The organism is Aureivirga marina (assembly GCF_015767265.1).
GTDB lineage: Bacteria > Bacteroidota > Bacteroidia > Flavobacteriales > Flavobacteriaceae > Aureivirga > Aureivirga marina.
In genome coordinates this window covers 1-57,671 of the sequence record NZ_JADPIB010000003.1, presented here as the reverse complement: position 1 = coordinate 57,671, position 57,671 = coordinate 1, and the positions used below count along the sequence as shown (strand labels likewise).

Sequence of the window (57,671 nt, the reverse complement as noted above, 5' to 3'; positions counted from 1 at the left end):
ATAAGTTACTCCAGATTCACTAACATTTTCAACTTTTAAAGTCGTAAATGAAAATGGACAAAGTGTTTCTTCATCCACTAAATCAAATTCGACAAACTTATGAACGAATAATTCAAACGAACTATAAGCTGGACAATTATTTGTGTTATCTTCAACTCTAACCCAAATTGTTTGATTTTCCGATACAATATTTGTATAATTTCCAGCAGCAATCGGATTCGAATTATTTTGTGCATCATTTTCTGATTCATGATAAGAAATCGAATGATTTGTCAAACTTACTAAATCTGTTGTCGTTACAGAATGAATATCGAATAAGTTCATAAATCCATCATTATCATCATCACACAATTCTAAATTAGAAATCGCTGGAATTGTAGTAATTTCTTGAACAATAACACTAAATGTAACATCTGTTGAAGAACATCCAGTGTTAGTATCCAAGATGTTGGTATAGATTATTTGGTTGGTTAAAGTTGTATTTATAAAAGGATTATTTAAATCAATCGGATTCGTATTTGAATCTGCATCATTTTGATTTGTAAATAAATCCATTGTATATTCTCCGTTTGGATAATTTGCATTTAAATAAGAATCAATATGTGTTTTTAAATCAAAACTTCCTATTCCATCATAATCATCATCACATTCTAACAAATCTGGAAGTGCTGTAATTTGAATTTCTGGATGATGTTCGACAGTAATAATTTTTGAAACTTCACAGTTCGGTCTTGAAATCGTAATTGTATAATTCCCTGGTGTTGAAGTTGTATAATCTTGAGTTGTTGCTAAAGAATTTCCTGATTCATCAAACCATTCAAAAGCTACGTTATTATCACTTAAATTATATGGAGAAAGTGTAATTGTTTCATTCGAACAGAATTGCTGTGGCGTATCTACGTCATAAGTTAAAGCAGATTCTACAAATAATTCAAACGTTTCAGAAACATCATAACATCCAGAATTTAAATTCTCTATACGAATAAAAATAGTTTGCGGATTTGATGTATTTGTATAATTTCCAGTTGGAATTGGATTAAAATCTCCTTCGGCATCCGCTAAAGTTTCATGATAAGAAACTTCATAATCATTTGGATCTAAATTCGCATAAATAAATGAAGAATTTTGATGTACATTAAAATCTTGAACAATTCCATTTGCATTATCTCCATCTAAATCATTATCACAAGTTGTCATATTTGGCAATGAAATTGGAACAGGCAAAGGATTTACAATAATTTCAAAACTCACATTCGTTACAAAACATCCTGTAAGATTATTGGTAATATTTGTAAAAATTGTTTGTTGATTTATTGTTGTATTTATATACGGATTCCCTGTTATAGCATTTACATTATTTTCAGCATCTGCTATCGTTTCATGTAATGTAATCGTATATTCTCCATTATTATAATTTGTTAAAATCGAATTCACATGATTCGTTAAATCAAAATTTGCAAATCCATCTGTATCATCATCACAAACTTCTAAATTCGGAATTGTTGTAATTGCAACTTCATCTAACATATTTACAGTTGTCGATTGTGCATAAATACATCCATCTTCATTTGTAACTGTCAATGTATAATTTCCTGCATCTGTCACATCCAATGTTTGCGTTGTTGCTAAAATATTTCCATTAATATCTGACCATTCAAATGTTGTATTTCCAGTAAAAATTCCATCTGGATTTAAAGTTAAAATTGTTCCAGGACATAATTCTTGTGGACTAAATAATGTAAACAATGGACTATCATTCACATTTATATCAAAAGTTGTAGTGTCAAAACAATTTGTATCCGTATTTTCTACACGAATATAAATTGTCTGCGGATTTGATGTATTTGTATAATTTCCATTTAGAATTGCATTTGTGTTATTTTCCGCATCTGTTAATGTTTCATGATAAGTAATTGTATGTAAATTACTATCTAAAGTTTGAAAAATAATAGCTGTTTGTGCATGAATATCAAAATCCATAAATCCATCATTATCATCATCACAAAGTGAAATTGGATCTAAATTTGGAATTACAGGTAACGGATTTACAATTAAATCAAATGTTACATCTGTCACATAGCAATTTGTATTATTGTTTGTAATATTTGTATAAATCGTTTGTTGATTTATAACTGTATTTATATATGGATTTGTTGTAATTGGATTTGTATTATTTTGCGCATCAATTTGCGATTCAAAAAGCGTAATTGTATATTCTCCATTATTATAATTTGCTAAAACTGAATTCACATGATTTGTTAAATCAAAATTCACAAATCCATCTGAATCATCATCACAAACTTCTATATTTGGAAGCGTGGAAATCGCAACCTCATCTAACATAATTATTGTAATTGTTTGTGTATAAATACATCCATCATTATTTGTAACTGTTAATGTATAATCTCCAGCATCAGTCACATTCAGCATTTGAGAATTTCCTAAAACATTACTATTTCCATCTGTCCATTCGAAAGTTGTTCCGCCACCAAAAACAGTATTCGGTCCTAAAAGTAAAGTTTCTCCTGGACAAATATTTTGTGGACTTGGAATTGTAAATAATGGACTATCATTCACATTTAAATCGAATGTTACTGTATCAAAACAATTTGTATTTGTATTTTCTACACGAATATAAATTGTCTGCGGATTTGATGTATTTGTATAGTTTCCATTCGGAAGAGCATTTACATTATTTTGTGCATCTGCTAAAGTTTCATGATAAGTTATTGTATGTAAATTACTATCTAAAGTTTGGAAAATTATCGCAGTTTGTGAATGAATATCAAAATCCATAAATCCATCATTATCATCATCACAAAGTGTAATTGGATCTAAATTTGGAATGTCTGGTAAAGGATCAATAATTAAATCAAAAGTAATATCTGTTACAATACAACCTGTATTATTGTTTGTAATATTAGTATAAATTGTTACAGAATTTTGTCCATTTACTGTATAAAGATTATTTGTATCAATTTCATTCGTATCGTTAATTGCATCTGTTTGTGTTTCATAAACTTTCACTGTAAATTCATTCACAGCAAATCCTAATAACACATCATCAATATGTGATTTTAAATCAAAATCTGTCGCATCATCACTATTATCATAACAAGCATTCATATCTGGAATTACTTGTAGAGCAATATCATTTGACTCAATCACAGTTATCGTTTGTGAAGTTTGACAATCAAATGCATTTCTTACAGTTACAGTATAATCTCCTTCTTGACTTACTGTTACTGTTGCAGAATTTCCTATTGAATTATTATTTTCATCAAACCATTCATAAATTGGATTTGGTGAAGAAACATTATCAGCCGAAAGTGTCACAGTTGCATTCGGACAAATTTGTTGAGGTGTAATCACATCAAATTCTGGAAGTGGATTTACAATCAAATCAAAATTTCCAATACTTGTACAATTTGTCGGATTATTTTCTAAACGAATATAAATTGTTTGTGGATTGGTTGTATTTGTAAAGTTTCCAACTGGAATAGGATTTACATCATTTTGCGCATCAGCTTGGGTTAAATGAAAAGTTACATTATGATCTGTTAATCCATTTAAAATGAAACCTGATAAAGAATGAATATCAAATGTCGAAACAATTCCATCGTCATCATCATCACACAATTCTAAATCAGGAACAGAAACAATTATCGGGAGTGGATTTACTATAAGATCAAAAGTAACAGAACTAATAGTACAATTGGTATCGTTATTAGTAATGCTAGTATAAATCGTTTGCGAATTTGCTGTTTGGTTCGTAAACGGATTGCTAATAATTTCGTTCGTTTCATTTTGCGCATCATTTAGGTTAGTATATAATTTGATAGTATATTCATTTGGATTAAAATTCCCCAATACATTATCAATATGATTTGTCAAATCAAAACTTGCAAAGCCATCTGTATCATCATCACAAATTTCTAAATCTGGAATCGTAATTGTTATTGGCATTGTTTCTAAAACTGTAACTGTTTGCGAAACAGAACAATTTAGATTGGAAACTGTCAAAGTATAATCTCCTGCTGTATTTACTGTTAAATTCTGATTTGTTCCTAAAGAATTAGAATTCGAATCAAACCATTCATAAGATAAATTTGTTCCTACAATATTTGTTGGCTCTAAAACAATACTTTCACCGAAACATAAAGTTTGCGGTGTATCTAAATCAAAATTTGGTAAAGGATTTACTATTAAATCAAACGAACCAGTAATTGAACATCCTGTTGGATCATTTTCTAATCGAATAAAAATAGTTTGTGGATTCGCTGTATTTGTAAAATTCGTTACATCAACAATTGGATTTGTGTCATTTTCTGCATCAGCTTGGGTTTCATGATAAGTTACATCATGATCTGTTAATCCATTAAGAATTAAAGCATCTTGATTTTGTAAATTAAACCCAGAAACAAATCCATCATAATCATCATCACAAAGTTCTAAATCTGGAATTGCAGCAATCACAGGAAGTGGATTTACAATAATATCAAAAGTCACATCTTCTTCGATACATCCAGTTGTATTGTTTGTAATATTTGTATAAATCGTTTGTGAATTTATAGTTGCATTTGTATAAGCATTATTATTTGTTATTTCATTCGTGTCATTTTGTAAATCTACCTGTGTTGGATATGCTTTAATTGAATATTCTCCTAGAGCATAATTTCCTTCAATTGCATCTAAATGAGCTTCAATATCAAAAACAGCAAAACCATCTGTATCATCATCACAAACTTCTATATTTGGAATTGTTGTAATTGCAATTGGTGGAAATTCTGTCACAGTTACAGTTTCTGAACTTACACACCCATTTGAATCTGTCATTGTAAACGTATAATCTCCTACTGTATTTACAGTTAAATTTTGATTCGTTCCTAAAGAATTGGAATTTGAATCTGTCCATTCAAAAGTTGCACTTGGATCTGAAAGATTATCAGGAGAAAGTGTTAAACTTCCATTTGGACAAATATTTTGAGAAGAATCTAAATCAAATGTTGGTAAAGGGTGTACAATAACATCAAATTCATACACAGAAGTACAACCAACAATTGTATTTACAACTCGAATGTAAAGTGTTTGTTGATTCGGAATTGTATTCGTAAAATTAGATAAAGAACCAAAAATTGGATCTGTATTATTTAAAGCACCATTTTCTGAATAATGATAAGTTACAACATATCCTCCATGAATTACTAAAGGTGTTTGACTTCCAATATTAAACCCAGAAACAATTCCGTCAGTATCATCATCACAAAGTTGAAGTGTTGGCAAATCAAATACTTCAGGCGATTCTTTTATAATCAAATCAAAAGTTAAATCTGTTCTTGAACACCCTGTGGTATTATGAGTAATATTTGTATAAATTGTTTGTGTATCAGAAACTGTATTTTGATAAGAATCACTTGTTATTTCATTCGTATCATTTTGCGCATCATTTAAACTTTCATAAGCTTTAATAGTATAATCAGAACCTCCGAATCCATTTAAATGAGCAGTTAAATCAAAAATCCAAAAACCATCATTATCATCATCACAAACTTCCATATCTGGAATTGAATTCACCGAAATTGCTGGATGCAAATTAACAGTTACAGTTTCTGAAGTAGAACATCCATTTGTATCTGTAACTGTGATTGTATAATCTCCAATTGTGGAAACAGTTAAATCTTGCGTTGTTCCTAAAGAATTCAAACCAGAATCAAACCATTCAAACGTAGCTCCTGCATCCGAAACATTAGTTGGAGAAAGTGTAATATCTTCTCCCGAACACATATTTTGAGGTGAATCAATTGTAAAAGTTGGTAACGCATTAACAGAAAGCTCAAAAGTACTTGTATTATAACATTCTGTTGGATTATTTTCTAATCGAATATAAATTGTTTGTGGATTGGATGTATTTGTAAAGTTTGCTGGACTTGCAATTGGGCTTGTATCATTATCTGCATCACTTTGTGTTGTGTGATATGTTACATTATGATTTGTTAATCCATTCAAAATTGTTGCATCATGTTCTTGTAAATTAAATCCAGAAACTAAACCATCTGTATCGTCATCACATAAAGCTAAATCTGTAACAGCAGGAATAATTGGATATGGATTTACAATTAAATCAAAAGTCACATCATGATTTTCACAGCCTGTTGTATTGTTTATAATCTTCGTGTAAACTGTCATGGAATTGACAGTTGCATTTTGATAATTCGAATCTGTAATTTCAGAAACATCATTTAAAGCATGAGATGCATCTTTATAAGCTTTAATTGTATATAAACCTGGAGCATAATTTCCTTCAATAGCTGCTAAATGTGAAGTTAAATCGAAAATTGCCAATCCATCATTATCATCATCACAAACTTCAATAGCTGGAATTGTAGTAATTTCAATAGCTGGATGACTTTTAATTTCTATTGATTTTGTTTCAATACAATTTGAATTTGTTTTTACCTCTAATTCATAAATTCCAATTTCTGTTACAATTAAATCTTTTGAAACGCTAATTAAATTAGAATCTTTTAACCAACGATATGTTACATTTGCACTTTGTACATCTGGCTCAACTAACAGAGAACCATCTGGACAAAGAAAAGCTTCTGTATCTAAAGTAAAAACGGGTTTAGGATTTACTCTTAAAATTACAAAATCATAATCCACACAACCTGTATCTGTATTTTCTAATCGAATAACAACCGAGTCAACATTTGGAGATGTGTTCGTATAAGGTGCATCTGGAATAGGATTTAAATTACTTTCTGCCATCACAATGTTTGTATGATAAGATACACTATAAATATTTGTATCTAAACCAGACAAAACATCTGTACTTAAGGAATGAATATCGAAATCCATAAACCCATCATTATCATCATCACAAAGTGTTAAACTACTTGGAACTCCTGAATTGATATCTGGAACAGGATTTACAATTAAATCAAAAGAACCAATTTCAAGCAAACATCCAGTAGTTTTATCTTCTATTCTAACAAAAATTGTTTCTTGATTTAGTGTCTCATTTTCATAAACACTATCTGTAATTTCATTGGTTTCATTTTCTGCGTCAGATTGTGATTTATAAAAGCTTATATTAAAACTTAAAAAATCACCATTTGTAATAACATTTGCATGCGTATTTACTAAATCAAAATCTGTTTGTCCATTATTTTTATTAGCATCATCATCACAAAGTTCATAATCTGCAAAATTGAAAGAATTTGTGTTTGCATGAACTTGTAAATTGAAACTTTTACTAGTATCAGCACAACCTGAAGCAATATTTTCTACTCTAATATAAATAGTTTCTGAAGCTGAGGTATTTGTATAAGGATTACCCAAAGCTCCAGTATCATTTTGAGCATCTACGGCTGTTCCGTGAAATGTCACATTATATTCACTTGCATTTAAAGAACCTAAAACTTCTGTTTCTTGACTACTGAAATCAATGGAACTTAAAACACCATCACTTGGTGTTCCATCATCATCACAATATTCTATATCATTTACATCTTGAACTGTTGGAACCGCAGAAACATTTAAAGTTAATTCCCCAATTGCATGACAATTATTTCCACTTGCCAAAATAAATATTTCTGTTCCATCTGAAGCATTATAATTTGCTGGATTTATATTATTAATTCCATCTTTCAAATTACTCATCGATTCATAGTAACGAACTGTAACTGTATTCGGATCTGGAACAAATAAACTAACTGCATCTGATAAATTAAACATTTCATTTCCATCACCATTTGAATCACAAGAACTCAGCTCAATTGGAACTTTTTGTGTAGAAACTACATTGATATTAAAAGTACTTGAACCTTCACAAGAATTATTTAAATTACTAATTACTTTTACAAAAATTGGTTCTGAAGTTGTAATGTTTACATATGCATTTGGAGAAGCAATTTGTTCTGTATAACCGTTGTCTTTATAATATTCAAAAGTATAATTACTCGCTGTTAATCCATTTAAAATATATGTTTCATTTTCTGTTAAATCGAAAACAACAAAATCATCATCAATAGTTCCTGAAGATTCATTATCACATAAATTCATCGATGGAACTCCTCCACTATTGATTGTCATTTCAACGATTCCAATCGAGAAAGAAGTTGTTTCATAATTTGTAGGATCTGCATCTTCTTCTACACGAACATAAATTGTTTCTGTCGTATAAGCACTTGCGTTTTCATAAGGAATGGCGAGAGCAGAAATTCCAGCATCGGCATCTGCTTGTGTATTGTGGTAAGAAACTTTATAATCTAGCGGACTTAATCCGTCTAAAATTTCAGAATCTTTTTGTGTATCTAAAAAGAATTTTACTAAACCGTCTCCATCATCACAAAGATATAAGTCATCTGGAGTTTTAATAGGAAAAGTTCCTAAACTTACAGGTTTTTCTTCTATAGTAAAATCTGAGCTTATAAAGTTTTTTTGTTCAAAATAAAACCTTTTATGAATAGGTAATTTTGCTTTATAAGCATCAGAATTATTATAATTTTTTCGTTTATCAATGGGGTTATATTTATGTGCGAAAACATGAGTACACAGAAATATAAATACGACGAATATGTAATATTTCTTCATAATATTCTTTGGGGTTTTATAACTTAAAGTTACGAATCCAAAGAATAAAATAAAACGTAATTAACTGATTTTTAACTACTTAAAACATATATTTATTATAAATCTCTCCTCAATAAAAGTTTATAAGAGAAGAAAATAAAGATAAAAATCCAGAATAGTACAATTAAATATTCATACCATTGTGTTGCAAAATTTAAATCGAAATTTTCTCCAACTGAACTTGCTAATTGTTTTACTCCAGAAAGTCTTGTCGCTGGTTCTTTAATCAAATTATACATTGAAGTTAAAGGAAAAAATTGCGTAATTGCTTCATAATCTTTGATTCCTAACCCAAATCGGATTACAGGAATTAATAATCCTTCTACAATCGATAATAAAATGATTGCTCCAATTGCAAAAGCAGATCTTTTGATTAATATTCCGAAGAATAATCCCATTGAAAAGAAAACAACTAAAGCTAAGAAATAAGCAAAAATGAAATAAATATCTGTAAAGATAATGGAAAGTTCTGTGTAAGATGAATAAATTAATCCTAAAACCATCGTTACAATAAACACGAAAATAGAAGAAATTATCGAGAAAAGTAAAACCGTATAGAATTTTGAAAGGATAAATTCTTTTTTACTCAATCCATCTATCAGGTTTTGTTTTAAAGTTTTGTTTGAATACTCATTTGAAACCATAGAAACTATTACTAATAATAGAAAAAATTTCAAATAAGAAGCTACATAAGTATTGAAGTGCCAAATATATGGAAAATTAAAAATTCCAGTATCTGCAACATTAAATTTAATTCCACCAAAGTTAAATTTGATAGAAGCAATTAAAGCGATCGAAGTTAAAAGCGCAAAATAAATAATCGAAAGTATTTTTGCGGCTTTATTATATTTAAGTTTTATTAATTCAATTTGTAATAATCGTAACATGATGAAGAAGTTTATTTGTTGTTAGTTAATTCTAAAAATTGCTGTTCTAAGCTTGGTAATCTCTTTTCGAAATAAGAAACAACAATACCTTGAGAAATTAAAAATTTATTGATTTCTGTTGCGCTAACTTCTGTGTTTAATTTTGCAACAACTTTATCAAAATCAACATTCGCTGAAGAAATTTGTGGAGATTTTTCTAAAGCAACAGCCAATTCTTCTAGAGAAATTTCTTCTGTTTTTGCTTCGATAATTCCATTTGTTGCAGACATTTCATCTACAGGTCCAGCATATAACATCACTCCTTTTCTAATAATTACAGCATGCGAACAAACTTTTTCTACTTCATCTAATAAATGAGAGGCTAATAAAATTGTAGTTCCTGTTTTTGCAATTTTCTTAATAATACTTCTAATTTCATGAATTCCTTGTGGATCTAAACCATTTGTTGGTTCATCTAGAATTAGAATTTCTGGATCATTTAACAATGCAGAAGCAATTGCTAATCTTTGTTTCATTCCTAAAGAATAGGAAGAAAACTTATAATTTTTCCATTCTAATAAATTAACAGCTTCTAATTTTTCATCAATTATATTTTTAGAAATTCCTTTGATTTTACAAACTAATTCTAAATTTTGCTGTGCAGTCATGTACGGATAAAAATTTGGTCTTTCGATGATTGCTCCAACTTTTTTCAGTGCATCATGTGTAGAAGTTTTTCCGTCAAACCAAGTAAAATTTCCTGAAGTTTTATTTACAACATTTAGAATAATTCCTAAAGTTGTAGATTTTCCACTTCCATTAGGACCTAATATTCCGTAGACATTTCCTTTTTCTATGGTAAAAGAAACATTATTTAATGCTCTTATTCTTCCGAAATCTTTCGTAAGATTTTCTATTTTCAATATTGTTTCCAAATTTCAATTTTTATTAATTACAAGAATAGGACGAATTACGAGATAATTTGTTACAAAGCCAATTCTTTTCTACATTAATTCGAAATTTATTTTTTAGAAAACTACAATAAATTATAATTGAAGATGTTTAAAAATATCGTATTGAATTTCAATATTTTATTTTATTCATTTTTTTCTTGATAAAAAACAAAGCAAAAAAATCAAGACTTGTATTTTTTAAATCAAAAATCTATAAAATTTGAATAATTTTTATCAAAGAAAACATTATTTCAAAGTAAATGGCAGAGAATAAATATCATTAGCAATTGCAAAAACAACTAAACCAACAGTGTTTTTTGCTCCCACTTTTTCCAAAATTCTTTGTCGATGATTTTCAACTGTTCTTTTACTTATGAATAATTTTTCAGCAATTTCATGATTTGTTTGTTCTTTACAAATCAATTTCAAAACTTCTATTTCTCTTTTCGATAAATCTTCTTTTGTAATGAAAGATGATTTTTTCTTTTTTTCCAAAGAATAATCTTCCAGCATTTTTTTATCTGTTTTCGTAAAATAAACATCAAATTCATCTACAGATTTAATTGCTTTTAATAACAATTCTTTGTTTGCATTTTTTGGAATAAAAGCAGAAACTCCAAGCTTAATCATATGTCCAAGCACATTTTTTTGATAGTAAGAAGAAAGAATTATCAATTTTATTTCTGGATATTTTTCTTTTAAAATTTCTACCAATTTAAATCCATTCATCGGTTTCATCTGAATATCAATCAAAGCAATATCAGGAAAGTTTTCATTTTCTAAAGCCTCTATTTTTTTTAAAAATACTTCTCCATCATCCGATTTTAAAACAATTTTCACTTTCTCTTCTTCTAAAAAAAGTAAAGAAAGCCCTTCCAGAAATAATTGTTCATCATCTATAATTGAAATTTTAATCATCTTTTTTTACTATTAAAACAATTAATCTGCAACCTTTATTCTTTGTCGATTTCCATTTAAATTTCGAATCAATTGATAGCAATCTGGATTCGATATTTTTCAAACCCATTCCTTTTTTTGTCGTTTTCAAATCAAAACCTTTTCCATTATCTTTTAATAAAAAAGAAAAAAACTTTTCACTATCTCTAAGAATAATTTCTAAGTGATTTGCATTGGCGTGTTTGATAGAATTAGTTAAAAATTCTTGAATAACTCTATAAATCTGCACTTCAAAAGTAATTTCTTTTTTCTGATAAGAATGTTGTAAAATCAATTGAATTTGAATAGAAGAGTTTATATTTGAAAGCATTTTTTCAATTGTAAAAATTAAACCCATTTCTTCCAAATTCACAGGAAACATCGTATGTGAAATATTTCTTGTAGCATTGATTAAATCTGGAATTTGAGCTGAAATTACTTCTCTGGATTTTTCATTTTTCCAAGTTTCTTCATTTTGAATCCAAAGTGAGAGAATATTTAATTTATTCCCCACATCATCATGAAGAATTTCTGCCATTCTTTTCCTTTCATTTTCTTGTGCTTCAATATATTTTTTTGAAATTTCCTTTTGATATTCTATCTCTTTTTTGAATTGAATTTTCTTTTCTTTTATTAATTTTAAAACGAAAGATCTATAAGAAACAAACGAAAAAATCATAATGATTGAAAAAACTACAATCGTCAAAATAAGAAATTTAAGATCTAACATATTTTGGAAATTTATAAAATGTATAAATCAAACTACAGTATAACAATGATGACATTAGGTTGTTCATTCCCCAAATAATAGAAGCTTTTTCTAAACTTATTTCCTGTAATTGACTCATTAAAACAAACAAAAACAAGGAAATTGAATAATAAAAAAACAATGCAAAATAATTTACCAAAATCAAACTCATCTTTTCAAAATTCCAAATTGATTTTATTAAAAGATATGCGACAGCACAACTAATTATTAAATGAAAAAGAATTTTACTATCACTATCTGTTAGATTTTTATGTTGAAAGAATAAATACATATTCTCTAACAAAAAGAAAGTAGTTAAAATGAAAATAAGAATATATGTTTGTTTTTTACTAAAAATCTTTTTAAAAATTAAGAGAGAAAGAATGAGAAATTCGCCATAAATATAAATTGGATAAAGTAAAATATTTTGAATTCTTACTACAATCAAAACATTTGAAACTATTTCTATCAAACTAAAAAAAGCTAAATAATATAAAAACCACTTCAATTCAGAGCTTAATTTTTTGAAACGAAAAATCCCGATTATTAGAGAAATTCCTAATAATGAAAGGGAAATTATTTTTACTATTTCATAAAATAAAATTGCCAAAATAATTATTCAAAAAACTTAAAATCTATTTTATCTTTACAAAATGGCGGACAAGGACTGGAAAAATCATTCGAATTTGTTTCAGAATCTACTTCTTCATCTTTTCTAAAAAATTCTCCAATAGAACTATTTAAATTAGATTTTACAAAAATCAAAATAGGATAATGCATTCCAAATAAAAGAGAATATTTTAAACCGATTAAAACTCTTATTTCTTTATTAATTTTTTCTTTTAGTTTCAAATCAGAAAACGGCACGATAAAACTTCTAAAAATACGTTCTCCTCTGTATTTTTCAATTTCATAATGAAACCAATCCATACTTCTTATTTTCCAATTTGCAATATCTTTTGAAGTTGCTCTTTCTTCTAAATTTGGTTTGCTACAAACAGAAAATTGTGTCTCTTCTTCATATTTTAAAACATTTAAATCTTTGGAGAAAGTAGTTTTTTTCAAATTCGTAACTACATCTTTTTCTAACAAAACAAAATCTTTTTTGAGTAATGACCATTTTACAGTCATATATTTTTCTAATTCTCTTCTTTCTTCTCCATTTTCATTTAATGGTACAAAAATCAATATAATATCAGTATTATGTTTACCAAAATATACATGAAAATGGTGAAAATGATTATTTCTTGAAATCCATTTACAAACATCTTCATTTAAAATAAAATTTCCATTTGGATTAAATTCTTTTTGAATTCTTTCGTAGATAAAAGTTAAATCTCTCCATTCTCCAATAGCTTTTAAACATTCTCTCTTAGATAGTTCCATGTGATCAATTGATTATTTAATTCTACAACAACTACATTCAATAAACTGATAATCAGTTTATTAAATATAATCATTATACAAATTAGAAACAATTAATTCACTGAAATACAATTATTTATCTTTCACTGAACTAACATCTAAATATTGTCCAATAAAACTTGATTGTTCATATAATTCTTTTGCGAGATTTTCAGAAATCCACTGGAATCTATTCACTAAATAAGTTTTGAATTCATCCACTTGCTTTTTATAATCTTCTTTATTTTGATTAAAAGCATTTGGCCATTTTTGACTATTTCTATCAAACATTTTTGTATCGAATAAATAAGCAACTTCCGCATCAATAAAAGTATTAATCCATTCAGGAAGTGGTGCATTTGCATCAGACATACAATGTTTTATCCATAAATTCCAAACATATTCGCAAAACAAGGAATCTTTTATAATAATATGCCACCAAACTGGTGATTGCCCATTAATTGAATACAACCAACCTTCTGGTTTTACATAACCTTGTGGATAATTTCCACAAGAAGTTGTATTTCCGTATGATTTATTTTTATCCCATAAAGGTCCAGCAAAACATTTTTCGTTATTTTTTACCATAAAAGTACTTTTATGATATCCATCTGGATCTTTGGAAATTTCGTTTAGAATAAAATAAGTTGCAAATGAAAGATAATCTGTTGTTTTTCTAACATCTTCAAATATAGAAGTAGGAATAAATTTTCCTCCGAAATTATCTAAATTATTATAAATCACAGTATAATTCCCAGCCCAACCATCAAAATCTTTTGTATAAAACCAATTTTTAAATTCTGAAATAACTTCTGGTTTTATATCTTTAAATTTTGGTTCATAAACCTCAACATTTGCTGTTAATGGCGGATTTGGTGTTAATTGTAAATATTTTTCATGACTTTCATTTAATTGAATAATCGCATATTCACTTGTAATTTTTTCTCTAGAATATGGTAAATTTATTCTTGATTTTTGAAAGCGAATTTTATCAAAATTTAAATACAATCCATGGTAATTTTCAGATAAAGATTCTGTTGAAATTTTATCTTCAATTGCTGCATTTGGTGGAAAAATAAATAATTCAAAAAATTTATATTCTGGAGCATATTCTCCCATTTTCTTTTGTTGTGTAAAAGCAAAAATAGTTCGTAACATCGTAAAATCAACTTCTCCACAATCATTAAAAACCCAATGTTTTCCTCCATTTTTCATTCCTAAAAAGTTTCCTTTTTTCGGATCTTTTTTTAATTTCACAGCAAATTGCTTCTTCGGCATATTTGCAGTTGCATCTCCTCTAACATGCATTTCTCCCTCAACTTTTATAAGTTTTGAAGAAATTTCATCAATAGAAACAGGATTTTCCAAATCAGCATCTACATAATAAATTGCTACTTCAGTTTTATATTTTGAAATTGGATCTTTATCTGGAACAATAAAAACAATAGGATTGACAAATTTTGTTGGAATTGAAATTTTCATAATTAATTTGGTTTTAATTATCACATATAATCATCTAATTTACAAACAATTAAAACTTAAATATCTCAAACTCTTGCTAATAATTATTTAAAAAACTCTTTAATTTTCTATTAAGACGTTTATATTGAACTAGAGATAATAAGCTTTTGCTAAATAATAAAACTAGAAAACCAAACCTCCTATAACATTATTTCTCTCGTTATAAGTGGTTTTAAAAGATGAATGTTTTTTACTCTTCCCATCACTTTTAATTTTACAATTCGCATTACAAATACTCTATATAATAAGTCCCGCTTTGCAAAAGTGAACTAGAGGAAATGTTGAGCTAGTGGATATTTCACATCTAATTTAACTACTCACAACAATCACAAACTTCAATAAATAAATCTGATTCTTTTTCTAAAATAAAATGTAATGTTTCATTCTTATTTGATAAAATAATATAACCTCCTGCATAAACACTAATTTCATATTTATTTTGACTATTCAATACAATTCCTGAATACCAACAAGGATAATCATAACATAATGTGTACCATTCATATGCATCAACTTTTCGCATTTTTCTTAAAATTTCTTTTAGAGATTTTTTATTAAAAGTCCACGATTCACACAATCTAATTACCTTGTTTTTTTCAACATTGTAATTATATCCTTTTTCTAATTCTCCTGACAACTTTAAACCTTGATATCCTATATATATATCTTTCTGATTAATATTAATTATATCTCCCCTCATATTGTTATATGAAAACCAAGACAGTAATAAAATAAAAACAAATAATATTCTATTCATAATTGAAATTTTTATTAATTAACACTTTTCTTATTTCTTTCCTACATGATTAGCTCTATTTTCAAAATTATTAACTTGAGTCACTGTACCATCTTTATCAATAATTATATGAAAACCAGTCATTCCTTTATTATTTTTTGTTGTATTAACAGCACTACTTGCTGTACTACTAACAGTTCTATGTAAAACTATAGCACTTATTGATTTCATTTTAGGTCGTTCTGTTATTTTCGAAATACTTGACACAACAGCATCTCCTTTCAAAACACCATTATTAATTTTATATGGAGGATCTTGAGACATCACCCCATCAGGATCAATAAAATAAATAGGATTATTTAATGCATAAACATATGGGGACCACTCATAAAGTTTCTCCGCCAACGGATCCAAATTAAACCATCTTCCTATAGATGCATCATAATTTTTTGCTCCATAATCATACCAACTCAGTCTGAGTTCATTTTGTTCCTCCTTCACATTATATGCATATTTATGATCACGTGCAATTATGGTATTATTATATCCATTATGCTTCATCCCAAATGGATAATAATTATTTTCTTCATTATCTTCTGAAGCTTCTTGGTAAAACCGAACAAATAAACATATTTAAAGATCCTACTATACTGAAGAGACTCAATCAAATAAATAGCCAACCTACTTGAAAATGATAAACAATGTATTTTATACGCATTTCGTGGATTATTACAGAATATGAGAACACAACAGCCTTTTATTAAAAAAAGCTTTAAAACCAAACCACCTATAACATTATTTCTCTCGTTATAAGTGGTTCTATAGGTTGAATGTTTTTTTCTCCTCACAAAAGTAGATTAAAATAAATAATAGGTCAACTATGGAAAACCTAATACCTTTTACCTAATTGGTTTCAATTATAGCACACGAGGAATCAGTAGGTTTTAAATTTTCTAATACTTTTTTTAAATCACCTTTTAATTCAGATTTTTGATAAAGGATACTACATTTTTTTAATTTCCAAATATTTAATCCATCATCAACATAGAATGTATCTTTTTTTATAACAAATACATAACTGTAGACTCCCATTCTAATATCCTTATCAGTATCAATTTTTATAGAGTTAATACTATCCCTTACTAATAATAATTCTTTTTTTAACCCATTGGATATTTTAACATCGCAATAATAATTCGCTCTAATTCCATGATCTTTCTCTAAAAAACAATAATTTTTTTAGAGTTTAATTTATATTTCTTTTATAATAGAATTTTCAATTACATCAATATGTTCAACAATTAGAATATTTGTATCAATGCTATTCATTGTATAAATTTCTAAAGTATTTTTACAACTATAAATAAAAAATAACACTACCATAAAATATAAATATTTTTTCATTTTTTCTCTGTTGTTATTGAACTTTTTGTCTTGTATTTAACACCTCCATAATTATTTCTAGTATCTTCACGTAAATTTTCATTTATTTGATTTGATAATGTTGTAGTATATTTTTCTTCTTCATTTGTATACTTAGCATTAATATATCCTTGTTTTTTAGGCACAAAAATTAAAATATCCTCCATATCTGTATTTTGTTTTCTTATTAAAGCATCTCCAATTTGATTTTTTTATTGATTATTAGGAATAATCAATAAAAATTGTATCTAAACATTGAAGTTTTAAAAACTAATAATTATATATTAAATAAAAATATTAGATTATTTTTTTTATAATTCTTTCTCTCTACTATTTTCTAAAAATAAATATCTTAGCAACTCAAAATTTTAATCAAAAAGACTATGAACACTTTTAAAACCAAAAAAATGTAATCAGCTGCGTCCAAAGCATTTCGTGAACTACAATTATTTTTAAATTAAAAAATCAAAAAAATGAGTAAAATATTTTTTACAGCAGATCATCACTTTGGACACAAAAACATTATAAAATTTTCAAATCGTCCTTTTACATCCATTGAAGAAATGGATTCTTATTTAATTAAAAAATGGAATGAAAAAGTAAACCCTGAAGACGAAGTTTATCATCTTGGCGATGTTGGATTTTATTCCTCAGGAAAATTGCGAAAAATTCTAAATCAATTAAATGGAAAAATTTACCTCATCAATGGAAACCATGAAAAATCAGCACAAGCTTGTCATACAAGATTTGAATGGATCAAGGATTATCATGAATTAGTGGTAAAAGATAAGGATTTTGAAAGAGGTGAACAATTAATTGTTTTATTTCATTATGCAATGCGTGAATGGAATGCTTCTCATTGGGGAAGTTACCAACTTTATGGACATTCCCATGGAACTCTAAAAGATGATATTCATGCACTTTCTTTCGATGTTGGTGTAGATTGTCATGATTTCGCTCCGATTTCTTATGAAGAAGTGAAAGAAATCATGAAGCAAAAAAAGTGGAAACCACCTTTTGAAAAAACAAATCGATAAAAAATAAAGGTAACTCAATTGGGTTACCTTTTTTTATTAATATTGAAATTGTTTAGAGAGATTGTCATTTTAAAATTAAATCTCAAACCTTTCCATTGTTTCAAAATGTTTTTTCATTCCATTTTCTTCTAAAATTTCTTTGTTGACATTTCCAATTCCGATAAAATCGATTTTTAAATTATTCGCAGTTTTTAAATCCCAAAGTCCATCTCCAACAGAAATGATTTCTTCAAAAAGATCTACTTTATAAATTTCCTTAGCATTTTCGATTGCTTTAGAAACAATTTCTTCTCTTGCATAAAAATTATTCGAACCAACCAATTCTCCATCTTGAAAATCAATTCCAATACATTTTAAACGATATGCAGCAGTTTTTTCCAAAGAACCAGTTGCAAAACAAATCCCGATTGTTTTATCTTTTCTTAAATGTTCAATAACTTCTTTTGCTCCTTTTATTTCTTGAAAATCATAATGCGTAATTTTCTCATATAATAAATTCTCTAATTCGTTTAATTTTTCTTTTGTAAACGTTTTTCCTGTTGCAGTTTCATAGATTTCTTTTGCAATATAGGCATCTGAATGATGTTTATATCCATCAAAATCTTTGTTATAATTTTCAATTCCTAAGGAAGCAATCACTTCTCGGTATATTTTTTTATAAATCGGAATAGAATCTGTTAGAGTTCCATCGATATCAAAGACAATTAATTTCATTTTTTAGTTTTTTCTAAAGTATTAAAATCCATATAAATTTTGCCTTTATCTTTTATAAATATTTTCACTCAAAAAATATTCCACATCTAAAATTCCCAAAAACAAAACATACATCATTATTTTTTAAAATTAGTTTCTTAATTTAATGTTAAATACTGAAAATCAAATAATAAACAAATGAAACAAATCAAAAAACTTTGGGTAACACTTACCGTAATTGTAGTGATTTCATTTGCTATAATCGGATATTATGGTTTTGAAATTTACAGAGAAGCACCACCAATCCCAGAAAAAGTAGTCGATCTAGAAGGAAATGTTATTTATACAAAAGAAGACATTCAAGAAGGACAACGTGTTTGGCAATCAATTGGAGGACAAGAATTGGGAACAATTTGGGGACATGGAGCATACACTGCTCCAGATTGGAACGCAGATTGGATTCATCGAGAAGCAGAATTTATTTTAGATCTTTGGTCACAAGAAACTTATTTTCAAGATTATAATTCTTTAGGTGATGAACAAAAAGCATTACTTCAAACAAATCTAAAAAAATACATTCGGGAAAATCACTATAATCCTGAAACAAAAATCTTAACAATTAGTCCTGCACGAGAGGAAGCAATTCTTCATAATCAAATTTATTATACAAAACTTTTTTCAGATGCTCCTGAACTTGCAGAAACTCGTGAGCATTATGCAATGATTGATAACACTGTCAAAGGAGAAGAAAATTTACATCGAATTAATGCTTTTTTCTTTTGGACTTCTTGGGCTTGTACAACGGATAGACCTGGACAAGATATTACTTATACAAATAATTGGCCTCCAGATAAATTGATGGGAAATGAGCCACATGGATCTTTAATGCTTTGGACAGGATTTAGTATTATGATGCTTTTATTAGGAATTGGATTTTTAGCTTTTTACCATGCAAAAAATACGGAAGAAGAAATTGATAAAGATTTCCTACCAAAAGAGGATCCACTTTCTGGAATTCATCCTACTCCTTCTATGAAAGCAACTTTAAAATATTTCTGGGTTGTTTCTTTATTGATTTTTTTACAAGTTATTTTTGGTGTAATTACCGCGCATTATGGTGTGGAAGGTCAAGGTTTATACGGTATTCCTCTTGCGGATATTCTTCCATATTCTGTTACAAGAACTTGGCATGTACAATTGGCAATTTTTTGGATTGCAACTTCTTGGCTGGCAACTGGTCTTTACATTGCTCCTGCTGTTTCTGGATATGAACCTAAATATCAAAAACTTGGTGTCAATTTCCTTTTTATTTGCTTATTAATTATTGTTCTTGGTTCTATGGCAGGACAATTATTAAGTATTTTCCATTATTTCGGATTAGACATGAGTTTCTGGTTCGGTCATCAAGGATTGGAATACGTAGATTTAGGAAGATTCTGGCAAATTTTCTTATTTATTGGATTAATCCTTTGGTTAATTCTAGTAATTAGAGCTTTAAGACCTGCATTAACAAAGAAAAACCCAGATCATAATCTATTAGTTCTATTCGTGATTTCTTCTATTGCAATTGCGCTTTTTTATGGAGCTGGTTTGTCTTGGGGAAAAAACACACATCTTTCACTTATCGAATATTGGCGCTGGTGGGTTGTTCATCTTTGGGTAGAAGGATTTTTTGAAGTTTTTGCAACAGTTGTAATTGCTTTCCTTTTTGTTCGAATGAAAATTTTAGATATTAATAAAGCAACAAAAGCAACTATTGCATCTGCAAGTATTTTCTTAATCGGAGGAATTATAGGAACTTTTCATCATTTATATTTTACAGGAACACCAACTGCTGTTCTTGCATTAGGTTCTACATTTAGTGCTTTGGAAGTTGCACCACTTGTTTTTATGGGATTTGAAGCTTTCCATAATTATCGCGTAAGTAAAGCAACCGAATGGACGAAAAATTACAAATGGCCAATCTATTTCTTTATTTCTGTTTCTTTTTGGAATTTAATTGGTGCTGGAGTTTTTGGTTTTATGATTAATCCACCAATTGCACTTTATTATATGCAAGGTTTAAATACAACTCCAGTTCACGGACATGCTGCTCTTTTTGGAGTTTATGGAATGTTAGGAATCGGTTTGACACTTTTTGCGATTAAAGGACTTTCTGCACAATCTCCTTGGAAAGATGGTGTTATTAAATTTTCTTTTTGGGCTTTAAATATCGGTTTAATTTTAATGATTGTTCTGAGTTTATTACCTGTTGGATTGGCGCAAACTGTTGCAAGTGTAAATGAAGGAATGTGGTATGCAAGATCCGCAGAATTTCAACAACAAGAATATATTCGAACTTTAAAATGGCTACGATTAGTTGGAGATACCGTTTTCGCAATTGGTTCTCTGACTTTAATCTATTTTATCATCGGTCTTAAAACTGGTTGGTCTTTGAAAAAAGAATAGAGAATTAAAAAACTGCTTCTTTTTGAGGCAGTTTTTTTATAATATTTTAAACCATTTTCATATTATTCAATATTGAAATTTCTAATCAAATTCTATTAATAAATCATTAGGAATTTCATTCTTATCAACCTTAATTTCTTTATCAAAAGGCATAAATACAGAAATGCTATCTTTACCTATTAATCTAAAATTTTTATCTAAATATATGTTTCCATCAGGTCCATATCCATCAATTTCAAGAAAGTTTATATGTAATTTATAGAGATCTTTAAATTCATAAAAATTATATTTTCCTTTATAAATAGTTTCAACCTTTCCAAAAAGAAGATCTGTAGAATGAGTTACTGCTCCCTTTTTTTTAAAAGAAGCATAAGGTGAATTAATTTGTCTTCTTTTATAAATAATATTTAATTTCTCTTTTTTTATAAGGAAAATTTTCCTTTGACTACTATCAATAATTTGATACTTATTGTCTAAATAAAATATTCTCTCTTTTAAAGTATCTTTTTTTGTAATAAAATTTCTCACAGTATATCCAACCAAACTATCATTTTTATATCTTTTGTAAAAAAATTGTTCTTTAACAGAAAGATTATTTTCACAAGAAATAGTTGTAAGTAAGAGAATCAAAATAAATTTTAAATCTATATTTTTTATAATCATTGTTCGTTATTAAATTTTCTCTGGATTATGTTTTTTTTATTGATTCACAATTTTTGAATTTCTTTTAAGATAAACTTAAATGAATGTCATATCAATTTATTAAAAAAATATAGCATATACTTCTTCATTTATTTCAAAAAGCAAAAATAGAATTAACTTAATATTTTTCTAAATGTCAAAAAGCTTTTATAAGAAACTTTGCTCTCTTTTTTAATAGTAGATATTCATAATATTTTAAACCATTTTCCTTGATAGAATCCGTTTATTTATACTAAATTTGCAGTTCAAATTTTAAATTAAAATGAATATTCAAAACACATTAACATCCGTAATTCAAAAAGGTTTCAAAGAAATCTATAATGTAGAAATTGATAATGTTGAATTTCAAGCAACTAGGAAAGATTTTGCTGGAGATATCACAATTGTTGTATTCGCATTTTTACGACACGTAAAAGGAAATCCTGTGGAAATAGGAACTCGCATTGGAGAATACATCAAAAATAATGTTTCGGAAATTAGGGATTTTAATGTTGTAAAAGGTTTTTTAAATCTTGAATTTTCAGATGCTTATTTTGTAAATGCTTTTAATGCAATTTACACAACAGAAAACTTTGGAATCATTTCTCCAAATGAAGAGGAAAAAGCTGTGATGGTAGAATATTCTTCACCAAATACAAATAAACCACTTCACCTTGGACATGTTCGTAATAATTTATTAGGTTATTCTGTTGCTGAAATCATTGCTGCTTCTGGTAAAAAAGTGTATAAAACACAAATTATCAACGATAGAGGTATTCATATTTGTAAAAGTATGTTAGCTTGGCAACGTTTCGGAAATGGTGAAACTCCAGAAACTTCTGGTTTAAAAGGCGATAAATTAGTTGGAAACTATTATGTTGCTTTTGATAAAGCTTACAAAGAAGAAATTAAAGAATTAGAAGAAAAAGGTCTTACAACAGAAGATGCTAAAAAACAAGCTCCAATTTTATTAGAAGCTCAAGAAATGCTTAGAAAATGGGAAGCTGGAGATGAAGAAGTTGTAGCACTTTGGAAAACGATGAACCAATGGGTTTATGAAGGTTTCAGTGAAACTTATAAAGCTCTTGGAGTTGATTTTGATAAAAACTATTACGAAAGTGATACTTATTTATTAGGTAAAAAAGTTGTTGCTGACGGTTTAGAAAAAGGTGTTTTCTATAGAAAAGAAGACGGTTCAGTTTGGATTGATTTAACCGATGAAGGTTTAGACGAAAAAATCGTTTTACGTTCAGATGGAACTGCTGTTTATATGACGCAAGATATTGGAACTGCAATTGAACGTTTCAATGATTATAACATTGATTCTTTAACATACACTGTAGGAAATGAGCAAGATTATCATTTCAAAGTTTTATTCTTAATCTTAAAGAAATTAGGATATGACTGGGCTGAAAACTTATATCATTTATCTTATGGAATGGTAGAATTACCTTCAGGAAAAATGAAATCAAGAGAAGGAACTGTTGTAGATGCTGATGATTTAATGGTAGAAATGACAGATACGGCTCGTGAAATTTCGCAAGAATTAGGAAAATTAGAAGGTTATTCTGAAGAAGAAAAAGAAACTTTATATAAAATCATTGGAATGGGAGCTTTAAAATATTTCATTTTAAAAGTAGACCCAAGAAAACAAATTCTTTTTGATCCAAAAGAAAGTATCGATTTCAACGGAAACACTGGACCTTTCATTCAATATACGTATGCGAGAATTCAGTCGATTTTAAGAAAAGTAGATTTTGATTATTCTGCTACTATTTCTGATGTTTCTCTTTCTGATAAAGAAAAATCATTATTAAAACAATTAGAATTATTCCCTTCTGTAATCCAAAATGGAGCAAAAAATCATAGTCCTGCTTTAATTGCAAATTACACTTATGATTTAGTGAAAGAATACAATTCATTCTATCAAAGTTCTCCTATTCTAGGTTGTGAAGATGAAAATTTAAAAATCTTTAGAGTTCAACTTTCTGATAAAGTTGCACAAACAATCAAAAATGGATTTAAACTTCTAGGAATTGAAGTTCCTAACAGAATGTAAAATATAAATTTTGAATCGAAAAAGGCTAACAATTAAAACTGTTAGCTTTTTTTATTTTTATAGAAAATCAAACTTTAAATATAAATCATTGAAATCAATCAATTCTTTTAAAGTATTTTAATTCGGTAAATATTCTAAAATAGCTTTGAAGTAAATATCTGCTCTTTCTTTTGCGAAAAAATCAATTAGATAAGTTAATAATCCTAATAAAATCGATGCAAAACTAATTGCTCGAATTGTGGAGTTTTCAAAAAAGAAAAATAAAACTGCTCCTAAAATTGTTGCGATTAAAGCAAAAGGAAAAGTATAGTTAAAAATTGTATCAAAACTTTCTACTCTTTCTTTTTCAGCTTTTATAAATTTTTCTGGATTTTCTTTAAATTGATTTTGGTATTCTACAATTCTATTTTTGTTACTATAAATGTTATATCCTCCTGCTGAACTTAAAAGTAAACCAATCAATAAAAGTGGAATTATCATCGCTTTCGCATTTGGTGTGTTTCCAAATTTCCAAAAACAAAATGCAAAAATTAAAAGTAAAATTCCTCCAAATCCAGTAATCATTGCTTCAAAAATTTCTCCTTTTGTCCAATTAATTGTATGTTCAATAAAACTCATCCTTATCTTTTTTAGAAGTTCTTATTAAATATAAAGAATAGCTAGTTATTAATTTGTTTTTAGTTTTCAAAACCAACCAATTACTCTGTTTAGCAGGTAAAAAAATATTTAATTCAAATTTATAGACTGACTAATCACTCTACAAAATTATATATAAAATATGGATTTACAAAATTTGTTAATTAAACATAAAAAAGCGATAAAATTTAATATCGCTTTTCTTCTAATTAATTTAAATAAATATCAGCTGTATTTAAAAGCTTTTCTTCAAGTTCATAAATATCATCTATTGAATCTATTAAAACTTTTTCTTCTTTTCTTTCTTCTCCAAAAACACTTATATATTTTTTATTGCCGTTCAAATGTAATCTACAAAGAGGTTTTCTATTGTTATCATCTAACAAAATTCCAAAATATGATTGTGTATCTCTATAAACTATGCGTTTTCTTTCAATTTTTCTTCTCAAAATAGAAACTATAATTCTAAAACCTTCAAGCTCTTCTTCAGTTGTGATTATTTTACTAATTTCTTCAACTTCTTGTTCATTTTCTTCTTCTTGATTTTTGACTTCTTTTGAAAGTGCTTTAGTTAGTCTGTCATTAACTTTTTCACTTATTAATTGATTTGAAGCTTTTGAAACTAATTCTTTAAAGTGTTTTAAAACTTTTTCAGTCATTCTTCCACTGTAAACTTTAGAAGCAAAAAATTTCACAAATTCATCTGATGGTTGGCTCAATTCTGAATTAAGAATCTTTTTAATTTCTTTCGTATACTTTAATGAACTAGCATTTGAAAGAATCTTTTCAACGTCAAAATGTGACTTATGAAATTTTTGTAATTCATTAATTGAATGATCTTTTAAATCTACAATTGAAAATTCAAAAAATGGTTTTTCATCCATCTTATTTGATTCATCTAAATCAGCATAAAATCTATATTCTATTCCATTAGTTAATACACCAAATCTTGACTTTGTTACATGGAAATATCTTAATAATTGAGAATTATGTAAATCTAAATTTTCTTTCCAATGCTTACATTCAATAATTAAAATTGGGTTTTTATCTTCTATAATTGCATAATCAACTTTCTCTCCCTTTTTAACACCAACATCTGCAGTGAATTCAGGTACAACTTCAAGTGGATTAAAAATATCATAACCTAAAATATCAATGAAAGGTAAAACAAAAGCTGTTTTAGTAGCTTCTTCTGTTTGGATTTGCTCTTTCATTAAATTAATCTTCTCTGATAATGTCTTTAATTTAGTTTGTAATTCCATAAGTATTTTTTGATTAATGGTTCACAAATCAAAATTAAAAGCAATGATTAAAAATATTTTACGGGAATCCACATTTATACATTTTTATTTTACTTCCAAAACTTTCTTATTTTTTAATTCATTTAAAATTGTGCTAATACAAAACAACATTCCTTAAAAGATATCGCAAACAAAATTTCTTTGTTAAAAAATCGTAAGATTAGTTACATTTCTCCGACTACAGAAATATATCAGAAATCTTTGAAAGAAGCTGGAGTTCCAGAGCAATTTATTGAATTAATGAATGGGATTGCTTTAGCGCAAGCTCAAGGAGAATTTGATGAAATTAGTGATGATTTAAAAAATATTTTGGGAAGGAATCCTGCAACGCTAAAAGATTTTTTGGTTGATCATTTCAGTAATTAACTTTTAAAGGACATTCTAATGAATGTCCTTTTTTTATTCATTGATACATTGATTATTTTCTTTGATTATTTCTCTCAAATCCTTTTTAAAATACTTTAGTTTTTTAAACTTTTTCAATGAAATTGCATTGCATTTTAAATAATTTTTCAATTGCTGTTTGAAATAATTATTATGCTTAATTTCTCTACGATGTCTTAAGGTATTCCCTGTATTTATTACTAAATATCTTTTATAAACTAATTGCTGAATTTCTTCATTTTTTGCTCGAATAAAATATTTATAATTCTTTTGATGAATATAAGAATACAAATTCACAGCACCTTCTTCCAAAACTTCTAAATAAACTTCTTTGGAAACAAATTTTGGATTTCTATCTGCGCTTAATCTTTCTAATACAATACTCGAACTATCAATCATCACATTTGCACGAACAAATTTTACATCACCATAAATAGAAAATTCTTTTGCTTCATTTTGGTGAATTTTGGAAATCTCTGAATCTTCGCTTTTTTTAAACTTGAATTTTACAGGATTATTTTTCAAAGAATTGTATTTAATTAATCCTTCTATTTTAACAGAATCATTTGTGAGATAATAGCCTTTTTTAAACTGAGAAAAAGACAAAACAGGAAGAATTAGGAACAATAACAAGCTCCAAATTTGAATTTTCATAATCTTACTTTTTAAATTTCATAGTTATTTTTAAAAATAAAAACGGTATTTCTAAAAATTTCAGCAAAAGTAGCTTTTTCTATCAAATTAAAGAGTGATATTTTACAATTTATATGCTATTAAAATAACTAACAATTTTTATTGATTTCTTTTTCAAAAAAAAAGCTGATTAAAAAAATCAGCTCTTATTATTAATACATTTTCAAATAATTTAAAAATTCGTTTTTGGTTTTCAAATCTTTGAATTTTCCACGAAATTCAGTTGTAATTGTATTACTTGCAATATCTTTAATTCCCCTTGCATTCACACACAAATGTTTTGCATCAATCATACAAGCAATATCTTCTGTTTCTAAAACTTCTTGAAGTTCTTGTACGATTTGAACAGTCAGTCTTTCCTGAACTTGCGGACGTTTTGCATAATAATTTACAATTCTATTGATTTTTGATAAACCGATAATTTTTCCTGTTGAAATATAAGCAACATGTGCTTTTCCGATAATTGGCAATAAATGATGTTCGCATGTAGAATAAACCACAATATTTTTTTCAATTACCATTTCATTGTATTTATAAGAATTTATAAATGTCGAAACAGAAGGTTTGTTTTTCGGATTTAAACCTGAAAAAAGTTCCATCACAAATGCTTTTGCAACACGTTTTGGTGTATTTTTTAAACTATCATCTTTTAAATCTAACCCAAGAACTTCCATAATGTGTTTTACATCTTTTTCAATCAGTCCCATTTTGTCTTTATCCGAAAGTTGAAAAGCATTTTCTGTCATCGGTGTACACGCTAAATCCTTAGAAGGTTCGTTATTTTCTTTATAATACATACATTTCTATTTAAGATGAATACATCTTAAGTTAGTCAAAAAAAAATAAAAATCATTAAACATCTGATTTTTAACAATGTAAAATTTAATTAACAAGTTTTTAGGTACTTTAAGTTTAAAATGATATAAAGAAAATTAGATTTTCTTCTTATCTTTTAAGTCTAATTGTTGAAATGTTTTATGAAAAGAATTTTAGTCATTTTTATATTAGTATTTACGCAGTTTCAAAGTTTTTCACAAGACTTTGATGCTTCTCTCCTATTAAATAAAATCAATTACTCAAATTCTGCTCAATTTCAATATTATTTAAAAAAATACGACCAATATTTAGAGGAAAATACGAATGATTTAATGGTTTTCATCGAACGATGTAAATTCTTAGAAAATTATTTAGAACAAAAAGATATTTCAAAAGAAAAAAGATTACAATTAGAAGATGCTTTAGAGAAATATCAAAAAAAATTATATAGAGAATTCCCAAATCACCCAAAAACAGCAATTTATAAATTAGAGCATTCACCTAAAGAAAAACATAAAGAAATACTTCAAAAAGCAGAACATTCCATTGTTTCAAATAGCCATTTTTGGAATGAAAAAGATAAAAGTTTTATTTATGAACAATTAGGTCATTATCATTTAAGTAAGAATAATTCCCTTGCAATTAAATATGCTTTACAAGCAAAAAAACACGAACCTGAAAAAGATTATTCTGATTTGATTGCAAATGCTTATAGGCTAAACGGTGATATCGAAAAAGCTGCTGCAATTTTAGAACAAAACTTACATTTATCTAAAGATATTCACTCTTTAAGCAAAAAAGCGAATTTACTTTTTGAAATCGGAAAATTAGATATTGCTTCCAAAACTTATAAACAAATTTTAGCGAGAGATTCTACCTATGTTTTAAACGAACATTTAGCGGCACTTTTTGAAAAAAATCATGAATATAAATTAGCGAGAAAATTCTTAGTAAAAGATACTGTTGGAAGTTGGAAAAAATTAGCACATTTACAAAAATTGGTTGCTTTTGATATCAAATATTCAGATCCAAAGATTACTTTAGAAACCTACAGAAGATTACAAGAATTAAATCCAAAAGACGATTTTTTTGGGATTAAGCGATTTGATATTTTTCTAAAAGATCCTACTTCTTCATGGAAATGGTCAGAAATTTTTCATTTTCTAATTTTCATCGGATTTATCACATGTCTTTTAATCATTCCGTTTATTTGGATTTTGCCAATCATAGGTCTAGAAGTTGTATTAAAAAACAACAATTTTAAGATTGTCACAAAAACACCTTTCGATTGGTCGATTCGCTATTTTTGGTATGTTAGTTTTTGTTATTTATTAACGACTTCACTTGTTATATTTATCTTTGAATACCAAGATTTTATTGCTGTTTATCTAAAAGTTGGAGAAATTGAAACTTTTGCAAAAGAAGCAACCTCAACGCTTTCTCAAGCACATCAAATGTTATTTTTTGTGTTTTTGATGTTTATCACAACACTATTTACTTTAAACAAAAAACGATTGGAATATTATTATAATTCTACTTTTAGTATTTATAATATTGTGCTTTTCGGATTTATTTTTGTGATTTTTAATAGTCTTTTGCTTAAAGGTTTGGATTATTTATTTCATGTAGAAGAAATCGTAAATATTTCTTATTTCTCTGCGGCAAAAGAAGAAGTAGCAGCAGTTTTAAAAGAATATGGCTTTTCTGTGGCTTTCCTCCTAGTTGCAATCATTGTTCCTATTTATGAAGAAACTATTTTTAGAGGAATTATCCTTGGTTCTGTTGAACAACATATTGGTTTTCGATTTGCAAATATTTTTCAAGCAATTCTTTTTGGATTGGTTCATGGAAGTGTGAAATTATTTATTTTTTACTTCATTTTTGGTTTCATTTTAGGAATTGTTGCAAAGCGAAGCAAAGGACTTTTAACCAACATTGTTTTCCATGGAATTAATAACATGGTTGTTCTTTATTCTCTCACAAATTTGTAGAAACTTCACTAGAAAAAATTTCTATTTTAACATTCTAAACTGACATTTCTCATAGACTTGAAAATAAATCGATTTTACACTAAAAACATAAGCTTTTCTTAACAAATTTTTCTGTCTTTTCTAAGGTTAAAATTGAATTAAGAAGTATCTTTGTAGCTCAAAATTATTGATTATGAGTAAGGCGATTTATATTGCAACAAGTGAACCAAATAGTGGAAAATCTATTGTAACTCTTGGATTGATGCGTATGCTTTTAGGGCGCACAGCAAGTGTAGGATATTTCCGTCCAATTATTGACGATTTCAAGGAAGGTGAAACAGATAATCATATCGATACTGTTTTATCACATTTTGAAATTGATTTAAAATTTGAAGAAGCTTATGCTTTTAAAAGAAGTGAAATTGTTGCAAAACGGAATAGTGGAAAAGTTGGTCATATTATCGACACAATTATTCAAAAATTTAAAGCCTTAGAAGAACGTTTTGATTTTGTTTTAGTAGAAGGAACTGATTTTTCTGGAGAAGGTTTAGTAATTGAAATGGATGTAAATGTTTTAGTTGCAAAAAACCTTGGAATTCCTGCAATTATTGTTGGTTCAGGAATTGGAAAAACTTTAGAAGAATTGGTTGGAAGTATACATATTGCTTACGATTCTTTTAAAGAAAAAGAAGTAGAAGTTCTTGCTGTTATTGCAAATAAAGTAGAAATTCAAAATATTGAATTAGTAAAAAATGGAATTGAAAACAATTTACCAAAAAGTATTATTGTAGAAGCAATTCCGAAAATTTCTTCTCTTGCAAATCCAACAGTGAAAGAAATTGTAGAAGCACTAAATGCCCATGTGATTTTAGGAGAAGAATATTTAAATAATCAAGTGGAAAATGTTAATGTTGGAGCGATGCAATTGCGTAATTATCTGACACATTTGAAACAAGATAATTTAGTAATTACTCCAGGAGATAGAGCGGATATTATTTTAGGAGCTTTACAAGCAAATTTATCTGCAAATTACCCAAAAGTTTCTGGAATTGTTTTAACAGGAGGATTGATTCCTGAAGATTCTATTGTTAAATTAATTGAAGGATTATCTCGAATTGTTCCAATTATTTCTGTAGAAGACGGAACTTTTGCAACTGCAAATAAAGTTGGTTCTATCGATTCTAAGATTTATGCAAATAATAAAACAAAAATCTTAACTTCTTTAAAAACTTTTGACGAATATGTAGAACCAGATCGTTTGGCAGATAAGTTAATTACATTTGAATCTGAAGGAATGACACCGAGAATGTTCCAATACAATTTGGTTCAAAGAGCAAGAAAAGAGAAAAAACATATTGTGCTTCCAGAAGGAGCAGATGATCGAGTTTTAGAAGCTGCTGCTCGTCTTTCTTACGTAGATATTGTAAAAGTGACACTTTTAGGTGATCTAGATAGAATTCAAAGAAAAGTTTCTGCTTTAGGAATTAATATGGATTATGAAAAAGTAGATATTATTAATCCTGTAGAATCTGATTATTACCAAGATTTTGTTGAAACATTTTACAATTTAAGAAAACATAAAAATGTCAACATGGACATGGCAAAAGATATGATGGCTGATGTTTCTTATTTTGGAACGATGATGGTTTACAAAGGTTTAGCTGATGGAATGGTTTCTGGAGCTGCACATACAACGCAACATACAATTCGTCCAGCTTTACAATTTATCAAAACAAAACCAAATGTCTCTGTAGTTTCCTCTGTTTTCTTTATGTGTTTAGAAGATCGTGTTTCTGTTTTTGGAGATTGTGCGATTAATCCAAATCCTACAGCTTCACAATTAGCAGAAATTGCTATTTCTTCCGCAGAATCAGCAAAAGCTTTTGGAATTGAACCAAGAGTTGCTATGTTGTCTTATTCTTCAGGAACTTCAGGAAAAGGAGAAGATGTTGATAAAGTTAGAACAGCAACAGAAATTGTAAAGAAAATGCGTCCAAATTTAAAAGTAGAAGGACCAATTCAATACGATGCTGCGGTTGATTTTAATGTTGGAAAAAGTAAATTACCAGAATCAGAAGTTGCAGGACAAGCAAATGTTCTTATTTTCCCTGATTTAAATACAGGAAATAACACTTATAAAGCTGTACAAAGAGAAACTGGAGCTTTAGCAATTGGTCCGATGTTACAAGGATTAAATGCTCCAGTGAATGATTTAAGTCGTGGATGTACGGTAGATGATATTTATAATACTGTAATTCTTACTGCAATTCAAGCACAAGGATTATAATAAATTTTAAGAATCTTATTTTATGAATATATTAGTTATCAATAGTGGAAGTTCTTCTATAAAATACCAATTAATTCAGATGCCAACTGAAAAAGTAATTTGTTCAGGAATGGTAGAAAGAATTGGAATAGCAGACTCACAAATTCATTATAAAACAGAAAATAATTCGATTTCTGAAACACTTTTTATTGAAAATCATAAAATTGGTTTAGAAAAAATTACCAACTTTCTTTTAGATGAAAAAGTTGGTGTGATTTCTTCAAAACATGATATTCGAGCAGTTGGACATCGTGTTGTGCATGGAGGAAGTACTTTTTCAAAAACAACAATTATTGATAGTGAAGTAAAAGCAAAAATTAAAGAATTATTTTCTTTAGCTCCACTTCACAATCCACCAAATTACGAAGGAATTGAAGTTGCTTCAGAATTGTTTGATACTGCAATTCAAATTGCAGTTTTTGATACTGCTTTTCATCAAACAATGCCAACGGAAGCTTATAAATATGCAATTCCAAATAAATATTTAGAAGAAGAGCAAATTCGTTCCTACGGTTTCCACGGAACTAGTCATAAATATGTTTCTGAAAAAGCAATTGAGATGTTAGGAAAAGAAAATTCTAAAATTATCACAATTCACTTAGGAAATGGTTGTAGTATGACAGCTATAAAAGATGGAAAAAGTATTGAAACTTCTCTTGGATTTGGTCCGATGAATGGATTAATAATGGGGACAAGATCTGGAGATGTAGATCAATCTGTTATTTTCTATTTAGTAGAAAAATTAGGAATTCCATTAGAAAAAGTAAATACTATTTTACAAAAAGAAAGTGGAATGTATGGTTTAACTGGATTTAGCGATTTACGTGACATTGAAGCAAATGCTGAAAATGGAAATGAAGAATGTAAATTAGCTTTAGAAATGAATGCTTATCGAATTAAGAAATATATTGGTTCGTATGCAGCAATTATGAATGGTTTAGATGCTATTGTTTTTACTGCTGGAATTGGTGAAAATTCAGATGTGATTCGTAAGTTAGTTTGTACAGACATGGAATTTATGGGAATTGAATTAAACCAGGAATTGAACAGTATTCGATCTAAAGAAAATAGAAATATTAATACCGAAAATTCTAAAGTTTCGATTTTAGTAATTCCAACAAATGAAGAAATAGAAATTGCGAAACAATCATATGAATTGATTGAATCATAATTCTCTTTTATATAAAAAATTTCAAAAAAGGGGCTTTATTAAGCCTCTTTTCTTTTGAAAAAACATGCTTAATAATACATAAAATAATGATAGGAAAATTACATTTTCAAAGTCGAATTCTTCTATATATAAATAATTATTTCACTTTTTTATTAATTGCAATAGTTTTCTTTTTAAGTTATTTAATGACAAAAACTTTTGATCATATTGACTTTAAAGTAGGCTGGTATTTAAGTCATGATATTAGATATACTAAGGGAATAATTATTGAAGATTTTTATACAGGAGATCATGAAAAAGTAAATGGTTATGAATATGATATTGTTGGTTTTGAATATGTTTATGAATTGAATGGAACATATTATAGTTGGATATCTTATGCAAGTACAAGAGATTTTTATGGTTTGCGCAAAGGAAAAAAAGTAAATGTTGTTTTTAATAAAAATCATCCAGAATTTAGTCGAATTCACAACATGTCAAATTCTCCAGCTTTATCAAGTTTTATTTTGTATTTAATTCTTATTTTAATTACAATTCTATTACTAATTATCAATTTTTATTATGGAAAACAATTCTATTTATCAATTCAAAAAGGTGTTTTTGTAAAAGGTAAGTTTATAAAACAAAAAATAGTTACTTCAAGAAATACTTTAGAAGAAGTAGAAGAAAGTTTTAATATTGCTTTTTCGTATGAATATGAAGGAAGAAAATTTAAAAAATATATTACTACAAAAGATAAAGAAAAATATACGGATGAAATCTATGAATTAATAATTCATTTTCCAGAAAACCCAGAAAAATCTTATTTAGTAGATGAGAAAAATTCTTATAGAGCAATGATTTTAAAATATATTGCAAAAGATGATTTCAATGTTTTAATCAACTCTTAAAATGGAAGTAAATAAAAAAGGAACTTAAAATTAAGTTCCTTTTTATTTATTTTTTTATTGGTCTTTCTTTTCTTTTATTTGGAAATTCCTCTCCTACTTTTTTTCCATTTTTAAAGCGAATCCATTTTCCAACTTTCTTATCATTTAGATATTGTCCTCTTAAAACCAAAACACCATCCACGCCATAAAAAGAAGCTTCTCCGTTTCGCTTATTGTTTTTAAAAGTAATTGCTTCAATTAGTTTTCCAGCATCTGTGTATTTCTTCTGAATACCATTTTTTTCTCCAGCAATAAAAATTGTTTCTTCAATAATTTTTCCATTTTTATCAAAAACAGTAGTAATTCCATCTAATTTTCCGTTTTGATAATTTTCTTTAGAAAGCAATCTTTTTCCGTCGTTATAATAATATTTCCACTCTCCTATTCGATTCTTTCCGTCCATTTTTCCTTCAGATTTTAATTTTCCTGTTGGAAAGAAAAAAAGCACTTCAGCAATCGAAGAATTTTCTTGGAATTTCTTCATGATGGTAGGTTTCCCATCAGATTTTTCATCATAAAATAAAAATACACCTACTTCTTTTCCATGATTAAATTGTCCTTCATAACGAATTTGATTATTACTATAATATTTTTTCCAAGCTCCATGTCGCTTTCCATTTTTATCAAATTGATTTACTTGTGCAAAACTTTTTTGACTAAAAATAGCAGCTATCAAAAACGTATAAAATAATAATTTTTGCATATAATTTACTTTAAAGTATTTATCCATTCTAACAAATCTTTCTTGTCTTTATCACTTAAAACGGCATTCTTATGTAGAATCGTATAACTAGACATCGGCATTGAGTTTTCCATAATCACTTCTTCTAAATCATGAATGTTATGTTTTCGCTGATTGTCATTATAAGTTTTCCATTCATCAAAGTTTACATGCTTCTTTCCATCATTCACATGATTCGCAATAATCCATGAAACTGGTGCAATATTACTATACCAAGGATACACTGTATTATTGGAATGACAATCATAACAAGATGTTTTCAAAATTTGCTCAATATGCGGTGGAACATCCGTAATTTTGTTTATTGAAACCTCGTTTGAGGTGTTTTTATCAGGTCTAAAAAATTGTATAATGACCAAAACAGCTACGATAAATAAAAGAATTTTTTTCATGATTTTTACAATTTTGAAGTTGCCAAATATAAGAAACATTTCACACCATAAGTTATCTTAGTTTTAAATTTTTAAAAGAAACTTCATTTTTGTGAAATAATATTCTTTATTCAAAATTAAACTAAAAAGATGTAAAAAATTAATTTACAACGATTTAAATCTACTTTATATAAAAATAAAAAAGTGTTCAATAATAAATTACCAAACACTTTTAAATAAACATTAAGGAATTTTGGGGTATGAAGTTGTTAAAAGCTTTTTATTTCATTCATCAGAATGAAAGCTTTATTTGCATATTCTTTTTCAAGAAAAATAGTGAAGTAATTAGAAGTAGAAATAATCTCAAAAACAGGGATTCCTTCGTAAGCTAAAAGCTTGAATAAATAAAAATACAATCCAATAATATCCGAACTTTTCTTAGGAAGTTCAATAGAAAGCGATGATAAATCATCTTTAATACAAATGCAAGTTTCATCTTTGAAATATTCTTCTACAACTGGTTTTAAAGTAGAAGAAACAATGATACTACTCTCTTGATAATTGCTCGCATACGTAAAATATGCACCATAATTATCTTTAATATCTGTCAAAAGTTTTGCTTGATTTTGCACTAAAGTATTTGAGTTTACAAAAGTGTAATCCGTAATATTCGACCTAAATACGATATCACCAAAACCTTTAAATGAACTATTCATTTCCAAGTTTCTAGGCAAATATCTTCTCAATGCCATTACGATAGAACCCTCCTTTACAGGTTTTCGCATCATTTGTTCAATTTTTGGCTGTAACTCTTTTGCTAACGAGCTAAAATTGATGATGTCTCTGTAAAGTGCATCCTCTAAAAAAGGCTGATGTTTGATTAAATCATGAACGTAATTTGTAATAGTTTTCATTATGTTAAATATTTAACTGGATGTACAAATATATATATTTTTATTTAAAAATATTTTTTTGTGGTATCTTTTGGTTAATTATGCACCATAGTTTAGAAAAAACTAATAAATCAGTAACAAGATGAAAGTATTGAAATTTGGGGGAACTTCTGTAGGGTCTTCTTCAAGTATTAAGGAAATTAAACATATTATTGAAAATCAAAACGACAAAATTCTTGTCGTTTTATCAGCTATGTCTGGTGTTACCAATGAATTGGTACAAATCAATAATAAACTAAAAGAAAATAATACAGACATTCAAATTCACATTGACTATTTACGAAAACGACATTTAACAGTCATCAATGAATTATTTTCACCCAAACAAAATACTGAACATATTGTTGAATATGTAGAAGAAATTTTAGAAAAAATAGAAAGTTTTAAAAAAGAGTATTTAACAAAAGAACGTGAATCGATTGTTTCAACACTTGGAGAAACACTTTCTACTTTCATTTTTTCAGAATATTTAAAAGCATCTGAAGTTTCTAATAAATTATTAGATGCTAGCTTTTTTATGCTAGTTGAAAATGATGAGAATCCAAATTTAAAAGTGATTCATACTTTATTTGAACGCGAAGTTGAAAGAATGGAAGATTCGAATATTTATATCACACAAGGATATATTCGAATTGATCGAAATAATAAAATTTCTACGTTAGACCGTGGAGGAAGCGATTATACAGCTACAATTCTTGGAGCTGCTTTAGACGCAACAGAAGTTCAAATTTGGACAGACATTGATGGTTTCCATAATAATGATCCAAGATTTGTAGATAATACGCGACCTATTGAATATTTAACTTACGATGAAGCAGCAGAATTAGCATATTTTGGAGCAAAAATTTTACATCCAAAAACAGTAATGCCAATTCGTAAGAAAGGAATTCCTCTGTATCTGAAAAATACTTTTAAACCTGAATCTAATGGAACATTAATTTTCAACGATTCAAAATATTTTGGTTTAAAATCAATTTCCGCAAAAGATGGAATTACAGCAATTAAGATTAAATCGAATAAAATGTTGATGGCTTATGGATTTCTTTTAAAGATTTTTGAAATTTTTGAGAAATATAAAACGCCAATTGACATGATTACTACTTCGGAAGTAGCAATTTCACTTACAATTGATTCGACAAAAAAGTTAGATAAAATTGTAAAAGAATTAAAAGCTTATGGAGAAATTGAAGTAGAAACAAATCAAAGTATCATTTGTTTGGTTGGACAATCAATTATTGAAGATAAAGGTTCCAACAAAATTTTTGAATTATTAAATGAAATACCTGTCAGAATGATTTCTTATGGAGGAAGTGAAAATAATATTTCACTACTTGTAAGCGAGGAAAATAAAGTTACGGCTTTGCAGGCACTCCATAAAAAATTATTCCCAAAACATATAAACGTTTAGCATGTTTCTTTTAAGTATATAAATACTTAATATTGTCTTAAAAAGCCCAAACCTTTGTCACGTTTGGGTTTTTTTGTTTTTAATTTTTTTCATTTTAATCTATCTCAAAAAATGTCTAAACTCATAAGAATCAATTTTAAGATAAGAAGCTGTATCCATTCTTTGATTTCCAATAATTTCTAAACTTGTTATTTTAGTAGAATCTTTATCCCAAATTTCAGTATATCTATTATTTTCAATCACAAAAACTCGTCTATCTTTTTTATCATAAAAAAGGATTGCATATACTTTTACTTTTTGAAAGTTTTCTGTTATTTCAGAGTTTGCTTGAAGAGAATATTCTATTTTGTTATTCACATATTTTGTTTGAAGATTTACTTCTATTTTATCTTCTGTTAAAAATTGTCCCATCTCTATCGGCTCCTCCAAATTTGCAATTTTATAATATTCTAAAATCCATAAAGAACTCGCTAATCCTATAACTAAAACAGTAGAAAATATAACAATAAAATTAATAATTCTTTTTCCCTTTTTAGAATTTAGTAAATTATTAAAACCTAATTTTGTGATGATTAAATAGTGAAATAATAATAGGCTTGGAACTAAAAAACTAAAAATTGTTTCTTTATTTTCTATACTATATTCTTTTTTTATTAATACAGAAATAAAAAAGACAACAATCCCTAAACTTATAATTCCAATAATCTTTGTGTAAATTTTCATATTCTCAGTTTTTTCTTTAAATCTAAAAAAACTTTTATTAAAATCAATTAATATGAAAATGTTTTACAGAACTTAACGGCTTCTAATCCTAAATTGAAAAAACATAAAAACTAACCTAAAACAGCTAGTTTCTATGTTTGATTTCTTTTATAAATGTTCTGGTAAAGCATTTACTAAATTCACATATTCAATTATGTTATTTTTTAATTCTTTTTTGAATTTTTGATTTTCATCAGTTCCTGGTTTTCCATATCCTGGAAACTTTTTCAACATATTAGTAAAATACGGATTTAATTTATCTCCTAAAATTAGATAACCATATAAATTATAATTCGCTACTAAATTCTCTACATCTGAAACATCTTTATAAGTATCAATTGCTAATGGAACACCAATTGGAGCTTCTCTAGGAAAGTTTTTTTGAACAAGATTTTTTCCAAAACCTAAAGCATCCATCTGTTCTTCACTTACAATTGGTCGAATTATTAAATAACTTGCCCAAGGATATTTATCAATTAAAAAAAGTTTATTTCCAAATTCTTTTACTGTAATTACAATTGCGTTAGGTACAATCGGCCAATCTTTTAAAATTTTAATTGGAGCAGATTCTTCATTTGGAAATTGAATAAAATTGTCTGGAATAATTGGAAAATTAAATAATTTTTTATACGTTTTCACATCAGGAACATGTCTTAATCCTCCATCAAGATGAATATAAACAGCTCCATTGTCTTGTTGATAATATAACTTATTCATAATATAAATTTTTTAATTCCTACTCTTTTTTTATAGGTTTTTCGGAATACACCTTTGTAACTTAATTACATTACAAAGTTCCAAATCAATGAACAGTTATTTTAGAGTATTTATACCTAATTTATTCTTTAAAAGGTTTTAAATCCTTATATTTTGCATTTATTTCAATTCCGAATTCTGTTTTTAATACTTCAAAAAGTGAATCATTATTTTCTAATATAATTTCTTCTTCTTTTCCATTAATTTTCTTTTTTAAACGATTATTAAAAAGTGTAATCATTCCATTTTTAACTGGTAATGCAGCAATTCTAGAATATGTAAAAAATGAATCTTCACATGTAGAAGTATAATGATTTCCATAAGCAATGTCACCAGAAAAAACATATTCTAAATCAAAACTATAAAGAACTTCCCATTCATTTTCAGAATTTTTCTTTTGTAATAAAAAACCAAAATATTTGTCTTTTTTTAATCGATAAAAAGCATTTTTTTCTCCAAAAACCTCATCGCAAATCAGTGGAATTGGAAATGAAGGATTTCTAGAACCAAATCCAGTATCTACAATCCATTGTCTTTTATTGATTGTTACTAAAGTAACTTGATGACCTCGACCTGTAATAGTCTCTTCCAAATGTACTCTTCCAAGTAAAGCTCTTGCTTCAAAACCGAAAGATTTTAAAGCCATTAAAAACAACCCATTTAATTCAAAACAATAACCTCCTCTTCTATTTTTCACCAATTTCTCAAAAATATTTTCAGGTTTTAAATCAACCTTTTTCCCTAAACAAATATCTAAATTCTCAAAAGGAAATGTATGAAAATGTGCATAATGAATTGCTTTTAAAAAAGGTAAATCTAAAGAAACTTCCCCTTTATATTGTACACGTTCTAAATAGCTTTTTTTATCAAATCTGAAATTATTCATTTTCCATTTTTGTATTTAACTGAATCTTATCTAATTTAAAAATAGCATACTGAAATTTCAATATGCTATTTTTAATTTTATAAAGTTTGTACAATCTGAATATAATTTCCACATGTATCGTCGAAGACAGCTAATTTTGCAGTTCCAAAAACAGTTGGTTTTGTACTAAATTCTATTCCTAATTTTTGTAACCTTTCATATTCTTCATCTACATTTTCTACTGAAAATTGTGTATAAGGAATTTTACTATCAAATAATGCTTTTTGATATGTTTTTGCAGGCTCAAAATGTTTAATAGAAGGTTCTAATAAAATTTCTGGTCCATCTTGTTCTTCATTTGAAACTATTGTTAACCATCTATTTCCTTCTCCCAAAGGAATATCTAATTTCTTTACAAAACCTAATTTTTCTGTATAAAATTTTAATGCTTTTTCCTGATCTGCAACAGGTACGCTTACTAATTTAATTTTCATTATTTCAATATTTTAATTTAGTCTTTGTTATTCTACAATCAATTTTTCAAATTTGGTATTTTCTAATTGAATGAAATAAATTCCTTTCTCTAATTTAGAAATATCTATTTTTTGGTCAGAATTATTATTAACAAGAATTAATTTTCCTTGTAAATCATATATTTTCACTTTAGAAATCGATTCTTTTTTAGAAATTAAAATATATTCATCCGCAGGATTTGGATAAAAATTTTCTAATTCTATATTATTTTCTTCCACAGATAATGTTTCACAAATATCCCAAATAACAGAACTGGTTGCACATCCAACATCATTGTTTTCAATATTTATATTTCCTCCAACATTTCCAGGTTCTAAAAGAGTACAAATTGCAATACATACATTTAAATTCGGATTTTCAGAAATTTCTAAATTATCCATTAAAAAAGGAATATTATCCAATCCCTCCAAAGATTCTAAAGTTTCATTATTTGTAATTCCTAAAGTAGAAACAGAAATTAAACTTTCCAAAGCTGTCAAATCATTTAAAGAATCATTATCATCAATAAATAAATAATCTGTAATTGTTTGTAAATTTTCTAATCCATCTAGGGAAAGTAAATTATCATTTTGATCAATCATTAATGCGGTATTAATCGTTGTAAAACCAGAAAGTCCATCTAAAGAAGTAAGAGAATCATTATCTGTAATTCTAAAATAAGAACTTACAAAAGAAAGATTTTCTAAACCATTTAAACTTGCTAAATCTGCATTTTCACCAATATAAATTCCTTGTTGCACAGAAGTTAGATTACTCAAATGCTCAATAGACGTTAATCCGTTTGAAAGTAAATAAAAATATCCTCCAATAAATTGAATATTTTGTAAACCGTTTAGAGTTTCAAGAGCAGCATTGGATTCAAAATATAAAATTCCATTTACAGAAGTCAAATTACTTAAAGCTTCAATCGAAGTTAAAAACAAATTTCCAGCTATTACAATATCTTGTTGAATGGAAGTAATATTATGTAAACCTTGTAAACTTGTTAAGTTACTATTAGATAAAATTGTTAATCCATTTAAACTTGTCAATCCTTCTAATCCAGAAAAATCCAAAATTGCATTTCCTTCTACAATTAAAGTTCCATTTAATTGTGTTAGATTATCCAAACCACTCAAAGATTGTAAAGTAGAATTTTCTTCGAGAGTTAAATTTCCAAATATCTTCGTAATTGGAGATAATCCTTGTAAACTTTCAATGGAAAGTCCTGATATTTTTAAATTCCTTAAAACTTCTGTACAACCTGGATTATCAATGAAAAACTCTGTGATTTCATTTTCTGTATTAAATTCTAAATCTTGATCAGGACATTGCGAAAAACCATAAAATCCGACAAACAAAAACGATAAAAGTATCTGTAATCTCATAACGCAAAAACTTTAAGTTAAATCCTATTCAAGTTACTAAATATCTAAGGTTTAAGTGTTTTTACATTTGATAAAATCATGATAAAATTTACATAAAACTTTCAATAGCAAGTTTATATCCTTTTAAACCAAAACCAATAATAATTCCAGCAGCATTTGCAGAAAGATACGAATGATGTCTAAATGATTCTCTTTTGTGTACATTCGAAATATGCACTTCAATTACAGGAGTATCAATTGCAGCAATCGCATCTGCAATAGCGATTGATGTGTGTGTATAAGCACCAGCATTTAAAATAATTCCATCATAAGAAAAACCTGTTTCATGTAATTTATTAATTAGTTTTCCTTCTTCATTTGACTGAAAATATTCAATTTCTACACCTTTACTTTGGTATTCTTTTTTCAATTCGAAAAGAAAATCTTCAAAAGAAGTATTTCCATAAATAGTAGGTTCTCTTTTTCCTAAAAGATTCAGATTTGGTCCGTTTATTATGATTAGTTTCATAAGCTTAAAATATAAAAAAACGGAAGATAATTCTCCCGTTTTTCAAAAATACAAATATTATAAATCTTATTAAAATTCATATCCAAGAGAAACTTGGAATACAGAATTCTTGGCATTTTCGTTACTTTCAACATCAATTAAACCGAAATTATATCTTCCGTGAATAAAAATCCCTTCTGGAGTTTTATACCCAAAACCTACACTACCATCAATTCCAAAATCTTTTTTATCTGGTAAATCTTGTTTTGTAGTTGTTGTAACAGGATTTGGTAATAATGGAACTGTTTTTTTCAATTCAATACTATTATCTACCAAAAAGGCAAATTGCGGTCCTGCATCAATACTTAAACCTTCAACAATGTAATATTTCGCATAAATTGGCACATTAATATAGTCTAAACTAATGTTCGCATTATATTTATCCAATACATTTGGATCATTCAGGTTTGGAAGTGAAAAATTACTTTTGGCTCCCTGTGCTGAATATAAAACCTCTGGTTGTATCGAAAATTTATCTGACAATGCTAATTCTACTACAACTCCGGCTGTCCATCCAGTTTTAGACTCTCCACCGTAAATATCCGTTCCAACTAGATTCGCAAAGTTAACACCACCTTTTACACCAAAAGAAATGTCTTGTGCTTTTGCTGCAAAAATACCTCCTGTTAACAATAGAATTGTAACTAAAAGTTTTTTCATAATAAATTCTTTAAGGTTAATTCATTAACTAAATTAGTTATAATATGAAAGTCAAAATGGTAAAGAAATTGTAATTTTTTATAATAATGTCTTAATTTTCTATAATTTAAACAGCTTTAAGAGTTTTATTAACAAAAAAACGGAAGATTTCTCTTCCGTTCTTTTTTCGCAACTTGTTTGTTTATATTTCTATATTTCTACCAAAATTCATATCCTAAAGTAAGTTGGAAAACCGAATTTTTAGATTTCTCTGTATCTTCTACATCGATTAATCCAAAATTATATCTTGCTTGGATAAAAATTCTTTCCGGCAATTTGTATCCTAAACCTACTGCTCCATCAATTCCAAACGATTTCTTTTGAGGTAAATTTAACTCTCTGTTGTGAATCGTCTCTTGAGGATGTGTTGGAATCACTTTTGTCAATTTAATTTTATCATTTACTAAAAATGCAAACTGAGGCCCTAAATCAATTGTCAAACCGTCTACAACATAAAATTTAGCTAAAATCGGTACATTGATATAATCTAAATCAACATCTGCATAAAACTGATCAATTACAGCTGTGTTTGCTGGATTTGGTAAAATAAAGTTTACATCCCCACCTTGTGCAGAATATAAAACCTCTGGTTGAATTGAAAATCTATCTGAAATTTCAAATTCTACAACAACTCCTGCTGTCCAATCTTTTTTAGTTTGCACATTATATACTCCCGTATTTGTCAAACTTGCAAAATTAATCCCGGCTTTCACACCAAATGAAATTTCATGTGATTCAGGATCTTGTGCATTTGTAGTGAATACGATTCCTACTATTAAAATAATTGTGCATAAAAGTTTTTTCATAATGAATTTCTTAAAAGGTTAATTCACTATCGAAATTACTTATTAAATAGAAGCAGAAAGTTTAAAAAAATCACAACAAATTATAATAAAATCTTAATTTTCAGTCATTTAACAAATTTTAAAGAAAATTTTTAAGTTTTAAAAACAAATCTAATATCAAATTGTTTGTAAAAGTGAATCTCTCTTAATTTTTAAAAATAAAAAGACAAAAAAATCGGAAAATGCTATTAGAAAAATGAAATCTTTCTTTTTCTTAAAAAATTACATTTTTATAAAACATTGATATATAGTTATTTAATTTACAATGTTAATTTATGTTAAAAAAAAATTATTCTTCGATATTATTTCCATTAATCTTTTTCTATTTTTGGGAAAATTGTACAATAATGACTAAAAAAATATTCAATCTTATTTTATTTATTTCCTGCAGTATTATGTATGCGCAGCAAGAAGCTAATAATTGGTATTTTGGTGTGAATGCAGGTTTGAATTTTAATGGAGGCGTTTCCGTTTTACAAAATGGAGCGATGAACACTCATGAAGGTTGTGCATCATTTTCAGATGAAGATGGTCAACTTTTGTTTTATACAGATGGAATGACAATTTGGAATAAAAACCATAATGTAATGCCTAATGGTTCTGGACTTTCAGGAGATTCATCTAGTACGCAATCTTCTATAATTGTTCCAAATCCCGCAGATGAAAACTTGTTTTATTTATTCACCGTAGGTTCTGCCGAGAATAGTACAGCTGGTTTATTCTATTATGTTGTAGATATTACAGCAAACGGAGGTTTAGGAAATATTACTCTTGGTCCAATTAATTTATCTGGAGCTGATAGTGCGAACTGGACAGAAAAAATTACTGCCGTTCATAGCTCTGAGTGTAATTCGTTTTGGGTTATCTCACATGTAGACAACAGATATTTTTCTTATAAAATTACAGGAGCTGGAATTAATTTACCTGTAATTTCTACTATTCCACATACAGCAATTGATGGAAGAGGTTATTTAAAAGTTTCTCCAAATGGAGAAAAACTTGCCGCAGCTCACTATCATGATAACAATGGAAATGATAGTAAATTATTATTATACGATTTTGACAAAACAACAGGTATTGTATCCAATGAACAAGAATTATTTGATGATCCACAAGATTTAGAACATCCTTACGGATTAGAGTTTTCTCCTTCTTCTGAGAGACTTTATCTTTCTACTTATCATAGTAATGCTGATTTGAATAAAACATATCAATTTAATATAGAAGCTTCTAATATTTCTGCTTCTAAATTATTATTGAAATCTCAAAGTGGGTTTAGAGGATCATTACAACTTGGTCCAGATAAACGTATTTATGCAACTGTTCCTGTTTCTTATTCACAAGGAACACCTTTTTTAGATGTAATTGAATTCCCTGATAATTTAGGAATCATTTGTAATTATACGGAAGACGCAATAAACTTAGGAACAGGTTTGGCAACACAAGGTTTACCTCCGTTTATTCAATCATTAATTACAAGTAAAGCAGAGTTTATTGACATTCCAAATGGTACAAAAGAAATTGATGTTTGTGATGGTGATACTTATACAATTAAAATAAAAAATTATCCAAATGCTTATTATACTTGGAAATTTATTTCTGGTGGAACTGAAAACACGTTACCTACGCAAACTCCACCAAATCAATATACAATCAATCAATTTGGAACAAATACAGATGGAACTTATGAAGTAATTGTAACTTTTTCTGATGGAAGTTGCCCGAAAAATACTTCTTTGGATATTAATTTTATCGATACGCCAAATATTCCTACAATTACAAATTGGTATGAGTGTTCTACAAATGGAAATGGATTTTTCGATTTTAATTTTGACACTATGATTTCACCAGTTGTTTTAGATGGTGATAGTGCTTCAGATTTTTCTATTTCATATTATTCAAATCAGAATAACGCGCATAATTCTTCAAGTGTTCTTTCTTTTCCTTATGTAAATCAAGTTGCTTTTGGTACAGAAACAATTTGGGTAAGAAAAGAAAATAATACAACTGGTTGTTATACATTAACTTCTTTTGATATCGCAGTTTTTGATTTAAATATTTCAAGTAATATTCCTGATTTACACACTTGTGATTTTGATGGAATTGCTACAGACACAGATACAAATGATGGTTTTGCTTCTTTTGATTTAACTCAAAATAATGCAGAAATTTTAAATGGCTCAAATCCTGATGATTTTGAAATTAAATATTATATAGATGCTGCTCTTTCTAATTTAGTTGGAGATCCTACAGCATTTACAAATACAACAATTTCAATTCAAACAATCTATTTTACAATTACTTCAAACTTAAATTCTGTTTGTACAACAGATGGAAGTTATACATTAATCGTAGATCCAAATCCAGTTTTTAATTCAAGTTTTACTACAACTTCTTTAAGTACTTGTGCGGTTGGTGATTCAAATTCAGGTATTTTTAATTTAAATTCAATTACAAATGCTTTCCAAAATTCACCTGATTATACGTATAGTTTTTATTTAAATGGTGCTTTAATTCCAGCAACACAAGATATTTCTTCAATTTCTATTGCAAATGGAAGTACTGTACAAGTGGAAGCTTCAAGTTCTTTAGGTTGTGTTTCTAGAAGTAATCCTATTGATATTATTGTATATGGAAACCCACAAATCATTGCTGTTGCACCACTTGAAGAATGTGATATTGATTTAGATGGTTCTATCGATTGGGATTTAACTACAAATGAAAATATTTTAACAAGTAATGGACTTTTTAATATCACTTATCATGAAACAGAAGTTTCTTCTTTAGGTGGAAACGGAGATATTATTACAACTCCGACAAGTTTTGCTTCTGGTTCTACTACAATTTATTATCGTTTACAAGATCCAACAACTGGATGTTTAAATTATGGTTCTTTTGATGTAGTTTTAGATGCATTCCCTACAAATCCAACAGAATATACTTTTGAAGAATGTGATGATATTGTTCATGATGGAATTAAATCGTTTTTCTTACCTGGATTTAATGATACAATTATCAATAGTATTCCAGATATTTCAATCCTAGGATATTATTTATCTCCAGCAGATATAACAAATCCAGCGATTAATCCATTACCTAATAATTATACAACTGGAGACACAACTTTATATGTACATTTACAAGATGACATCAATGGATGTACAACTTATACAGAAGTTCATTTAGTAGTTTTAAATATTCCTAATGTAAATGAGAATGTTCCAAATCTAGTTGCTTGTGATGATGATTATGATGGAGAAACTTTATTTAATTTAACATTAAATGAGCCAAATATCGTTGATATGACAACACTTGTAAACCCTGCATTTGAATATTTTACAGATGCAAGTTTAAGTGATGCCTCTAAAATTCCTACAGACGAATTGACAAGTTTCCAAAACACAGCAAGTAGTAATAATTTTCAAGAAATTTGGGTAAAAGTTTCTTCAGATGCTGAAAATTGTTTTGGTGCAACAAGTTTTAATATTGTTGTAAATCCAAAACCAATTATCAATCCTATTGAAAATTTGAAAGAATGTTCTGATGAAGATGGTTATGTTTTCTTTGATTTAACTTTAGCTGAAGATGGATTATTAAATGGTCAAATTGGAATGATTATTAAATATTTCCCTAGCTATTTAGATGCAACTTCTAATACAAATGAAATTCCAAATCCAGCAAATTATCAGAATACAACAATTCCTGTACAAACTATTTATTATACTTTAGAAAATACAATTACAGGTTGTACAACTGTTGCTTCTTTTAATATTGAAGTAATTGCAAATCCTACAACTCCTGCTGTGCAAGTTTATGATATTTGTGATGTTGAGCCTTCGGATGGTGTGATTAATTTAGATTTATCTTTTTATAATGATTATTATAAACAAGGACAAACAAACTATGTAGTTTCATATCATGAAACACAACTAAATGCAGAAAATAATTCAGGATCAATTGATTTATCTAATGATTATATCAACTCTATAAATCCTTATAATTTTGAAATTTTTGTTAGAATTTTTGATACAGATACTGGGTGTTTTTCTACAACTTCATTTACAGTAAATGTTTTAGATATTCCAAATCCTACAACTCCAGATGCAATTGCAACTTGTGATGTAAATAGTAATGGGTTTACAACTTTTGATTTCTCTTATGTTGAAACTGAAATTGTAACAGCTTTAGGAAATGTAAATGTTTCTTTTTATTTAACTGAAATAAATGCAGAAAATGCTGTTAGTCCTTTGACAAATATTGCGAATCATGCAAATCTTTCTCCATACCAAGAAATTATTTATATCCGTGTTGAAGATGCAATTACTGGATGTTTTAAAATTGTAGAATTAGAATTAAATGTTGTAAATACTCCTGAAATTAATAATCCTACAAAATTTGAACAATGTGATTCTGATACAGATGGATTTGAAATTTTCAATTTAACAGAAAAAGAAACGGAAATTACAACAGATACAAACCTAACTTTCCAATATTTTATCAATACGGAAAGTGCTGTTAATAATAATGGAATTGGAGAAATTACAAATCCTTCTAATTATACAAATATTACAAATCCGCAAACAGTTACTATTCGTGTAAACAACAATGGAACTGGATGTTATTCTTTAACTACGTTAGAATTAATAGTAAATGAATTACCTGTGATTAGCCAACCTACTCCATATGAATTATGTGATGATGGAGAAGATGGCGATTTCTCTAATGGTTTAACTACTTTTAATTTAGTAATTAAAGATGTGGAAATTTTAAATGGTGAAACTGGATTAGTAACTTACCATGAAACAGAAGATGGACCAGCAATTGATAAATATGCTCCTTATACAAATTTATCTCCAACGCAATCTCTTTTTGTAAAAGTACAAAACATTGAAACTGGATGTGAATCTTCTACTATTTTAGATTTAATTGTTTTCCCACTTCCTCATGTGGAAGATTTATTAACAATTGAAGAATGTGATGATGATTATGATGGACACACTTTCTTTGATTTAGATGCAATTAGAAATCTTTATGATCCAAGTGGTTTATATGGAATTACTTTCTATGAAACAGAAGATAATGCTGAAAATGATCAACTTCCTTTAACGGATTCTAGCTATTATTCTATCGTAAATAATATTTATGTAAGAATTCAAGATCCTGCCTCTAACTGTTTTATTATTAGAGAAATTACTTTAGTTGTAAATCCAAGACCTGCTTTCGTAACAATTGAAGACATGGAAGCTTGTGAAGGAGATGTTGCAGGAGAAAGTCAATTTGATTTCTTACCAATTGAACAAGATATTGTTGGAACAAATACAAATCTTTCTGTAAAATTCTTTACTTCTCAGACTGATGCAGAAAATAATATTGGTTCTATTGATACAAATGCTCCTTTTACAAATTCTGTAAACCCACAAACAATCTGGGTTCGTATGGAATTTATTGATACTGGATGTTATACTTTAACAAGCTTTGATTTAATTGTAAATCCAAAACCTTTAATTGGAGATCCATTAGAATATCATGTTTGTGATGATGATAATGATGGATTTGCTACTTTTTATTTAAATGAAATGAATGATGAAGCTCTAGTTGGTCAATTAGGAGTTTCTATCCGATATTATTTAACAGAAGAAGATGCATTAAATGCAAATGATTCTTCTGTTTCGCCACTTCCAAATGCATATCAAAATACAACTATTGATGCACAAGATATTTATGTTCGTGCTGAAAATGTTCAAACTGGATGTTTTACAATTAATTCATTAACCTTAGTAGTGGAGCCTCTTCCAGAACCAAATTTCACTCCAGCACCTTTAACTGCTTGTGACGAAGATGGAGATGGTGTTGAAATTTTTAATTTAAATGATGCGATTCCAAATATTTTAAATGGTGCTTTAGGTTATGATGTAAAATTCTATCCTACACAAGCTGATGCAAACAATACTTCAAATGAAATTACAGATTTAGAAAACCACTCTTCTACTTCTACAACAATTATTGCAACTGTTATTAATACAAATACAACTAATTTATGTGAAGTTTATGTTTCTCTTGATTTAATTGTTCACGGAGTAGACGAATTAATCGTTCCTAATCCAATCACATTTTGTGATACAGATACAGATGGAATCATTCAAAAATCAATGGATGAATTAACAAGTATTATTTTCTCATCTACAGAAGGAATTTTAATTTCTTATCATACAACAGAAAATGATGCTACAAATAATGCAAATCCAATTGTTGTTGATCATACTATTTCAAACACAACAATTATTTATGTTCGTGTAGAAGATGAAACAACAAATTGTGCAACAGTTGCTGAAGTTAATTTTGAAATCAATTTAAGTCCAGAAGGTCCTGATACTATTGATCCTTACGTTGTTTGTGGGGAAGATGGAGTCGGAACTTTCCAACTAGCTGCAAATATGGATGCTGTTTTAGCTTTAAATTCTGATATTTCTGTAATTTATTTTGAAACAGAAGAAGATGCAATAAATAATGAAAATAGTATTTCTGGCGAAGAATATATTAGTGAAAGTGGAACACTTTGGGCATTATTAACAAATAATATCACAAGCTGTACTGCTGTTATTTCTTTTGAAATTGAAGTGAAAGAAATGCCATTTTTTGAAGTTTCTGATACTGTAGTTTATTGTATTGATGAAATTGATTTCTCTATTGAAGTAGAAAATCCTTCAGGTGATTATACATATCAATGGGCAGATTTTGATGGAAATGTTTTTGCTGGAGAAACAGAAAGTTCTTTAGCTGTAACAGAAGAAGGTATTTATGCTGTAAAAGCATTTACAACAGATGGAACTCCAACTTGTGAAAGCGAATGGAAATATATCGTTGTAAAAAAATCAGAATTACCAAAACTTACAATTGATGATATCACAATTACAGATTATTTAACTTCTGAAGGAACAAATAATATTCAAATTGATATCACTAATATTGGAATTGGTGAATATGAATTCTCTATCGATGGTGGAACAACTTGGCAAACAACACCATTCTTTGAAAATGTTCCTGCTGGAGCTTATCAATTAACAATCAGAGATATTCATGAAAATGGTTGTGGTGAAATCACTATCGACATAAGTGTTGTTGGTTTCCCAGAATATTTTACACCAAATGGCGACGGAATTCATGATTATTGGACAATCCATGGAATCCAAAATTATCCAGAAGCAAAAATCTATATTTTTGATAGATTCGGAAAATCTTTAGTTCAAATTGATCCAACAACTCAAGGTTGGGATGGAACAAGAGATGGACAAGAACTTCCTTCTTCAGGATATTGGTTTACAATGGAATTGACAGATATTAATGGAAATCGAATTGTCCGAAGAGGACATTTTAATTTGAAACGATAATAAAGCAATTAATTTTAAAAAACCTTCTCAAATTGAGAAGGTTTTTTTGTTAACTTTAGCTATCCAAATCATTTTTAAATAAATGCGAATGAAAATTAAAACTACATTCTTAATCATACTTTTTCCTATTCTTTGTTTAGCTCAAAAAGAATCAAGTAATTGGTTTTTTGGACATCAAGCTGGGTTAAATTTTAATACAAATCCTCCTACTCCAATGTCTGGTGAATTATCCACATTAGAAGGTTGTACTTCTATAAGTACGCCAGAAGGAGAATTACTTTTTTATTCTGATGGAACAAATGTTTGGAATAAAAATCATGAATCTATGTTCCCTGATGATACTCCAGCAGACGAATATTTACATGGATATCCATCAAGCACAAGTTCTGGTTTAGTTGTTCCTTATATTAATAATGATGATTTATATTACATTTTTACTGTAGATTCTCATGATGCTTGGTATTTGCAAAATTCTGTTGGTTTAAAATATTCTACAATTGATATGAGTTTAAACGGTGGTTTAGGTGGAATAGTTGAAGGTCAAAAAAATATTCCACTTCTACCTATTACTTCTGAAAAAATTACCGCAACAAAAACAGCAGATGGAAATGGTTATTGGCTAATCACACATTATATCGACTCTTTTTATGCTTATAAAATCACAGCAGATGGAGTTAATACAACACCCGTAATTTCAACACTTACTCCTACTATTCAAGCAATCACAGGAGCGCATGAAGGAGTTGCTGTAACAAATATGCGTGGTTATATCAAATCCAACCTTCAAAGTAATAAAATTGCAGCAGCTTTTTATTCTGATAATAAACAAGAAGCTTATGAAGATTATACATTACCACATCCAAAATGGGTGGAAGCTGTAATTACAAAAGGAACTTTATATCTTTATGATTTTGATAATGAAACTGGAATCGTTTCAAATCCTGTTAGCTTAATGGAAGAAACAGATCTAGGTTCTCCATATGGTGTGGAATTTTCTCCTTTAGGAAATTACCTTTATGCACAAATTGATTATTACAAAGTTGAAGAAGTCGGAATTGGTCATGCTACAATTAATGGTGTAATAAATCAATATGATTTAGCTGCCTCTGATATTTTAAATTCTAAAATTGAAATCTATGAAGAAGTGTACGAAACAAGTGAGGATACAAACTTAATGCGTGGTTCTTTACAAATTGCAATTGACGGAAAAATTTATCATACAACCATCGGAGAAAATCATCTTTCTTATATTGAATTTCCAAATTTACAAGGTACAAATGCAAATTATATTGAAAATGGAATTTTCTTAGGTGATGAAGTATTTACTCGTTGGGGACTTCCTGTTTTTATTCAAACTTTATTTGAACCAGATATTTTTGCAATAAATCTTTGTGAAGGAGATGCAACTTATTTTTACATTGATAATAGTGAAGTAACAAACATTGTTTGGAATTTTGGAGATCCTGATTCTGGAGTAGCAAATACTTCCACTGAACCGGATCCGACACATATTTATACTTCTACAGGAACTTATGATGTTGTTGTTGAATTTCATATCAATTCGCTTCCATATTCTGTTACAAAACAAATTACAATTGTTGAAAATCCGATAATTCCAGAACTTCCAGATTTATATATTTGTGAAAATGAAGGTGGAAATGGTGTTTTTGATTTTACTGAAATTTCTACATTAATTTCTAATGCAAATGATGAAGAAATCACAATAACTTATTATGAAGAAATTGGCGGAACTCCTATTGAAAATCCAACAAATTTCGTCACTTCTGAAAATCAAACAATCTATGTTTCTATTAAAAATGAAAACGGCTGTACAGATGAAAGTCAATTTAATCTAATTATTCATCCTTCAGATTTTGCTCCTGAATTATTAAGTATTGAAACTTGCGATTTAGGAAATGGATTCGGTGTTTTTGATATTCAATCTAACTATGATTTTCTTGTAAATTACTTTAGTTTCCCTGTAGAAATTTATTTTTATAACAGTTCTATAGATTTTGAAAATAATACAAATCCAATTCAAATTTCAGAAACTTATGAAAATATTACACCATATTTTGAAACAATTTTTGTAAAAATTACAAATTTAGAAACTACTTGTGTGGATTCAACTTCTTTTGAATTAAGTTTCTTAGAAGCTTTTGAATTACCTAATATTGCGAATGTTTCTATTTGTGAGTCTTCTTATCAAATTGCAGATTTTGATTTCCAAGTTCAAGAAAATTTTATCTTAGAAAACCTTTCTTTTGAGAATTCTGAAATTTTATTTTTTATTTCTGAGCAAAATTTAAATAACAATCAAAATCCTATAAATACAGAAGAAATATTTCAAAATACTACAAATCCACAAACAATTTATATCAAAGTAATAAATTCAGATACAAATTGTATAGAAACAACTTCTTTTGAGATTTTTGCAGAAGAATGCGAAGTTCCTGAAATTACAATTCCTAATGTTTTAGATGCAACAAATGAAGAATCTTTTGAAATTGAAGATTTAATTAATTATTATCCTTATTTCAAAATGTACATTTATAATCGCTATGGAACTATGGTTTATGAAGGTGATAAAAACACAAAAAGTTGGGATGGAACTTCTAAACATTCTGACAAACCGCTTCCAGCAGGAACATATTATTATGTCTTAGAATTAAATCGAAATGGATTCGAGCCAAAAACAGGCTGGATTTACTTAAATAAATAACGAAATAATAACCGAGAATTCTCGGTTATTATTTTTTTTAACACAACGCAACTAAAGAAATAATTTCATAAAGTCTATAAACCTCGTTAGATTTATTTACTCAAACTTAAGATATTCGCCATTGCATCATATTATTAAAAGATTACTTTATTATTAATTTATTCTGCAATTTTTCATTTAAAAACCTTCATATTTTTCATTTTTTTAGCATTTTATCATTTCTAAAAATTTCAAATATTCCGTAACTTAATGTAAAACATTAATTTATGAAGGGAAATTTATTAGGAATTGGATTTGCAGTTTTAGCTTTACTTCTAATTTGTTCGGAAGTAATTGTAGCAAAATTAGGTCTAGATACCGTAAATGTGATGAATATTGTTTGGCTTCAATATATCATCTCTCTAATTGGTTTTATGATAATGGTTCGCTATGTAAAATTTCAATGGCAACTGATTAAACCTAATAAAGTATTAATTTTCTTTTCTAGTTTATCAAAACTCGCAAATGTTTATTTTTTCTATAGCTCTATTTTTTATCTTTTTCCCGATTTTATTGCTGTAACTTCGCTCTCAGGTGATTTATTTATCATTTTTGGTGGAATTCTCTTTTTAAAAGAATCTTTCCGTAAAAAGCAAATTATCGGTTTATTAATGGTTGTTGCTGGTCTTGCAATCTATTTCTATCAAACAGTTTCAGAATTTAGTCCTGAAAATTTAAATGTTGGTTTATTTTATTTAGTTCTTTCGCAATTCTGTTGGGCATTTTATGCTTTAAGTCAAAAAACATTAATCAAAAAAGATATTCCTCCTTGTAATTTAAATTTCTTTACCTTCTTATTTACAAGTGTTGCCATTCTTCCTTTTGTAAATTTTGGCGAAATCGCAGGTTTTTCTCTTAAAATTTGGGTTTTAATTACAATCACAGCTTTAATCACATTATATACTTATACAGCTCTTTTAAAAGCTTTCCAATTCATCGATGCAAATCGTGTAAGTATCATCTTGTCTTCTAGTCCATTTCTAACAGTGGTTTTAGTCTATGGATTTAACTTTTTTAGCTCACAAAAAATTGAGTTAAGTGAATTAGGAATTATTGAAACAATTGGTGGAATAATTTTAATCACAGGAATTATAATTAGTAACTGGAAAAGTACAAAAAACAAAAACCCACTCTGAGATTGAGTGGGAAAAAATTGCTATGAAAAAGAAAAAGTCATTATTAGTACACATCTAATAACAACACAAATATAGACGCCTTTTTTTACATATGCAACATTTTTTTATACTTTTTTAAACATATTTTGAATAAAAATAAACATACATTTGATTATCAATAATTTAAATTCTTTAAAAAATGTTAGATTATTTCATCTTAATTTTCGGAGGATTCTTATCTGGCTTATTATCAAGTTTATTCGGATTAGGAGGAAGTCTAACTACGGTTCCAGCACTTTTAATTGTCCTTCCTTTTTTTAATGTTCCTCAGGATATTATTACACATGTTGCAATTAGTACATCTCTTGCAATTATGCTGATAAATAGTATTAATTCTGCAAGATCACATCATTCTTCAGGAAATATTCAATGGGGATATTTTAAGAAAAGTATTTTATTAATTATTGTTGGAACTATCGCAGGTACTTTTATTGCTTCTGCTCTTTCTTCTAAAACTCTTTTACTTCTTTATTTGATATTTCTTGTATATATTATTCTTCGTTTTTTAAATTCAGAAATTCGAAAACTTGAAAAAGAAAAAGAAGAAAGAAAAATCATCAATCCAAATTTCTTTAAAAAATCCTTTTATGAAATTATTACAGGAATTATTTCTGCTTGCGTTGGTGGTGGTTCTAGTCTAGTTATGGTTCCTTTTCTAAAACATCAAGGGTTTAAAATGAAACAAGCTTCTGCTCTTTCTGTAACTTATAATATTTTTATTGCTTTCTTCGCCACAGCCAATTATATAATCTTAAGCGCAGGAAAGGATTCTTTCTCAAAATATAGTACTGGTTACATCTATTGGCCTGCTTTTCTTTGGCTTTTAATTGGTAGTTTTATCGGTGTTCCAATCGGAATTAAACTTGCAAATAAACTCTCTGAAAAAGTACAAACAATTTTCTATTTCTTGTTTATTGTTCTTGTTTTTATTCTTATGCTACTAAAATATTTAAAAGCATAAAAAAACCTGTATTTCTACAGGTTCAGATATTTTATTTTAAAAAATCATTTTCAATTCTTATTTCTTAAACTAAATAAGCTGTAATTTCATTTTCACTTACCACAACATCCACTCTTTCTTTCATTGATGTTGACAAAGAAATCCCTTTAAAATCAGCCTTTACTGGATATTTTTTATGATTTCTATTCACTAATACAGCCGTTTTAAATCGCTTCAATGGCACTTCTAAAAAATGCTTTACACTATACATCAATGTCGTTCCCGAATGCAAAACATCATCAATCAATACCAATGATTTGCCTGTATATATTTCTTTTTCTAAACTCGTTTTTATCTCTCCAAGCGGATTTTTCTTATCAATTATTACTTCACAAAGCAATACATTTACATCAGAAATTCGTTCTAAAACTTCCGCAATTTTTTGTGCAATTACATATCCATTTCCATTAATCCCAGCCAAAACCAACTCTGTTTCATTGCTATTCGACTCTAAAATTTGATATGCAATTCGCTGCATTTTATGATTTATCTGTTCGTTATTTAAAATCATTGAACTTTCCATTTTGTTGTGCGTTTTGATGCTTCAAATATAGCAAACTATTTCCTGTTTATTTTTCCAAAACACCATTCTTTCTTTTATTTTTTTGGAGCTTTCCCTCCATTACATTTTGGGTCGGGCTATCCGCTATATCTTTTACTCCGTTCCTACGCAAAAGGATGCCGCTGCTATCCCTAAGCCGAATTCATTTTCAATTTGATTTTTTCTAATAAAAAACTTCTCAATCCAAATAAGAATTGAGAAGTCATTTCATATAAAAAAGATTTTATTTACCTTCTAATTAAACTAAAGTGTCCTTTTCTTGTAAATCTTCTATTCACTGCGCTTCCATCATCTAATCTTCCTACTTTTTTTACAATATCCAACGTAAACCAATAATCTGTCGACGGTAATGGATTTCCTCTTAAAGACAAACCATTCCAACCTGTTTGTGGATCTAATTTCGTTATCACCTTTCCATACCTATCAAAAATGTAGATTTCTATACTCTCATAATCTCCACTCTCCAATCCTTGAATCTTCCATACATCATGGATTCCATCATTGTTTGGTGTAAAGTATTTTGGGAAATCAATCACTCCAAATGCAAGCACTGGATTCTCACATCCTCCTCC

43 protein-coding genes (1 of these 43 running past the window's edge) are annotated in these 57,671 nt (G+C 27.8%); 13 read left to right on the top strand and 30 right to left on the bottom strand.

What is annotated here, in order from left to right; genetic code table 11:
* The 11 genes from I1A51_RS07055 to I1A51_RS07005 form a co-directional block, all read right to left on the bottom strand.
* Nucleotides 1-8,595 carry the 5' portion of a T9SS type B sorting domain-containing protein gene (locus I1A51_RS07055; RefSeq protein WP_196892474.1) on the bottom strand. The gene continues 3,903 nt to the left of window position 1, outside the view, so the window shows 8,595 of its 12,498 coding nt (coding positions 1-8,595); the start codon lies at nt 8,593-8,595; the stop codon falls past the left edge of the window.
* A gap of 95 nt (nt 8,596-8,690) precedes the next feature.
* Nucleotides 8,691-9,521: an ABC transporter permease gene (locus I1A51_RS07050; RefSeq protein WP_196892472.1), complete on the bottom strand. Its 831-nt coding sequence runs from the start codon at nt 9,519-9,521 to the stop codon at nt 8,691-8,693.
* A gap of 11 nt (nt 9,522-9,532) precedes the next feature.
* A complete protein-coding gene (locus I1A51_RS07045; protein WP_196892470.1) occupies nt 9,533-10,435 on the bottom strand; it encodes an ABC transporter ATP-binding protein in 903 nt (300 codons plus the stop codon).
* 264 nt (nt 10,436-10,699) lie between these two features.
* Nucleotides 10,700-11,371: a response regulator transcription factor gene (locus I1A51_RS07040; protein ID WP_196892468.1), complete on the bottom strand. Its 672-nt coding sequence runs from the start codon at nt 11,369-11,371 to the stop codon at nt 10,700-10,702.
* A complete protein-coding gene (locus I1A51_RS07035; protein WP_231373985.1) occupies nt 11,364-12,068 on the bottom strand; it encodes a sensor histidine kinase in 705 nt (234 codons plus the stop codon). The genes I1A51_RS07040 and I1A51_RS07035 overlap by 8 nt, the downstream gene beginning before the upstream one ends.
* A gap of 684 nt (nt 12,069-12,752) precedes the next feature.
* Nucleotides 12,753-13,523, bottom strand: coding sequence for a hypothetical protein (locus tag I1A51_RS07030; protein ID WP_196892464.1), 771 nt, complete (start codon nt 13,521-13,523; stop codon nt 12,753-12,755).
* A gap of 111 nt (nt 13,524-13,634) precedes the next feature.
* Nucleotides 13,635-15,023: a CotH kinase family protein gene (locus I1A51_RS07025; protein WP_196892462.1), complete on the bottom strand. Its 1,389-nt coding sequence runs from the start codon at nt 15,021-15,023 to the stop codon at nt 13,635-13,637.
* Between the two features lie 352 nt (nt 15,024-15,375).
* Nucleotides 15,376-15,819 carry a hypothetical protein gene (locus I1A51_RS07020; RefSeq protein WP_196892455.1) on the bottom strand — a complete coding sequence of 148 codons (444 nt, stop codon included), beginning with the start codon at nt 15,817-15,819 and terminating at the stop codon, nt 15,376-15,378.
* A 30-nt stretch (nt 15,820-15,849) separates the two neighbouring features.
* Nucleotides 15,850-16,431 carry an RHS repeat domain-containing protein gene (locus I1A51_RS17725; protein ID WP_317192841.1) on the bottom strand — a complete coding sequence of 194 codons (582 nt, stop codon included), beginning with the start codon at nt 16,429-16,431 and terminating at the stop codon, nt 15,850-15,852.
* A 618-nt stretch (nt 16,432-17,049) separates the two neighbouring features.
* Complete coding sequence (locus I1A51_RS07010; RefSeq protein WP_196892452.1) at nt 17,050-17,202, bottom strand: hypothetical protein; 153 nt, start codon at nt 17,200-17,202, stop codon at nt 17,050-17,052.
* Nucleotides 17,199-17,387: a hypothetical protein gene (locus tag I1A51_RS07005; RefSeq protein WP_196892450.1), complete on the bottom strand. Its 189-nt coding sequence runs from the start codon at nt 17,385-17,387 to the stop codon at nt 17,199-17,201. Before I1A51_RS07005 ends, I1A51_RS07010 begins: the two co-directional genes overlap by 4 nt.
* Before the next feature lie 306 nt (nt 17,388-17,693).
* Between I1A51_RS07005 and I1A51_RS07000 the strand changes: the two genes are divergently transcribed.
* Nucleotides 17,694-18,257 (top strand): metallophosphoesterase, encoded by a 564-nt coding sequence (locus I1A51_RS07000; RefSeq protein WP_196892448.1) that lies wholly within the window; start codon nt 17,694-17,696, stop codon nt 18,255-18,257.
* Between the two features lie 75 nt (nt 18,258-18,332).
* On the opposite strand, the gene I1A51_RS06995 is transcribed toward I1A51_RS07000, so the two are convergent.
* Nucleotides 18,333-18,971, bottom strand: a complete 639-nt coding sequence (locus tag I1A51_RS06995) for an HAD family hydrolase (protein ID WP_196892447.1) — start codon at nt 18,969-18,971, stop codon at nt 18,333-18,335.
* A gap of 177 nt (nt 18,972-19,148) precedes the next feature.
* Between I1A51_RS06995 and I1A51_RS06990 the strand changes: the two genes are divergently transcribed.
* Entirely contained in the window at nt 19,149-21,398 is a 2,250-nt protein-coding gene (locus I1A51_RS06990; RefSeq protein ID WP_196892445.1) for a nitric-oxide reductase large subunit, read from the top strand.
* Nucleotides 21,399-21,479: 81 nt separating this feature from the next.
* Here I1A51_RS06990 and I1A51_RS06985 read toward each other — a convergent pair whose 3' ends face one another.
* Nucleotides 21,480-22,061 (bottom strand): hypothetical protein, encoded by a 582-nt coding sequence (locus I1A51_RS06985; RefSeq protein ID WP_196892443.1) that lies wholly within the window; start codon nt 22,059-22,061, stop codon nt 21,480-21,482.
* A gap of 301 nt (nt 22,062-22,362) precedes the next feature.
* On the opposite strand from I1A51_RS06985, the gene argS reads away from it, so the two are divergent.
* A complete protein-coding gene (gene argS / locus I1A51_RS06980; protein ID WP_196892441.1) occupies nt 22,363-24,138 on the top strand; it encodes an arginine--tRNA ligase in 1,776 nt (591 codons plus the stop codon).
* A 117-nt stretch (nt 24,139-24,255) separates the two neighbouring features.
* On the opposite strand, the gene I1A51_RS06975 is transcribed toward argS, so the two are convergent.
* Nucleotides 24,256-24,756 (bottom strand): hypothetical protein, encoded by a 501-nt coding sequence (locus tag I1A51_RS06975; protein WP_196892439.1) that lies wholly within the window; start codon nt 24,754-24,756, stop codon nt 24,256-24,258.
* Between the two features lie 227 nt (nt 24,757-24,983).
* Nucleotides 24,984-26,036 carry a type I restriction endonuclease gene (locus I1A51_RS06970; protein ID WP_196892436.1) on the bottom strand — a complete coding sequence of 351 codons (1,053 nt, stop codon included), beginning with the start codon at nt 26,034-26,036 and terminating at the stop codon, nt 24,984-24,986.
* A gap of 180 nt (nt 26,037-26,216) precedes the next feature.
* Between I1A51_RS06970 and I1A51_RS06965 the strand changes: the two genes are divergently transcribed.
* A complete protein-coding gene (locus I1A51_RS06965; RefSeq protein WP_196892434.1) occupies nt 26,217-26,441 on the top strand; it encodes a Rossmann-fold NAD(P)-binding domain-containing protein in 225 nt (74 codons plus the stop codon).
* A 33-nt stretch (nt 26,442-26,474) separates the two neighbouring features.
* On the opposite strand, the gene I1A51_RS06960 is transcribed toward I1A51_RS06965, so the two are convergent.
* Both I1A51_RS06960 and folE read right to left on the bottom strand, forming a co-directional pair.
* Nucleotides 26,475-27,113 (bottom strand): hypothetical protein, encoded by a 639-nt coding sequence (locus I1A51_RS06960; protein WP_196892433.1) that lies wholly within the window; start codon nt 27,111-27,113, stop codon nt 26,475-26,477.
* A 191-nt stretch (nt 27,114-27,304) separates the two neighbouring features.
* Nucleotides 27,305-27,949: a GTP cyclohydrolase I FolE gene (gene folE / locus I1A51_RS06955; protein ID WP_231373984.1), complete on the bottom strand. Its 645-nt coding sequence runs from the start codon at nt 27,947-27,949 to the stop codon at nt 27,305-27,307.
* Nucleotides 27,950-28,129: 180 nt separating this feature from the next.
* Here folE and I1A51_RS06950 point away from each other — a divergent pair, with 180 nt between their 5' ends.
* The 4 genes from I1A51_RS06950 (at nt 28,130) to I1A51_RS06935 (ending at nt 34,325) form a co-directional block, all read left to right on the top strand.
* Complete coding sequence (locus tag I1A51_RS06950; RefSeq protein WP_196892431.1) at nt 28,130-29,959, top strand: type II CAAX endopeptidase family protein; 1,830 nt, start codon at nt 28,130-28,132, stop codon at nt 29,957-29,959.
* A gap of 172 nt (nt 29,960-30,131) precedes the next feature.
* Nucleotides 30,132-32,225 (top strand): phosphate acetyltransferase, encoded by a 2,094-nt coding sequence (pta, locus tag I1A51_RS06945; protein WP_196892429.1) that lies wholly within the window; start codon nt 30,132-30,134, stop codon nt 32,223-32,225.
* A 22-nt stretch (nt 32,226-32,247) separates the two neighbouring features.
* Nucleotides 32,248-33,435, top strand: a complete 1,188-nt coding sequence (locus I1A51_RS06940) for an acetate/propionate family kinase (protein ID WP_196892428.1) — start codon at nt 32,248-32,250, stop codon at nt 33,433-33,435.
* Nucleotides 33,436-33,521: 86 nt separating this feature from the next.
* Complete coding sequence (locus I1A51_RS06935) at nt 33,522-34,325, top strand: hypothetical protein (protein WP_196892426.1); 804 nt, start codon at nt 33,522-33,524, stop codon at nt 34,323-34,325.
* Between the two features lie 46 nt (nt 34,326-34,371).
* Here I1A51_RS06935 and I1A51_RS06930 read toward each other — a convergent pair whose 3' ends face one another.
* The 3 genes from I1A51_RS06930 to I1A51_RS06920 form a co-directional block, all read right to left on the bottom strand.
* On the bottom strand, nt 34,372-35,067 hold the full coding sequence (locus I1A51_RS06930; protein ID WP_196892425.1) for a toxin-antitoxin system YwqK family antitoxin: 696 nt from the start codon (nt 35,065-35,067) through the stop codon (nt 34,372-34,374).
* A gap of 5 nt (nt 35,068-35,072) precedes the next feature.
* A complete protein-coding gene (locus I1A51_RS06925; RefSeq protein WP_196892423.1) occupies nt 35,073-35,498 on the bottom strand; it encodes a heme-binding domain-containing protein in 426 nt (141 codons plus the stop codon).
* Nucleotides 35,499-35,746: 248 nt separating this feature from the next.
* Entirely contained in the window at nt 35,747-36,391 is a 645-nt protein-coding gene (locus I1A51_RS06920; protein ID WP_196892421.1) for an ACT domain-containing protein, read from the bottom strand.
* A gap of 121 nt (nt 36,392-36,512) precedes the next feature.
* Between I1A51_RS06920 and I1A51_RS06915 the strand changes: the two genes are divergently transcribed.
* The gene (locus I1A51_RS06915) at nt 36,513-37,838 is read left to right on the top strand and encodes an aspartate kinase (protein ID WP_196892419.1); all 1,326 of its coding nucleotides are present in this window, start codon (nt 36,513-36,515) and stop codon (nt 37,836-37,838) included.
* 99 nt (nt 37,839-37,937) lie between these two features.
* On the opposite strand, the gene I1A51_RS06910 is transcribed toward I1A51_RS06915, so the two are convergent.
* The 8 genes from I1A51_RS06910 to I1A51_RS06875 all read right to left on the bottom strand — a co-directional run bounded on the left by I1A51_RS06910 (nt 37,938) and on the right by I1A51_RS06875 (nt 44,174).
* Complete coding sequence (locus I1A51_RS06910; RefSeq protein ID WP_196892418.1) at nt 37,938-38,561, bottom strand: hypothetical protein; 624 nt, start codon at nt 38,559-38,561, stop codon at nt 37,938-37,940.
* A 147-nt stretch (nt 38,562-38,708) separates the two neighbouring features.
* Nucleotides 38,709-39,317, bottom strand: coding sequence for a hypothetical protein (locus tag I1A51_RS06905; RefSeq protein ID WP_196892416.1), 609 nt, complete (start codon nt 39,315-39,317; stop codon nt 38,709-38,711).
* Nucleotides 39,318-39,438: 121 nt separating this feature from the next.
* Nucleotides 39,439-40,242, bottom strand: coding sequence for an arylamine N-acetyltransferase family protein (locus I1A51_RS06900; RefSeq protein ID WP_196892414.1), 804 nt, complete (start codon nt 40,240-40,242; stop codon nt 39,439-39,441).
* A gap of 77 nt (nt 40,243-40,319) precedes the next feature.
* Nucleotides 40,320-40,715 (bottom strand): VOC family protein, encoded by a 396-nt coding sequence (locus tag I1A51_RS06895; RefSeq protein ID WP_196892412.1) that lies wholly within the window; start codon nt 40,713-40,715, stop codon nt 40,320-40,322.
* A 27-nt stretch (nt 40,716-40,742) separates the two neighbouring features.
* Nucleotides 40,743-42,122, bottom strand: a complete 1,380-nt coding sequence (locus I1A51_RS06890; protein ID WP_196892410.1) for a T9SS type A sorting domain-containing protein — start codon at nt 42,120-42,122, stop codon at nt 40,743-40,745.
* A gap of 88 nt (nt 42,123-42,210) precedes the next feature.
* The gene (aroQ, locus tag I1A51_RS06885; RefSeq protein ID WP_196892408.1) at nt 42,211-42,630 is read right to left on the bottom strand and encodes a type II 3-dehydroquinate dehydratase; all 420 of its coding nucleotides are present in this window, start codon (nt 42,628-42,630) and stop codon (nt 42,211-42,213) included.
* Between the two features lie 69 nt (nt 42,631-42,699).
* The gene (locus I1A51_RS06880) at nt 42,700-43,329 is read right to left on the bottom strand and encodes a porin family protein (RefSeq protein ID WP_196892406.1); all 630 of its coding nucleotides are present in this window, start codon (nt 43,327-43,329) and stop codon (nt 42,700-42,702) included.
* A 197-nt stretch (nt 43,330-43,526) separates the two neighbouring features.
* Complete coding sequence (locus I1A51_RS06875; protein WP_196892404.1) at nt 43,527-44,174, bottom strand: porin family protein; 648 nt, start codon at nt 44,172-44,174, stop codon at nt 43,527-43,529.
* A 386-nt stretch (nt 44,175-44,560) separates the two neighbouring features.
* Between I1A51_RS06875 and I1A51_RS06870 the strand changes: the two genes are divergently transcribed.
* The 4 genes from I1A51_RS06870 to I1A51_RS06855 all read left to right on the top strand — a co-directional run bounded on the left by I1A51_RS06870 (nt 44,561) and on the right by I1A51_RS06855 (nt 56,498).
* On the top strand, nt 44,561-51,601 hold the full coding sequence (locus I1A51_RS06870; RefSeq protein ID WP_196892402.1) for a T9SS type B sorting domain-containing protein: 7,041 nt from the start codon (nt 44,561-44,563) through the stop codon (nt 51,599-51,601).
* A gap of 88 nt (nt 51,602-51,689) precedes the next feature.
* Complete coding sequence (locus I1A51_RS06865; protein ID WP_196892401.1) at nt 51,690-54,323, top strand: T9SS type B sorting domain-containing protein; 2,634 nt, start codon at nt 51,690-51,692, stop codon at nt 54,321-54,323.
* Between the two features lie 266 nt (nt 54,324-54,589).
* Nucleotides 54,590-55,498, top strand: coding sequence for a DMT family transporter (locus I1A51_RS06860; protein WP_196892399.1), 909 nt, complete (start codon nt 54,590-54,592; stop codon nt 55,496-55,498).
* A 178-nt stretch (nt 55,499-55,676) separates the two neighbouring features.
* Nucleotides 55,677-56,498, top strand: a complete 822-nt coding sequence (locus tag I1A51_RS06855) for a sulfite exporter TauE/SafE family protein (RefSeq protein ID WP_196892397.1) — start codon at nt 55,677-55,679, stop codon at nt 56,496-56,498.
* A gap of 64 nt (nt 56,499-56,562) precedes the next feature.
* Here I1A51_RS06855 and I1A51_RS06850 read toward each other — a convergent pair whose 3' ends face one another.
* Nucleotides 56,563-57,060 carry a phosphoribosyltransferase family protein gene (locus I1A51_RS06850; protein WP_196892395.1) on the bottom strand — a complete coding sequence of 166 codons (498 nt, stop codon included), beginning with the start codon at nt 57,058-57,060 and terminating at the stop codon, nt 56,563-56,565.
* Between the two features lie 266 nt (nt 57,061-57,326).
* Nucleotides 57,327-57,671: T9SS type B sorting domain-containing protein (locus I1A51_RS06845; RefSeq protein ID WP_196892393.1), on the bottom strand; the 345-nt coding region annotated here is incomplete at its 5' end.

Excerpts from the sequence above, each read along its gene's own strand:
- I1A51_RS07050 (WP_196892472.1), bottom strand. The coding sequence starts at position 9,521 with ATGTTACGATTATTACAAATTGAATTAATAAAACTTAAATATAATAAA.
- I1A51_RS07040 (WP_196892468.1), bottom strand. The coding sequence starts at position 11,371 with ATGATTAAAATTTCAATTATAGATGATGAACAATTATTTCTGGAAGGG.
- I1A51_RS07035 (WP_231373985.1), bottom strand. The coding sequence starts at position 12,068 with ATGATTTTTTCGTTTGTTTCTTATAGATCTTTCGTTTTAAAATTAATA.
- I1A51_RS07030 (WP_196892464.1), bottom strand. The coding sequence starts at position 13,523 with ATGGAACTATCTAAGAGAGAATGTTTAAAAGCTATTGGAGAATGGAGA.
- I1A51_RS07025 (WP_196892462.1), bottom strand. The coding sequence starts at position 15,023 with ATGAAAATTTCAATTCCAACAAAATTTGTCAATCCTATTGTTTTTATT.
- I1A51_RS07020 (WP_196892455.1), bottom strand. The coding sequence starts at position 15,819 with ATGAATAGAATATTATTTGTTTTTATTTTATTACTGTCTTGGTTTTCA.
- I1A51_RS07010 (WP_196892452.1), bottom strand. The coding sequence starts at position 17,202 with ATGAAAAAATATTTATATTTTATGGTAGTGTTATTTTTTATTTATAGT.
- I1A51_RS07005 (WP_196892450.1), bottom strand. The coding sequence starts at position 17,387 with ATGGAGGATATTTTAATTTTTGTGCCTAAAAAACAAGGATATATTAAT.
- I1A51_RS07000 (WP_196892448.1), top strand. The coding sequence starts at position 17,694 with ATGAGTAAAATATTTTTTACAGCAGATCATCACTTTGGACACAAAAAC.
- I1A51_RS06995 (WP_196892447.1), bottom strand. The coding sequence starts at position 18,971 with ATGAAATTAATTGTCTTTGATATCGATGGAACTCTAACAGATTCTATT.
- I1A51_RS06990 (WP_196892445.1), top strand. The coding sequence starts at position 19,149 with ATGAAACAAATCAAAAAACTTTGGGTAACACTTACCGTAATTGTAGTG.
- I1A51_RS06985 (WP_196892443.1), bottom strand. The coding sequence starts at position 22,061 with ATGATTATAAAAAATATAGATTTAAAATTTATTTTGATTCTCTTACTT.
- argS (WP_196892441.1), top strand. The coding sequence starts at position 22,363 with ATGAATATTCAAAACACATTAACATCCGTAATTCAAAAAGGTTTCAAA.
- I1A51_RS06975 (WP_196892439.1), bottom strand. The coding sequence starts at position 24,756 with ATGAGTTTTATTGAACATACAATTAATTGGACAAAAGGAGAAATTTTT.
- I1A51_RS06970 (WP_196892436.1), bottom strand. The coding sequence starts at position 26,036 with ATGGAATTACAAACTAAATTAAAGACATTATCAGAGAAGATTAATTTA.
- I1A51_RS06960 (WP_196892433.1), bottom strand. The coding sequence starts at position 27,113 with ATGAAAATTCAAATTTGGAGCTTGTTATTGTTCCTAATTCTTCCTGTT.
- folE (WP_231373984.1), bottom strand. The coding sequence starts at position 27,949 with ATGTATTATAAAGAAAATAACGAACCTTCTAAGGATTTAGCGTGTACA.
- I1A51_RS06950 (WP_196892431.1), top strand. The coding sequence starts at position 28,130 with ATGAAAAGAATTTTAGTCATTTTTATATTAGTATTTACGCAGTTTCAA.
- pta (WP_196892429.1), top strand. The coding sequence starts at position 30,132 with ATGAGTAAGGCGATTTATATTGCAACAAGTGAACCAAATAGTGGAAAA.
- I1A51_RS06940 (WP_196892428.1), top strand. The coding sequence starts at position 32,248 with ATGAATATATTAGTTATCAATAGTGGAAGTTCTTCTATAAAATACCAA.
- I1A51_RS06935 (WP_196892426.1), top strand. The coding sequence starts at position 33,522 with ATGATAGGAAAATTACATTTTCAAAGTCGAATTCTTCTATATATAAAT.
- I1A51_RS06930 (WP_196892425.1), bottom strand. The coding sequence starts at position 35,067 with ATGCAAAAATTATTATTTTATACGTTTTTGATAGCTGCTATTTTTAGT.
- I1A51_RS06925 (WP_196892423.1), bottom strand. The coding sequence starts at position 35,498 with ATGAAAAAAATTCTTTTATTTATCGTAGCTGTTTTGGTCATTATACAA.
- I1A51_RS06920 (WP_196892421.1), bottom strand. The coding sequence starts at position 36,391 with ATGAAAACTATTACAAATTACGTTCATGATTTAATCAAACATCAGCCT.
- I1A51_RS06915 (WP_196892419.1), top strand. The coding sequence starts at position 36,513 with ATGAAAGTATTGAAATTTGGGGGAACTTCTGTAGGGTCTTCTTCAAGT.
- I1A51_RS06910 (WP_196892418.1), bottom strand. The coding sequence starts at position 38,561 with ATGAAAATTTACACAAAGATTATTGGAATTATAAGTTTAGGGATTGTT.
- I1A51_RS06905 (WP_196892416.1), bottom strand. The coding sequence starts at position 39,317 with ATGAATAAGTTATATTATCAACAAGACAATGGAGCTGTTTATATTCAT.
- I1A51_RS06900 (WP_196892414.1), bottom strand. The coding sequence starts at position 40,242 with ATGAATAATTTCAGATTTGATAAAAAAAGCTATTTAGAACGTGTACAA.
- I1A51_RS06895 (WP_196892412.1), bottom strand. The coding sequence starts at position 40,715 with ATGAAAATTAAATTAGTAAGCGTACCTGTTGCAGATCAGGAAAAAGCA.
- I1A51_RS06890 (WP_196892410.1), bottom strand. The coding sequence starts at position 42,122 with ATGAGATTACAGATACTTTTATCGTTTTTGTTTGTCGGATTTTATGGT.
- aroQ (WP_196892408.1), bottom strand. The coding sequence starts at position 42,630 with ATGAAACTAATCATAATAAACGGACCAAATCTGAATCTTTTAGGAAAA.
- I1A51_RS06880 (WP_196892406.1), bottom strand. The coding sequence starts at position 43,329 with ATGAAAAAACTTTTAGTTACAATTCTATTGTTAACAGGAGGTATTTTT.
- I1A51_RS06875 (WP_196892404.1), bottom strand. The coding sequence starts at position 44,174 with ATGAAAAAACTTTTATGCACAATTATTTTAATAGTAGGAATCGTATTC.
- I1A51_RS06870 (WP_196892402.1), top strand. The coding sequence starts at position 44,561 with ATGACTAAAAAAATATTCAATCTTATTTTATTTATTTCCTGCAGTATT.
- I1A51_RS06865 (WP_196892401.1), top strand. The coding sequence starts at position 51,690 with ATGAAAATTAAAACTACATTCTTAATCATACTTTTTCCTATTCTTTGT.
- I1A51_RS06860 (WP_196892399.1), top strand. The coding sequence starts at position 54,590 with ATGAAGGGAAATTTATTAGGAATTGGATTTGCAGTTTTAGCTTTACTT.
- I1A51_RS06855 (WP_196892397.1), top strand. The coding sequence starts at position 55,677 with ATGTTAGATTATTTCATCTTAATTTTCGGAGGATTCTTATCTGGCTTA.
- I1A51_RS06850 (WP_196892395.1), bottom strand. The coding sequence starts at position 57,060 with ATGGAAAGTTCAATGATTTTAAATAACGAACAGATAAATCATAAAATG.